The following is a 55601-nucleotide window of genomic DNA, read 5'->3' as shown; positions in this document are numbered from 1 at the left end:
AGCGGCATCACCATCGACGCGCTGGATGGAGCGCCGGGGGTCTACACCGCGGACTGGGCCGAAACCGACAATGGGCGTGATTTCATGATGGCGATGACCCGCGCCCATGACGCGCTGGAGGCCAAGAGCGCCCCGCACCCCCGCCTCGCACAATTCCGCTGCACGCTGGTGCTGGCCTGGCCCGACGGCCATGACGAGGTGTTCGAGGGTGTGGCCCCCGGTCACCTGGTCTGGCCCACTCGTGGCGCGGCAGGGTTCGGCTATGACCCGATGTTCGTACCCGAGGGCTATGATGTGACCTTTGCCGAGATGGACCGCTGGGAAAAGAACAAGATCAGCCACCGCGCCCGCGCGGTCGAGAAATTTGTAAAGGGCTGTTTTGGCGGATGACTGGCAGCATGGAGGCTTTGGCCTCTACGTGCATTGGCCCTTTTGCCAGGCCAAGTGCCCGTATTGCGACTTCAACAGCCATGTCGCCCGTGAAATAGACCAAAAAGCCTGGGTTAGAGCCTATGTCGCAGAGCTTGAACGCTCCGCCTCCGAGCTGCCGGGCCGGGTACTGAACACCATCTTTTTTGGCGGCGGTACCCCGTCCCTGATGATGCCGGAAACGGTCGCGGCGGTAATTGAAACCGCCCGCCGGCTCTGGCCCACCTCCAACGACATGGAAATCACGCTCGAGGCCAATCCCGGTTCGGTCGAGGCCGGGCGTTTTGCCGCCTATCACGATGGCGGGGTCAACCGAATCTCGATGGGGGTGCAGGCGCTGAACGACCAGGACCTGCGCCGCCTGGGCCGCATTCACAGCGTGGCCGAGGCGCGCGCCGCGTTCGACATTGCGCGGCGCTGTTTCGACCGGGTCAGTTTCGACCTGATCTATGCCCGTCAGGACCAGACGCCCGACGCCTGGCGCGCCGAGTTGAACGAAGCGTTGGCCATGGCCGTCGATCACCTGTCGCTCTACCAATTGACGATCGAGGACGGCACCGCCTTTGGTGACCGCTACGCACGGGGCAAACTGCGCGGTCTGCCCGCCGATGACGACGCCGCCGACATGTATCTAATCACGCAAGAGGTCTGCGCTGCCCATGGCCTGCCCGCCTATGAGGTCTCGAACCACGCCCGACCCGGTGCCGAGTCCCGCCACAACCTGATTTATTGGCGTTATGGCGACTATGTCGGCATCGGCCCCGGTGCCCATGGCCGCCTCACCATAGGTGGTCAGCGCTACGCCACCGAAAGCCCGCTGAACCCCGGCGCTTGGCTTTCGTCCGTGGCGGCAGGGTCCGGTGAGTTGAGCCGCGTGGCTCTATCTCTACAAGATCAAGCCAATGAATACCTGATGATGGGGCTCCGAATAGCCGAAGGTCTAGATATCGACAGGTACGAGGCGCTTTCCCCTCAGCCCCTGAACCGGAACCGCCTTGCCCATCTGGCTGAACTGGGCATGATCGACATCGACGGGCCACGGCTAAAGGCAACGGCCCAAGGGCGCGCTGTGCTGAACGCGGTCATTCTGGATCTGATGTCGGAGTAGAGAATGCAGTTTATCTGGGCGGCTCTTGGACTGGTCTGTGTTGCCCTCGCCCTGATTGGCGTTGTCCTGCCGCTCCTTCCCACGGTCCCCTTCCTTCTGCTCGCCGCGTTTTTCTTTGCCCGCTCGTCCGAACGCTTGCACACCTGGCTGCTGACCCACCGCCTGTTTGGGCCGATGATCGTGGACTGGCAGCAATCCGGCGCCATCCGGCCGGGTGCAAAAAAGGCGGCAACCCTGTCGATTGCCGCCGTCTTCGGTCTGTCGATTCTATTATCGGCTCCCTCCCACGTCCTGGCCATACAGGCCGTGGTTCTGGGTGGGGTGCTGATCTTTATCTGGACCCGCCCTAACGGCTGAGTTTGGCGCAAAGATCGTCCAACTGATCAAGGTTTTCGTACATCAGGATCACCTGGCCGGACTCGGTGCCCGGCTTGTGATTGATCGTAACCTTCATCGCCAGAATCGCCGACAGGTCCTTTTCCAATGCACGGGTATCGGCATCCTTGTCCGCTCCAGTGGATTTCGGACGTGCCGTCGCCACCGGCTTGTCCCCCTCACCCTGCTTCTTGACCAGCGCTTCGGTCGCCCGTACCGACAACCCATCGCGTACCACGATCTTGGCCAATTCCGACGGATTCTCGCTGGTAATCAGGGCCCGGGCATGTCCCGCCGACAATTTCCCTTCGACCACCATCTGCTGAACATCATCCGGCAAGGACAGCAAACGCAACAGGTTCGCGATATGGCTCCGGCTCTTCCCCAACGCCTCGGCCAGTTTTTCTTGTGTATGACCGAACTTGTCCATCAACTGCCGATAGCCCGCGGCCTCTTCCACAGCGTTCAGATCGGCGCGCTGGATATTCTCGATGATCGCGATTTCCAGAACTTCAGTATCATCCAGTTCCCGCACCAGAACCGGTACATCGTGCAACTGGGCCAGTTGCGCCGCCCGCCAGCGCCGCTCACCCGCGACGATCTCGTACATGCCACCATCCACCGGTCGCACGATCAGCGGCTGAAGAATGCCCTTCTCCTTGATCGAAGCAGACAGCTCGTTCAGCGCGTCCTGAGTAAAGGTCCGCCGCGGCTGGTTCGGGTTTGCGCGCAGTTTCTCGATTGGCACCGTCCGGTCCGGGCGTCGCGCCGCATCCGCGGCCTGGGCTTCCGTCGACTGTGTCACATCGGCCATCAAAGCCGACAAACCACGCCCCAACCCCCGAGGTTTGTTCGAAACCATGCGTCGCTCCTCTCTGCCGCTCAGGCGGCGATCTTGTTATGTTTCTTCAGCAGCTCGGCCGCCAGGTCCCGATAGGCAATCGCACCCAGGGAATTGGGATCGTAACTCAGCACCGGCAGGGCAAAGGACGGCGCCTCGCTGACCCGCACATTTCGCGGAATCCGGGTTTCAAACACCAGTTCTCCCAGATTGTCGCGGGCATCCTTTTCAACCTGCTGGGACAAGTTGTTGCGTTTGTCATACATAGTCAACACAACACCTTCGATCCGCAGATCCGGATTTGCCGCCTGACGCACTTCTCGAATCGTCAGCATCAGCTGCGACAATCCCTCCAGCGCAAAGAATTCGCTCTGCAACGGAACCAATACGGAATGCGCGGCAACCATTGCGTTGACCGTCAACAGGTTCAGCGACGGCGGGCAATCGATCAGGATGTAGTCCCAGGCAAACGAATCCATCGCGGTCTGCCGCAACGCATCGTGCAACAGGAAACTGCGCTTTTCATTTGCCATCAGCTCAATATCGGCCGAGCTCAGATCTACCGTTGCCGGCACGATGGACAAACCGGGAATGCTTGTTTCCTGGATGACAGCATTCAAAGGCGCATCATCGACCAGCAGTTCATATGTGGTGACATCCCGATCTTCGATTCCCAGACCGGTCGAGGCATTGCCCTGCGGGTCCAGATCCACAACAAGCACACGCAAGCCGGTTTCGGCCAGTGCCGCTGCCAGGTTTATGGCTGTCGTTGTTTTTCCGACTCCGCCTTTTTGATTGGCAACCGCGATGATCCGGGGGCCGGTTGGACGGGAAAGATCAGACACGCGCGATTCCTTTGAGTTTCAAAACAACGGCTTGAGGCTCAGTCAAACTAGTAGCGGGAACGAGGTCGAATTTCCATTGCTTCCGCGCGTCCTCCACCTCTTTTTTCCAGGCTTCCCCCTTGGGAAACAGCGCGGTTCCGCCTGTTTTCAAATGTCTTTCAGCAAAGCCCAGCAGCCCGGTCAGATCCGTCAGCGCCCGGGCTGAGAGGATATCGGCCTCTTGCGGTGCCACCTGTTCGATCCGCTGCGCGATAACCTGACAGTGCGTATCGCATTCTCTGGCCACGGTTCTCAGGAACGCGGCCTTTCTCTGATCGCTTTCAATGCAGACAAAATGGGTCGATGGCATCTTTTCGCGCGCCAGGATTGCGCAAACCATTCCGGGAAAGCCGCCGCCGCTGCCCAGGTCCACCCATTTGTCTACCGTTTCCACGAGATCAAAAACCTGAATGGAATCGGCGATGTGCCTGTCCCAAATTTCCTCTAGGCTTCGTCGGGACACCAAATTGATCCTTGGGTTCCACTTGCGGACCAGTTCCACGTAATGCGTCAGCCGATCAAATGTTTCACGTGAAACATCAAATCTCTGCCGATCTGCCTCGCCATTCATGCAGATCGCGCCTTTGCCTCACGCCGCAACCGCGCAAGGATCAGGGCCAGCGCCGCAGGCGTTACCCCATCCACACGCGCGGCCTGACCAACATTCTCAGGGCGTGCCTTGCTCAGCTTTAGTTTCAACTCGTTTGAAAGCCCATCCAGTGCGTGAAAATCGAAGTCGAACGGGATCACAAAAGACTCATCCCGCTTCATTGCCTCTACGTCGCGCTCCTGTCGCACGATGTAGTTCGCGTACAAAGCATCCCGTTCGACTTGTTGCCGAATTTCGTCGTCCGTTTCCTGTAGTTCAGGGATCAGCTGAACGACGTTTTCAAACGAGGCATTCGGAAATGCCAGGACTTGAAGCCCGGAACGACGGGCTCCATCCTGGTTTATCGCGATCCCTGCGGCGAGGATTTCTTTTGGGGTAAAGCTCGACCCCTCCAGGACCGATTTAGCCGCAGTCAGCTTGTCCGCCTTTTCGAGAAAGGACCCTACCCTTTCTGCGCCAACACACCCAAGTTCGATTCCCATGGTTGTCAGTCGCTGATCGGCGTTATCCGCCCTCAGCGAAAGCCGGAACTCGGCGCGGGAGGTAAACATCCGATAGGGTTCAGTTACGCCTCGCGTGGTGAGATCGTCGATCATCACCCCGATATAACTGTTGCCGCGGCTGAACTTAACCGGATCGCGATCAAGAACACGGCATGCCGCATTCAGCCCCGCAACCAACCCTTGCGCCGCAGCTTCCTCGTAGCCCGTGGTGCCGTTGATCTGCCCGGCCAGATACAGGCCCGGAACCCCGGGCAGCGCCAATTGCGACGTCAAGGCACGGGGATCGACGTAATCGTATTCGATGGCATAGCCAGGCTGAAGGATTTGGACTTCCTCCAACCCATATATCGAACGCACATAGGCTTCTTGAACATCTACCGGTAGCGACGTGGAAATCCCGTTTGGATAGACCGTGTGATCCTCCAACCCCTCGGGTTCCAGGAACACCTGGTGCGAGTCCTTGTCGGAGAAGCGAACAACCTTGTCCTCGATCGAGGGGCAATATCGCGGCCCGAGCCCTTCGATATGGCCGCCATACATGGCGGATCGATTCAGGTTCTTCTCGATAATCTCATGCGTTCGCAAGTTTGTGTGTGTGATCCCGCAGGAGATCTGCCGCGCGTAAACCGACCTGGACAGGAAGGAAAACAGAACCGGATCTTCATCGCCGTCCTGCCGTTCCAGCACTTCCCAGTTGATCGTTCGACCATCCAGGCGTGGTGGAGTGCCGGTTTTCAGGCGCCCCATCGGCAAGCCAAAACCATCCAGACGTTCAGCAAGCCTCACCGACGGGCGATCGCCCATTCGACCACCCGGACGGGAAACGTCACCGATATGAATGACACCGCGCAGGAAAGTGCCCGATGTCAGGATGACCGCCTGGGATCGCAGTTCCGAGCCATCCTTCAAGACGACCCCGGAAACCACGTTTCCTTGCATCAAGAAATCGACAACCTCTCCCTCGACAACGGTCAGCCCCTGACGGCTTCGCGTTTCCGCAAGCATAGCTGCGCGATACAACGCCCGATCTGCCTGCGCCCGTGGCCCTTGCACGGCCGGTCCCTTACGACGATTCAGCAAGCGAAACTGGATACCGGCTTTGTCGGCAACGCGGCCCATGACGCCGTCCATCGCGTCGATCTCGCGGACCAGATGGCCTTTGCCTAGCCCGCCGATGGCAGGGTTACAGGACATCACGCCGATGTCCCGCTCTGACAGGGTGACAAGGGCCGTGCGGACACCCATCCGGGCAGCCGCATGAGCGGCCTCGGCACCGGCATGACCGGCGCCAATTACAATGACGTCAAACTCCGAATGTTTCACGTGAAACACTCCTCACTTTCCCAGACAGAAGGACGCAAAGATCTCATCCAACAGGTTTTCAACATCGATCCGCCCAACCAGGGATTCAAGGGCCCGGATCGCCGTGCGCAGTTCTTCGGCTGCTATATCGTACATTTCCGGGCCCGAATCTAAAATACCTTCGGCGTGGGTCAATGCGTCATCGGCTTTCAGCATGGCCTGGCGGTGCCGTTCCCGGGTGGCGATTCCCGCACTGGCCGAGCGTGTTTTCAACACTTGCCCGATCCGGTCCACCAATACATCGATGCCCTGCCCCGTTACCCCGGATACAGCGCCATCAACCGTATCCCGTTGATCAGCCTTCGGCAGAACGTGGATATCGCCATCGCGCATGGGAATCCCGGTGGCCGCCAGATCATCGGTCAGGAACACCCGCAGGTCCGCGCTTTCCGCCCGGCGCCGCGCCAAGGCAATCCCCATTCCCTCGACCACATCGCCAGTATCGCGCAAACCGGCCGTATCAAGCAATGTAACCGGCAACCCGCCCAGATCCATCCGGACTTCGATAACATCCCGGGTCGTCCCGGCAATCTCCGAGGTCAAGGCCGCCTCGCGCCCGGCGAGCATGTTCAACAACGTGGATTTTCCGGCGTTCGGCGGCCCGACAATGGCGACCTCGAATCCGGTTCGGATCCGTTCAGCGATGCGCACCCCAGAGATCTGGTGCGCCAGTTGCGCACGCACCTCACCCAGCAATCCTTGCACCTCGGGCGTCACATCTGTCGGCACTTCTTCATCGGCAAAGTCGATGACTGCCTCCAGCAAGGCGGCCGCCCGGATCAGCTTGCGCCGCCATTCTTCGGCCACCTGCCCCAAGGCCCCGGCCAGAACCGCCTGTGCCTGCTTGCGTTGCGCTTCGGTCTCCGCGTCGATCAGATCGGCCAGACCTTCGACCTGGGCCAAATCGAGTTTGCCGTTTTCCAGCGCACGCCGGGTGAACTCTCCGGGTTCTGCCAGGCGCAAACCGTCCAGTTCCGCAAGTCGGCGCAATATCGCCTCGGTCGTGGCAAGGCTGCCATGAATCTGAAACTCGACAACGTCTTCGCCGGTGAAACTGGCTGGACCCGAGAAACTCAGGACAACGCCATCGTCCAGCCGCGCACCATCACCACCGTACAGCGTCCGCACCAGCATACCGCGCGCTGGCACAGGTGATCCTGTCAGTCTTTCGGCGGCCGCATGCGCGTTTAGCCCGGACAGGCGGATAACCGCCACGCCGGCCTTTCCCTGTGCCGTAGCCATGGCAAAAATCGTGTCCATCCCAAGCCCCTTGCCCCGGACCGACCCGGATCAGGTGTTCATTGAATCGAAGAATTCGCCGTTGGTCTTGGTCTGTTTCAGCTTCGACAGCAGGAACTCGATGGCGTCGGTGGTGCCCATCGGGTTCAGGATACGGCGCAGAACAAAGGTCTTTTGCAGATCGCTCTTCTCGACCAACAGATCCTCTTTCCGGGTACCGGACTTGAGGATGTCGATAGCCGGGAACACGCGCTTGTCGGCAATCTTGCGGTCCAGAACCAGTTCCGAGTTACCGGTACCTTTGAATTCTTCAAAGATCACTTCGTCCATCCGGCTGCCGGTGTCGATCAGCGCGGTGGCAATGATGGTCAGCGAACCGCCCTCTTCGATGTTCCGCGCCGCACCAAAGAACCGCTTGGGCCGTTGCAGCGCGTTTGCATCCACACCACCGGTCAGCACCTTGCCCGAGGACGGCACCACGGTGTTGAAGGCCCTACCAAGTCTTGTGATCGAGTCGAGTAGGATAACAACATCTCGTTTATGTTCGACCAGACGCTTGGCCTTTTCGATCACCATTTCCGACACCGCCACGTGACGCGCGGCCGGCTCGTCAAAGGTCGAGGACACCACCTCGCCCTTGACCGAACGCTGCATATCGGTGACTTCCTCGGGGCGTTCGTCGATCAGCAGAACGATCAGATAGCACTCGGGGTGGTTCTTCTCGATCGAGTGGGCGATGTTCTGCAAGATCACCGTCTTACCCGTCCGCGGCGGCGCCACGATCAACGAACGCTGGCCCTTGCCGATCGGCGCAACCAGGTCGATCACCCGGGCCGACCGGTCCTTGATGGTCGGATCCTCGATCTCCATCTTCAGCCGTTCATCGGGATAAAGCGGCGTCAGGTTATCAAAGGCGATCTTGTGCCGCGCCTTTTCAGGATCTTCAAAGTTGATCTTGGTGACATTGGTCAGGGCGAAATAGCGCTCGTTGTCGTCGGGCGCCTTGATCTCTCCCTCGACCGTGTCACCGGTGCGCAGCGAATACTGGCGGATCATGTCGGGCGAGACATAGATGTCGTCCGGACCCGGCAGATAGTTCGCCTCGGGCGAGCGCAGAAACCCGAACCCGTCCTGCAACACTTCCAGCACGCCGTCGCCACCGATGGTCCAGCCCTCGTCGGCGCGTTCGCGCAGGATCTGGAACATCATCTCGCCCTTGCGCATGGTCGAGGCGTTCTCGATCTCCAGATCCTCGGCCATGGCCAGCAGGTCCTTGGGGCTCTTGGCTTTGAGGTCGGCAAGATTCAGGGATTCGATCGTCATCGTATACGGTCCTCTGCCGCTTGCAGAAGCGGCTCAAACGGAATTGGCATCGGGAATTGCACGGCTGCCCGGACGGGCGCTTGTGGCCTAGATAAGGCCGCTGGCGGGCAGAGTCAAAGGGGGATCAGAACTTTAGGATCACCGCCAGCACGATCACCACCATCAGCAGCGTCGGAACCTCGTTCATCATCCGGTACTGGCGCCCGGTCAACTGGTTGCGGCCTTCCAGGAAATCCTTGCGGCGCAGGGCCAGCCAATGATGGAACCAGGTCATGCCGATTACCGACGCGCCCTTGGCCCAGGGCCAGATCTCGGTCCAGTCGACGATCCCTGGCGTCAGTACCATCAGCAGGCCGCACACCCAGGACACCACCATTGCCGGGCGCATGATCACCCGGATCAGCTTTTCTTCCATTTCCTGAAAGATCGCCGAGGCGTCCTGCACCTTCTCTGCCTTTTCGACATGATACACAAAGAGCCTGGGCAGATAGAACAATCCGGCCATCCAGCTGATCACCGCCATGATGTGCAGGGACTTGACCCAAGGATAGATCACGAACAGCAGGTCTTCCATCTTGTCTCGCTCCGATACGCCGGGTCGGGTCTAATCATAAATATAGAAGAGAAGAAAGGATGTAGGTTTTGTAGGCATGACGAACCCCGTGGATTATTTTGTCATCCCGGGTTTTTCCCCAGCCTGAACAACTCGGGTCAGATTGATCCACGGATGTGGAAATCTTGTAATATAGTGTTATTAAACAAAAGGTTAAACCTTGATCACCTGAGTGGACAATCCAAGGGCGGCCGAGGTCTTTACCGGGAAAACCCGTTTTCTCCCGCCGGCACGGGTTATCCTTACCCCAAAAGGACGGAAGTCGGGCGACTCCCCCGGGAAACACGCGTTTTCCCCGGGGTTGCGTGTCAAGCCGAAAAGAATGAAAACCCTTGCAAGCCAAATCAACGCCTTGCCCACGGGGTTTTCCACATGACTGTCCCCTTGATCCTTGCATCCGGTTCCGAAATCCGGGCCAGGCTGCTGGAAAACGCGGCCATTCCATTTACCAGGATCGTGCCGCGTGTTGATGAAGAAACCGTAAAATCCGCGCTTGTGGCCGAGAGCGCGCCGCCGCGCGACATCGCCGACGCTCTGGCCGAGCTCAAGGCGCGCAAGGTCAGCGACAAGAATCCCGGCGCCATGGTGATCGGCTGCGATCAGGTGCTCGACTTTCAGGGCAGGATGCTGTCCAAGCCCGACAGCCCGGACACCGCGCTGGCGCAACTCAAAGAGATGCGCGGCCAGCGCCACATGCTGCTGTCGGCGGCGGTGATCTGTCAGGATGGCCAGCCGATCTGGCGCCATGTGGGACAGGTGCGGCTCAGGATGCGAGAGATGTCCGACGCCTATCTGTCGGGATACGTTAACCGCAACTGGGAGAGCATCCGCCACGCGGTCGGCGCCTATAAGCTCGAGGAAGAAGGTGTTCGGCTTTTCACCACCATTGACGGGGACTATTTTAACGTTTTGGGTATGCCCATGTTGGAACTACTCAACTTTCTGGCGATGCGCGGGGTGATAGAAACATGACGGACAGCCGAATTCCACTGGCCGGGGTGATCGGGCACCCGATCGCGCATTCGAAATCGCCCCGCCTGCATGGCCATTGGCTCAAGACCTACGGGATCAACGGGCATTACATCCCGATGGATGTCGCCCCGCAGGATCTGGTGCAGGTGATCCGCACCCTGCCCAAGGCCGGGTTTGTCGGCGTCAACGTCACCATTCCACATAAAGAGGCGGTGATGTCCGCAGTCGATCAGATTACCGACCGGGCCACCCTGATCGGCGCGGTGAACACGCTCACCTTTCGCGAGGATGGCCGTATTCTGGGCGACAATACCGACGGCTACGGATTCATGGAAAACCTGCGCAGCGGTGCACCCGATTGGGATCCGAAATCAGGCCCGGCCGTGGTGTTCGGCGCTGGCGGCGCGGCCCGTGCGGTCATTACCGCCCTGGCCGAGGCTGGCGTGCCCGAGATCATCGTCACAAACCGCACCCGGCCCCGCGCCGAAAAGCTGCGCGACGATTTTGGCCAGCGCGTTACCGTGACCGATTGGGTGCAGGCCGGAAACGTCGTCGAAGACGCGCGTCTGGTGGTCAACACCACCTCGCTTGGCATGATTGGCAAACCCGAGTTGCGGGTTCCGCTGGATGGGTTGCGTCGCGACGCCGTTGTGACCGATCTGGTCTATACCCCGCTCAAGACCCGCCTGCTGGCGACTGCCGAAGAGATGGGGTGCACCACGGTGGACGGGCTTGGCATGTTACTGCACCAGGCGGTTCCCGGGTTCGAACGCTGGTTCGGCGAACGCCCCGTTGTCGACGCGGCAACCCGGGCGGCCGCCCTCAGATGACATTTGTACTTGGCCTGACCGGCTCCATCGGCATGGGCAAGTCGACCACGGCGCGCCTGTTTGTCGAAGCGGGATGCGCGCTTTGGGATGCGGATGCCGCCGTTCACCGGCTCTATTCACCCGGCGGCGCGGCGGTCGAACCGATGCGTTCCGCCTTCCCCGATGCCATTTTGAATGACGCGGTCAGCCGTGATGCGCTCAAGGCGCTCATCGCCGCCGACCCATCGGCGCTGAAACGGATCGAATCTATCGTTCATCCCCTGGTGGCGCAGGATCGCGCGCGATTTCGCGAAACCGCAACCGCCGACATCCTCGTCTTCGACATTCCTCTGTTGTTCGAAACCGGCGGCGATGCGGCGATGGATGCCGTCGCCTGCGTCTCGATCCCGCCTGACGAGCAAAAGGCCCGCGTGATGGCGCGCGGCACCATGACCGAGGCCCAGTTCGAGCAGATCCGCGCCAAGCAGATGCCCAATGACGAAAAATGCGCCCGTTCCGATTTCGTCATCGTGACCGACACACTGGACCATGCCCGCGCACAGGTGCAGGATGTGGTCAGGCAGATACGGGCAAGGCAAATCGATGCGTGAGATTGTTCTCGATACGGAAACAACCGGTTTCGATCCGGAAACAGGCGACCGCATTGTCGAGATTGGCGCGATTGAGCTGTGGAATCACGTTGCCACCGGCGAAACCTATCACCAATACATCAATCCCGAACGTATGATGCCGGCCGAGGCCTTTGGCGTGCACGGTATCGGCCCCGATATTCTTGAGCCGCCGCAACAGCCGCAGCCCGGACAGGTGACGCTCAAGGACAAACCCGTCTTTGCCCGCGTCGGCCGGGCGTTCCGCGACTTCATCGGTGATGCAAAACTGGTGATCCACAACGCGGCGTTCGACATGAAGTTCCTCAATGCCGAACTGCGCTGGATGGGGCTTCCAGAGATCCCCTTTGACCGCGCCATCGACACGCTGGCTATGGCGCGGCGCAAGTTTCCGGGCTCGCCCGCAACGCTGGATGCGCTCTGCCGCCGCTTTGGCATCGACAACTCGAACCGGGTGCTGCACGGCGCGCTTCTCGATTCAGAGATTCTGGCCGAGGTCTATCTGGAACTGATCGGAGGAAAGCAGCCGGATTTCGGCCTGTCCGCTGTGGCCAACACTGGCGCAGGTCCGACCGAGACCTGGCGCGCCTATCCGCGTCCCGCCCCTTTGCCGTCCCGCCTCACTGAGGATGAGCGCGCGGCGCACGAGGCGTTTGTCGACAAACTCGGCGACAAGGCGGTGTGGAAACGCGCCTGACCCCGGGCCAGGCGCGTAAACAGGATCAGGCGTCGGCCTTCTGTTCTTTTTGTGCCTGCGCGGCGGCTTGCTGGCGTGCCAGCTCGCTGCGGTACAGCGCCATAAAGTCGATGCTGTCCAGGTTCAGCGGCGGGTAACCGCCGTCGCGGGTCACGTCGCTGACGATCCGGCGCAGGAACGGGAACAGCATGCGCGGGCATTCGATCAGCAGGAACGGATGCAGCTGCTCGTTCGGCACGCCCTCGACGTGGAAGATGCCGCAATAATCCAGCTCGAGCAGGAACAGCACATCATCCATGCCTTTGGCCTTGGATTTGATGTTCAGCTTGATCGACACTTCGAACTGATTGTCAGCGGTGCGCTTTTTGGCATCCAGCGAAACCTGCACGCTGACATCGGGCTGAACTTCGCCTGTTGCGCCACGCTGCGCCATGACATTCTCGAAAGACATGTCGCGGATGAACTGCGTCAGAACCCGCATCTGGATCTGGGGCGGTTGCTGGGGTGCGGCTGCTGCGTCACCCTGGGCTTCGTTTTCGGCCATGAAATTCCTCCGGAATGATAATTCGCACATGCTTAGCAGCTAGGCCAGATCACCTCAATGCCGGTCGGGCCCTTCGACCCAGCCGGATGGGCCGCTGTCCCGCCTGCGCGGTTGCTGAACCTCTTCCCATTCGCCATCGATGACGTCACCCCCGCCGCCATAACTGCCGCGCGGGCTGTCAAATCCCGCTCTCGTCCCCATCTGGAACTGGGTCACCGTCACGCGCGACCGAACGTAACGGAACACCGCCACCCGCACCGCCGGAATCAGCAGGGCAAACCCCAGCGCATCGGTGAAAAAGCCGGGCGTCAGAAGCAGCGCGCCGGAAAACAGGATCATCGCCCCATGCGCCAGCGGTTCGGTCGGATCGTCGAGATCCGAGAAAGCCCGCTGCAATTGGCCCATCGCCATGCGACCTTGTGTCCGCACCAGCCATGTGCCCAGAACAGCGGTCAGCACCACTATACCCAGCGTCGGCCACAGCCCGATCAGGCCGCCAACCTGAATGAACAGGGCAATTTCGATGATGGGAACCAGCAGAAATGCCAGAAACAGGTACATGTGCTTTGCCCTTTCGCTTATCCTCGGCTGTGGACTTGACCGGATCGGTTCCCTACATAGTGACCGGAAGCGAAACTTACAAAGTTTCTTGCCTGAGACGAGGACACAATGAACTCACCCCTGATCCAGCTGCTTGTGCTGGCCGGCATCGCGATATTCCTGATCCTGCGCCTGAAAAGCGTGCTGGGCACCCGCGAGGGTTTCGAAAAGCCACCCGTGCCACAGCAGCCCGAAACCCGCGCCCGCCGAGATTTCGAGGTGATCGAGGGTGGACCCGATCGCGACATCACCGATCACGTGCCCGAAGACAGCCCGCAAGCCCAGGAGCTGGCCGCCATGAAGCGGGTCGAGCCCTCGTTCTCGGTCACCGATTTTGTTCAGGGCGCCCGGGGCGCCTATGAGATGATCGTGATGGGCTTCGAACGCGGTAACCTGAAGGAAATCGAACCCTTCCTGGCCGAGGACGTGTTCGAAACCTTCGTCAACGTGGTTGCCGCCCGCGAGGATCAGGGTCTCAGCATCGAGGCCGAATTTGTCGGCGTCCGCGAAACCGCGATCCAGAATGTCCACTTCGACAAGGACAGCAACCGTGCCGAGATCACCATGCGCTTCATGGGTGAACTGACTTCGGTCGTGCGCGATCGCGGCGGCGATATCGTCGAAGGCAGCCCGACCGCAGTCAAACGTCAAAAGGATGTCTGGACCTTTGCCCGCGTCATGGGCAACGACGACCCCAACTGGTTGCTTGTTGCAACGGACGCATGATTGGCGCGCTCCGGTCGGCAGTTCTGGCAGGAGCCATCCTGACCGCCCAGACCGGAGCGGCTGAGACGATGCACACGATTCTCACCTTCGACTCGTTGGATGGATGGGCTGCGGATGATCATGCCGCGGCCCTTTCGGTTTTTACCAACACCTGTGACACGTTCGATGATCCCGACTGGCGGGCGCTCTGCGCCATGGCCCGGGAGCAGACCCCCGACACCGCGCGCGCCTTTTTTGAGCTGTTCTTTCGCCCCGTGTTGATCGAGGACGGCCAGGACTGCCTGTTCACCGGCTATTTCGAGCCCGAGCTGACCGGATCGCGGTTTCCCACGGCGCGGTTTCGCTACCCGCTCTACAGGATGCCGCCCGAGGCGCGCGAGGCGAACCCCTGGCTCGACCGGCGCCAGATCCTGACCTCGGGCGTGATGGACAATCGCGGTCTGGAAATCGCCTGGGTCGATGACCCGGTCGAGCTGTTCTTTCTCCAGATCCAGGGTTCAGGGCGGATCCGCCTGCCCGACGGTCAGACCCTGCGTGTGGGCTACGGCGGCGCTAACGGTCATCCCTACCGCTCGGTCGGGGTAGAGCTTGTGCGGCGCGGCGTCTATTCGGCGCATCAGGTCAGCGCCGAAGTGATCAAGAACTGGGTGCGCCGCAATCCCGAAGCGGGCCAGGAATTGCTGTTCCACAATCCGTCTTATGTCTTCTTCCGCGAATTGCGCCACGTGCCCGCCGATCAGGGGCCGCTTGGCGCGATGAACCGTTCCGTCACGGCGTTGCGGTCGATCGCGGTCGATCCCGCGCATACGCCGCTGGGCGCGCCGGTCTGGATCGAAAAGAACGGCCAGGGCAAGATGCGCCGCCTGATGGTGGCACAGGATACCGGCTCGGCGATCAAGGGCGCGCAACGGGCCGATATTTTCTTTGGCACCGGCGATGCCGCTGGCCGCGCGGCCGGCACCCTGCGCGATCCCGGCCGCATGGTGGTGCTCCTGCCCATCCAGCGCGCCTATGCCCTGTTGCCGGACGGGCTCTGATGACCCGGCGAAAACTGACAAGGGACGAGGTGGACCTCTGGCGCAAGGTGGTCCGGCAAGCGGACAGGCTGCACCCCGAGCGTGTGGATGGGGTACATCCCCAGACGCTGCCAAAACCAAAGCCAACCAAACCTCTGCCGATGTCCTTGGAACCGTTTGAATTGGGACAGGCGGCGCGCGCCACTCCGGCCCGCCATGCGCTGTCCCCCTCGATCACCGACCGGCTGTCGCGCGCCCCGGTGCAGATGGACCCAAAGGCCTATACAAGGATGCGCCGGGGCAAGCTGAAACCCGAGGGCAAGCTGGACTTGCATGGCATGCGGGTCGATGCGGCCCACCCCGCGCTGGTGCGGTTCATCCTGACCGCGCAGGCACAGGACCGGCGGCTGGTACTGGTGGTCACCGGCAAGGGCAAGGACCGGGACGAGCCGGGGCCGATTCCCACACCGCGTGGTGTATTGCGCCACCAGGTGCCGCAATGGTTGTCCCTGCCGCCCCTGGCACAGGCGGTGCTACAGGTCACACCAGCCCACCTGAGCCACGGCGGAGACGGGGCATATTACGTATACCTGCGCCGCAGACGACAATAAGCGCAACAACGCCCTCTTTGTTTCCCATACAGCAACTATCGCTGTTGCCGGTTACGGAAAGAGCGAATTTTCGACAATTCATCCGATCTTCGATATACAGTGGTATAGAGGGTCAGTACCCGACCCTAGAATTTCCGTCTGGGGGGATTGGAAATGCCTGTTGATACTTTTGAGTTCAGCGTTTTTCGTGAAACCGATTTGATCATCAACGGAAGAACGAATTTCTTCCTTCGCGACACGATCAGGGTGCCGGAGGCATCCACTGTCACGATTACCGTAACCGATGACGATGGCGTGTTGTCCGGCGACAACGACACGGACGAGGTCGCCGATGACGACAGCGGCCAGGAAGCCACCATCATCGACTCCGACGGCAACGAGCTTGGCAGCGGCGGCAAGATTTACGGCGAGGTCTATTATTGGGTCAGCGACGACGCCGGCAACCGTTACATGCTGGTCGAGATCGAACAGGAAGGCACCGCCGCGGATTTCTTTGCCTTCGTCACCGATTTCGGCATTCCCGATCCCGGAACCGAACTGACGGTGGATCGAAAGGTCAATATCAAGGACAACACCCTGCTGCCGGAATACCAGACGCTGGCCGCGACGCTTGCCGATCCGGACCCCGATCCGGAACCGGACCCCGATCCCGATCCCGATCCGGAACCGGACCCCGATCCGGAACCGGACTACACCTTCACCGCCTTCAACGAATTTGACCTGACCCTGGAGGGCCGCGAGAACCTTTTTGCGGGGTTCAACATCATGCTGCCATCCGCCCCCACGGTGTTCATCAGCGTTGACGACGACGATCCCTATCTGTCCGGCGATAACCTAGTCAACGAATACGCCGACGACGAAACGGGCCAGGTCGCGGCGGTACGCAACGCTGCGGGCGAAGAGATCGGCAATGGCGGACAGATCTTTGGCGAGGCGTATTACTGGGTCAGCGACTCCGCCGGCAACCGCTACATGATGATCGAGATCGAACAGGAAGGTTCGGCCGACGACTATTTCGCCTTCCACACCGATTATGGCCTGCCGCCATCCGGCGTCGAACTGTTCGTCGAGGTGAAATACAACATCAAGGACAGCAACTTCTTGCTCGAATACGCCAACATGAGCGTGGGCGAGGCCCCGGCATTGGCAGAACTCGATGCGGGAGACGCGATCCTCTAGCCCTGCCCGGCGGCGAGCGATGGTTCAGACTCAGCGTGAACCGCCGGACAGATCGACGCCAAGGTATTCCTCGGCATAGGTCACGATCCCGGGAAACGCGCGCTCCAACGGCAGACCGCCGGCTTCGAACAGGTTTGTCATGTTGCGGGCATCGGCGATCATCGCCAACAATGTGGGCGAGGTGGCGGCGACGAAATGGCCCGATTCCGCCTCGTCCGAAAACTTGCTGGTGTCGATCACCGTCACCGGCAGATCGGCGATCAGCGCCGCGGAACTTATCTGCCCCAACCGCTCGCCGCTCTGCTTGCCGCGCAGCCTGCGCGACAGGTTCAGCACGTTGTCCTTTTCCGACGCCATCACCACAAAGGGCTGCGGCACCTCGGCCAAACGGCTCAGCTGGCTGCGGAACACGTCCAGATCCAGATCGGGCGAGATCAGTACGACACCATGCAGATTACGCGCCGCCCATCCCGGTTTCTGCAAGTCGATCTGGCGCAGCGCTTCCATCAACAGAAACGACCCCATCGAATGCGCCACGACGTTCAACCGGTCCAGATCCGACGCGCCAAGCCGCAACAGCACCTCTTCCAGCCCGTCCCGCGCAAACACCACGCTGTCGCCGTCATAGGCATAGGCCAGCGCGTGCCCCTTGCTGGGCCAGGAATACACCATCAGCACGCCCGGCATTTCGATGTCATGGGCCAGTTGCGCAGCCCGGTAAGCGGTTTCGGTCTGAGTCGAGTTGAACCCATGGATGAACAGCGTCAGTTCGCGATCGCCCCGAGGCCGCCCCACCAGTTCCTCGCGCAATCGCGCGCCGAACTGCTCTGGCTGGTCGAACACTTTCTGCCCCGCCAGGATGAACTGCTTTTCGGGGTTGGCGCTGCCATATCCGAAATCCAGACGCCCCGGGCGGCGGTCAGGCGGGATCGACACGGTCAGTTCCAACAGGCTCAGCCGGTCTGCCCGATCCGGGCCAAATGACCCGTCCGCCTCTTGTACCCGGGTTGTGGCCGCAAACACGGTTGCCGCCGTGCCAACCTGCAAGGCGTCCGGTGTCACCGGGGTATAAGACCGGTCGGTACAGCCCGAGACAATCGAAACCAGAACAACAACCAGGGTCGCAACACGCATGGGCTTCTTCGTGGCGGGCGGATCCGCGCAAAGGAGTTAAGACGCCGGGAACCGGAATCCTGTCGGTTGGGCCGGGACCGTCCGGCCCTTTTGCACCCGCCCGTTCACATAGTCGAAGGACCCGCCAACCGCTACCTTTATGTGACAAGTTGCCCTTGGTTCGGGCACAATCGCAATCGGGCGCCGACCCGGGTCGCCGCCGCGGCGGTTTCCCGCCGGTGCCTAGATCGCGTCGTCAGATCACGGAACGATCTTTTTCTTGCCGGAATCGTAGTTGCCCCAGATGACGGTGGTCGTCTTGCCGCCTACCGAGACGTCGAAGCGGTAACTTGAATTCTTGCGCCCGCCCGTCGTGTTGCAGGGTGGCCGGAAGCCCGAGTTGACAACCGTCTGACCCGAGCCCGAGGATTTCACCCGTACCGTGTTATGCTCTGTGACATCCCGCTTGCCGTGGACGTCATACATCCGGACCTTGATCTTGGTCCCGGCCACCGCGCTGTGTTTCAGCACCAGTTCGGGTTGCGCGCCCTTGCCGCCGATCTTGGAACACAGGTTGGCGGTTTTCATCGGGGCAATCGAAACGCCGGTCAAATCAAACTTGCTGTTCTGCGCCTCGGCGCTGGCAGACAGAAGAGCGGCGCACAAAACGGCTGTGCCGAAGCCGGACAAGGTTCTAATCATGGGTCGTCCAATCTGGATATCGAAAATCAGGTCTCAGGATACCGGTACGATACCCGCCTCACCTGAAAAATCCAGATCGAATGGCGGCTGGCCCAGCACGGGCCAGCAGCATTCAACACTAAAGTACGTAACGGCTCAGATCGGTCGACCGCGCCAATTCGCCCAGATTGGTTTCGACAAATGCGGCATCGACCGTCACCGCCTCTCCCGCCCGGTCCGGCGCGGTAAACGACAGCTCCTCAAACACCCGCTCCATCACGGTATAAAGGCGCCGCGCCCCGATATTCTCGACGCTTTGGTTCACCTCGGCCGCGATCCGGGCCAGCGCCGCGATCCCGTCGGGGGTAAAGGCGACCGTTACCTCCTCGGTCCCCATCAGCGCGGTATATTGCCGGGTCAGCGCGTTGTCGGTCTCGGTCAGGATGCGCACGAAATCCTCTTCGGTCAGCGCCCTGAGTTCGACGCGGATCGGCAACCGCCCCTGCAATTCCGGAAGCAGGTCGCTGGGCTTGGCGATATGGAACGCGCCGCTGGCGATGAACAGGATATGGTCGGTCTTGATCGGCCCGTATTTGGTGCTGACAGTGGTGCCCTCGATCAGCGGCAGCAAGTCGCGCTGCACGCCCTCGCGGCTGACATCGGCGCCGCGCGCGTCCGAACGGGCACAGACCTTGTCGATCTCATCGAGGAATACGATGCCGTTCTGCTCGACCGCTTCCAGCGCGGTGCGGGTGACCACCTCGTCATCCAACAGCTTGTCTGCCTCTTCCCCGATCAGCACCTCGTAACTGTCGGCCACGGTCATCTTCTTGCGCGTGGTGCGCCCGGCAAACGCCTTGCCGAAGAGATCGCCCAGGTTCATCATCCCCATGTTCGCGCCGGGCTGGCCCGGGATCTCGAACATCGACATCGGGTTTCCGGTATCGGCCAGTTCCAGCTCGATCACCGTATCGTCCAGCTCGCCTGTCTTCAGCTTCCTGCGGAACATCTCGCGCGTGCCTTCGCGGGCATCCTCGCCGGCAATCGCCTCGATCACCCTATCCTCGGCCGCCTTTTGCGCCCGTGCCTTGACCTCGTCGCGCATGTATTCGCGGGTCTGCATGATCGCCGCATCGGCCAGATCGCGGATGATCTGTTCGACATCGCGCCCGACATATCCCACCTCGGTGAACTTGGTCGCCTCGACCTTGATAAAGGGCGCGCGCGCCAGTTTCGCCAGACGGCGGCTGATCTCGGTCTTGCCCACGCCGGTGGGGCCGATCATCAGGATGTTCTTCGGGTATACCTCGTCGCGCAGGTCGTCGGCCAACTGCTTGCGCCGCCAGCGGTTGCGCAGCGCCACGGCAACGGCGCGCTTGGCGTCCTTCTGGCCGATGATGAAACGGTCAAGCTCCGAGACGATCTCGCGCGGGGTCAGGTCGGTCATGTGCTCTCAATCTCGTTGTGTCAGCCCGGAACCTAAGCATGGGGGCCGAAAACACAAGCCGGTCGGGCGACGTTCACCGCAGGACACGCGCTTTCAGCTATGCGTGAGGGAGCCTTTCCGCATGGCGAGCGCCAGCTTACGTCTCGCAGTGCGCATCAGACGCTAAGTCCAACCAAGGGAATTCACCACTCATGATCACCCGTCGTTCTTTGTTTGCCACCGCCGCCGGCGTTGCCGTGGCGCTTGCTTCCAGCACCGCCGCCTTTGCGGGCGGGGCCAAGGGTCATTTCGAAGGCCGTTCCAACCATGTCACCTCTGGCTCGGTGAAACTGGTTAAAGATGGCGAACGCTATGTTGTCGAACTTGGCGACGATTTCTCTCTCGATGGCGGCCCGGATCCGCGCGTCGCCTTCGGCAAGGACGGCCAATACGATCCGGACACCAAGCTTGGCGCGCTGCTGTCGCTGACCGGAAAGCAGCGTTATGCGGTGCCGCCGACCTGGGACGTTTCCGCCTATAACGAAGTCTACATCTGGTGCGACGTGGCCGGTGTGCCGCTGGGCGTTGCCAAAATTCACTAACGGGCGCCACCACTCACTCTCTCCGCCCGCGAGGCCGCGCCCCTGGCGCGGCCTCATTTCATGCGACAATCACATCGATCATCCGGTGCCGGACCAGGTTTGCTATCCTTGGTCTTTGTATCATGCGCGCATCACTTGGGCCTCAGCAGTTCGCGTTGCACTCAAACAGCTCGACCCAGGCAGACCGATCCGGCATACAAGCGGCTTTTTTGCGATGTACAGGAACAGGACATGTCCTCCTCAGCGATCATACCGCCAGACCGGGCGTTCACGCGGCGCGAATTGGCGTCCCGCCTTGTCAGCGGTGCAGCGGCGCTGGGTGTGGGGGCATCGGCCGCATCCGCTTCCGGTGCTCAGGCTGGCCTGCAACTGGATCTGCGCGATGCCGCCTTGCGGGGGCTGGCCCTCGCGCATCATCGCGGCGATCCGGTTGAAACCGCCGCCGCCAATGCCGCCATCGCCAATCTTGCGGTCACCGACCCCGAAGCGGCGCTGTTATGCCGCCTTTATCGCAGGCTCGATGAGCGGCCCTCGGCCTATTGGCGCGCGGACGCGCCCGCCGCCGATCCGTCGAACCTAGCGCTGGTGCACATGGCCATCCGGGAGTGCCGCCCGATCGCCTTTGGCTATTGCGACCTTTCGGACAACGAAACCGGGCGGACCGTGTTGCCGCTGGCTCTGGTACATCCGCCCCAAGGGGTGAAACTGCTGGCGTGGTGTCAAATGCGCGCGCGATTCCGGCAGTTCTTTGTGCGGGCCATGCGCGAACCAGTCCTGCTGCCGGGCGACTTTTCACAACAAAGGGTCGAACTTTTGGCCGGTCTCGTCGACAAGGAAGACGCCTGAGCCAGCCGGCTCGGGCGTCTTGGAATTATTTGACGATCTTCTCGACCGTCAGATTGCCGTTGGTATAGACGCAGATATCGGCGGCAATCGCCATGGCGGCGCGGGCCACCTCTTCGGCGCTCTTGTCGCTGTCCATCATCGCTCGCGCGGCGGCCAGCGCGAAATTCCCGCCCGAGCCGATGGCCGCCACGTCATGTTCTGGTTCCAGCACGTCGCCCGCGCCGGTGATCACGAACATGTCCTGCCCGTCGCTGACGATCAGCATCGCCTCCAGCTTTTGCAGGTACTTGTCTGTGCGCCAATCCTTGGCCAGCTCGACCGAGGCGCGCGCCAGCTGTCCCGGCGTTGCCTCCAGCTTGGCCTCCAGCCGCTCCAGCAGGGTGAACGCATCCGCCGTAGACCCGGCAAAGCCCGCCACCACCTGATAGCCGCCGGGGCTCAGCCGCCGCACCTTGCGGGCGGTGCCCTTGATCACGGTCTGGCCCAGGCTGACCTGGCCATCGCCCGCAATCACCACCTCGCCGCCCTTCTTGACGCCGATGATCGTGGTCCCGTGCCAGCCGGGGAACTGATCGTCTGCCATGTCTGCCTCCATCCTGTGTTGCGCCCGTATATGGGCCGTCCCCGGCGCAAGGGCAAGTTATGCGTTTTGCCCAATCGTTATGCATTGGCTGCAAAGCGGGACTGTAAACCGGGCATTTGTAAGACTCAGGGTCTTCTCCTACATGAGCCTCACAACCGACGCAGGGTCGGCTGTTTCAATCTAGGAACGCGCAAATGGCATATACCACCAGCACCACAGCGCCGCTCGGAGCAGTCACCGTTCTCCGCGTGGTGGACCTTTTCATCTCGGCAAAAGACGCCGTCGTCTCGTGGAACGAGAGCCGTCTGACCCGCAAGGCGCTGTCGGTCCTGACCGACGCCCAGCTGGACGACATCGGCCTGACCCGCGCCGACATCGCCAAGCTCTGATCAAGTCCCATGGCAGACCGATAGAAGGGCCGCTCGAAACCGGGCGGCTTTTTCTTTTGGCGGATCTGCACCCGTTCAAGCCGCCACACCCGCCTCCAGCCGCGCCAGTTCCAGCAACCGGCCATAGCCCGCCACCGGCTCACCGATCCCGGCCATCTGCATCGCCTGGAACGCCATCGCCTGGTTCGAGGTGATCACAGGCTTGCCAACCGCCTGTTCCAACCGCCCAATGGTCTCCACGCTGCGCATGTCGGTGCAGGACAGCACGATCGCCTGCGCCTCCGGGTGATCGGCGGCAAGTCCCAGATCAAACACCCGGTCCGGCCCCATTTCGCCCTGCCCGTAATTGTCCAACGTCTCGGTCACCTCGGACCGCGCCACGGTTTCAAACCCGGTTTCGCCCAGAAACCCCACCGCCATGTCGTTGATCGCCCGCACATAGGGCGATGCAAAGCCGATCCGCGTCACCCCCAGTGTCGTCAGCGCATGCACAAGCGCGCCCGCAGCCGTCACCGTCGCCGCGCCGCTTTCGGCCCGGATCCGCGCGGCCAGGTCCCGGTCGAACGCCGGGCCATGGGTCAGCGTCGCCGAGGTGCAGCCATACAGGATCACATCCGGCCGCACCCCTTGCAAAAGGTGCAGCGGTTCGTCCAGATCGCTGGCGCCCAGCCCATGCATCTGCTCGGCATCGGGAATCTCGTCCTGATCATACCCGCCCAGCCGCGCGAAATGCAGCGACACGCCGGACGGGCGCAACAGCACCATATCGGGTTCCAGATTCGTATTGGTAAAAGGCACCAGGATCCCGAACCGGGCCCGCCCGCGCGACTCTGTCATGTTGTTTCCTTTCTCGCCCAATGTTCCAAAATCTCTGCCGTGGCCTCCATCGCCCCAGCCTGCCCCACGGTCGCCCGCAGGCAATCGCCCAACCCGACCCCGCCTTGCGGCCGCAGGATGATCCCCACGGCGCGCAGCGCGGCGTCGGCCCCTTGCGCCCTGTCAGGGTCACCCAAGCGGATCAGCGCGAAATTGGTATGGCTTTCGGGCACGTCGAACCCCGATTGCCGCAACCGCCCGGCAAAGCTGTCGCGCATTTCCGCCGTCAGCGCGCAGGTCTCGCGCATATACGCCTGATCGGCCACCGCTGCCGCCGCCGCCGCCTGACTCGCCGCCGGGATATTGTTGGGCGACATGACCTTGCGGATCACGCGCGCCACCGCAGGCGGAAACAGGCCCCAGCCCACCCGCGCCCCCGCCAGGCCATAGGCCTTGGACAAGGTGCGCAGCACAACCGTGTCGCCGCGCGCGACCAGATCGAACATCGGCTCGTCCAACCCGTCGGCGAACTCGCCATAGGCTTCGTCGATCACCAGCAACACGTCACCGGGCAACCCGTTGCGCAGCCGCAGCAGATCGGCCCGCGCAATTCGCGTGCCGGTCGGGTTGCCGGGATTGGCGACAAAAACCAGCCGCGTGTCGGGTCGCACCGCTGCCAGCAACGCATCCACCGACACCTGTCTGTTGACCTCGGGTGCCGTGTCATACCGCGCCCGCGCCAGCAGCGCGGCGGTGCGAAAGAACGGATAGGCATGCGCGGGCGCCAGAACAGCATTTTCCGGATCGGCATAGGCGCGTGCCAGACAGGCGATCAACTCCATCGAACCACTGCCGCACAGGATATCCCCCGCCGCGATACCATGCACTGGCGCCAGCGCCGCCCGCAGGTCCGACCAGTCGGGGTCGGGATAGAGATGCCCGGCCTCCAGCGCCCCCGCTGCCGCCCGGATCGCCGCCGGGCTGGGCGGGCGCAGGCTCTCGTTCTGGGACAGCGACACCAGCCGCTTGCCTTCGGGCGCCTGCAACTGTGCCAGCGCATAGGCGGTGATCGCCGCCACATGGGGAACCGGGCGGATCATGGCTCTACCCCGTAGATATCGCGCGCGGCCTCAGCGCTGATCAACCCTTCCGCCAGATCGCGCAGAACCTGCGCCCGGTCCCGCTCTCCCGCTGGCCCGAACCCACCCCCGCCCGGCGTTTCAAAGATCAGCGTCTCGCCCGCCGGCACCCGGATTTCGCCCTTGCCGGGCAGGTCTGCCCCATCCTCGCCAATACGGATGCGCCCGGCGGCCCCGGTGCCACCGCCCTGCCGCCCGCGCGCCGGGTTCAGCACCCGTTCGACCGACAGGAACAGCATCACATCCTCATCGGTGGCCGAGCGCATCTCGATCCACTGGCCCAACCCGCCGCGCAGCCGTCCGGCACCGCCGCTGTCCTGCCGCAGCTCGCGCCGGGTGATCAGCACGGGCGCCACCGCCTCGGTGGTTTCCACCTGCGATCCCCACACGCCCGAGGGGAAGGCCGTGGCCGATAGCCCATCCAGCCCCGGCCGCGCCCCGGTTCCGCCGCTGAACACCAGTTCCAGTGCGAATTGCGTGCCACCGCGCGCCACCGCCTCGGGTGTGTGCCTCAGCGGCAGGTCATACATACACGACGCCCCTTCGGCCGGAACCCTGCCCGGCAGGGCCTGCGACAGGCAGCCATAGACCAGATCGGGCGTCATCTGTCCCAGCGTATGCCGCATCGCAACCGGCGCCGGATGCCGCGCGTTCAGGATGCAGTTCTCCGGCCCGCTCACATGGAACGGTGCCAGCGACCCGGCATTGTTGGGAATCTCTGGTCCGATGATGCAGCGCAGCGCAAACACAGTGTACGCGGTGGCATAGTTCAGCGGTACGTTGATCCCCTTCCGCGACAGGCCCGAGGTGCCGGTGAAATCCACCTCCACCCGGTCGGCCGAGACCGTCAGCGCCGCACACAACTCGATCTCCTGCTCGTACCCGTCGACCTTCAGCGTCGCGTGCCACCGGCCCTGCGGCAGCTCGGCAATGGCCTCCAGCGTGCCCCGGTACGACGTGTCGATGATGTAATCGGCCAGCCGGTCCAGATCGTCGATGCCGAACTCGGCCATCATGTCGGCCAGCCGCCGTGCGCCGGTCTCGCAACAGGCGATCAGCGCATAGATATCCCCCTCGTTCGCCACCGGCTCGCGCGAGTTCGCCTTGACCATCTCCATCAGGAACGTGTTCAGCGCGCCCGCCGCCATCAACCGGCAGGGCGGGATCAGCAGCCCCTCGTCATAGATATCGGTCCCCTCGGGCCCCATGCCCTGCCCGCCCAGGTCCACCAGGTGCGAGGTGCAGGATGTGAACCCCACCACCCGCCCCTTGTAGAACACCGGCATCATCAGCAGGAAATCGTTCAGATGCCCGGATGCGATCCAGGGATCGTTGGTCATATAGATATCGCCGGGCTTCATCTCTTGTATCGGAAAGCGCCCGCGCAAGGTCTTGACCGCCTCAGCCATGGTGTTGATGTGACCCGGCGTGCCGGTCACCGCCTGCGCCAGCATCCGGCCGTTAAGATCAAAAATCCCGGCCGAGATATCGCCGCACTCGCGCACGATGGGCGAAAACGCCGCCCGGATCAGCGCCTGTCCCTGTTCCTCGACCACGGCCAGCAGCCGGTTCCACATCACCTGCAAACGGGTATCGGTCGGTGTCATTGCGCGTCCTCCGCCTTGCGTGTCAGCCATATGTTGTCGCTGCCATCCACCTGCGCGCCGAAATCGGCGCTGACGAATGTCGTGGTCTGCGGTTCGATGATCAGCGCGGGCCCGGACAGGTGATCGCCGGGCTCCAGTGCCGCGCGTTCAAAAACCTCCGCCGCGCGCCAGTCGCCGGTCACGTCGCACAGAATGCACCGCTTCCCGACAGGTCGGGCCGCCTGCCGCCCCTGAACCTGCGGATACTGCCGCAGCGCGGGCGCGGCCGAGCAGACATCCAGCGCCCAGTTCAGGATCTCGATCGTCATCCCCGGCACCGCGCGGCTGAATTGACGGCTATACTCCGCCTCGAACGCGCGGCGCAGATCGGCGATATCCGCCGCCTCAAGTGGCCGGTCCGGCAAGGCGATCTCGATCTCGTGCCCCTGCCCGTGATAGCGCATGAAGGCCTGCCGCCGGATCGTCAGCGGCCCTTCGGGCGCACCGGCCCGGACCACCGCCTGCGCCTCATCTATCATCGCGTCGAAAAACGCGTTCAACCCGCCAATATCCAGCGTATCCAGCGTGTCATAGCGGGACCGCACGATCTCGAACGACACCGGCGCAAACAGGAACCCGACCGCAGACCCGACACCCGGATCGCGCGGGATCAGGATGCGCCCGACCTGTGCCCGCCGCGCCACCCGCGTGGCATGCAACGGCCCGTTGCCGCCAAAGGCGATCATCAGCCGCGCGCCCAGGTCCTTGCCCGATTCCACCGCATGCATCCGGCCCGCGCCTGCCATGTTCTCGTCCACGATCTCGCTGATGCCCCGCGCCGCTGCTGCCGGATCCAGCCCCAGCGGCGCGCCCACATCGCGCATCACGGCCGCCTCCGCTGCCGCCTCGTCGATCTTCAGCCGTCCTTCTGCGAAACGTGCAGGTTCGATCAACCCTTGCAACACATCGGCATCGGTGACCGTCGGCGCGGTCCCGCCCTTGGCGAATGCCGCTGGCCCCGGTTTCGATCCGGCGCTTTCCGGCCCTACCTGCACCCGGCCCAACCGGTCGACATGCGCGATGGAGCCACCCCCTGCCCCGATCTCGATCATCTCGATCACCGGGATGCGCACCGGCATCCCCGACCCCTTGATGAACCGCGCCGCCCGCGCGATCTCGAACCGGCGCGCGGTCTGCGGCCGGAACCCGTCGATCAGGCACAGCTTTGCCGTGGTGCCGCCCATGTCGAAACTCAACACCTCGTGCGCGCCAGTCTCGGCGGCGATGCGCGCCGCCAGAATGGCACCGCCCGCCGGCCCCGATTCGACCAGCCGGATTGGCAGCCGCGCGGCGGTGTCCAGCGTGGTCATGCCCCCGCCCGCCGTCATCATCAGGATCGGACAGATCAGTCCCTCGGCCGTGAACCGCGCCTGAAAATCCGCCAGATAGCTGGCCATCTGCGGCAGGACATAGGCATTGGCGATGGTCGTGCACAGCCGGTCGAACTCGCGCGCCTCGGGGCTCACCTCGTGCGACAGCGAAATCACCAGCCCGGGCAGCGCGGCCCCCAGCATCTCGCGCAGGCGGATTTCATGTGCGGGGTTGGCATAGGCATGCATCAGGCAGACCGCCACCGCCTCGGCGCCGCAGCGCTCCAGCGCGGCGGCCAGCGCCGCAACACCCGCCTCGTCCAGCGGCTCCAGTTCCCGACCCCGGGCATCCATGCGCCCGCCGATGGTAAAGGCGCGCGACCGGGGCACGATCAGATCCGGTTTCACCAGGTCGATATCGTACTGGCTGTACCGCCGCTCATAGGCGATCTCCAGAATATCCCGGAACCCCTCGGTGGTCACCGTCGCCACCTTTGCGCCGCGCCGCTCGATCAGCGCGTTTGTGGCCAGCGTGGTGCCATGGATAAAACCGCCGATCTGGTCCCAATGGGCGCCCGCCTCCTCCAGCACCCGCCGCGCGCCCTCAAGCGCGCCCAGCGTCGGGTTCTCAGGCGTTGTGGGCGTCTTGGTGGTGGCAAGGCTGTGGCCCGCCTCATCGACCAGGACGGTATCGGTAAACGTGCCGCCGATATCTATGGCGATACGACACCCGTTCGTGTTGTGCATGAAAGTAAACCGGAATCAGAAATTGGGACCATGGCCCGTTTTTACCGGACCGCCATCTGCCCTCGGGGCAGGACACCCAATTTTCTGTCAGACGACGAGGTCGCAGCCGGTCGCCCGGCGCCCTGTCTCTGCTGTTCCGAAGTCTTCGCGCATGTTTCAGCACTCACCCGAGTCCGTTGCCCGGATATTGAGCGTGAGGCCGATCCCCTGTCAACGGAAATGAAATCGGCCCCTTAGCGGTCAAGACAGCCGGTACTTGCCGGTCAGGTCGGGCAGGAATGCCTCAACCGCCGCCGTGGCGATCACATGGCGGTTACCGGTCTCGGCGTCCTCAACATCAAGGCCCCCCATGACGGCGCGCACTTCGGCCCGGCCGCGCGGCAGCTCGGCGGCAACGGCGGCGCAATCCACCTCTTCAGGCCGCTGCACCCCGATCGTGACCTGCACCCGCATCTCGGCAGAATCGATCCCCAGTTTCGAAAACAACGTGATCGAGGAATGGTGCAACGCATCCTGCACCGCCCGGCGCGCGGCCTTGGTATAGTCCTGACCATAAAGGTCGTTGCCCGTTCCCATCTCCAGGATCATCCGGCGCTCGGTCATTGCACGGCCTCCATGTCGAACGACACCACCACGGCCGCATTGGCGATCACCGTGCGCCCGCCCCCCTGCGGTTTTTCGATGTCCAGCCCGCCCTGCCGGACGGTGATGTTGGGTTGACCATAAGGGAACACCTCCGCCAGCCGCGCCACATCCACCGCGTCGGGCTTCTGCACCCCGATCTCGGCATCGACGATCATCGCCTGCTTTGGAAAGCCGAACAACTCGGCCATGTTGACCGAGTTGTGCCACAGCGCATCCTTCAGCGCCCTCAGCGCCGCCTCGGTATAGTCCTCACGCCTGAGCGACGAACCCATGCCGAACTCCACCAGCACCCGTGTCTTGGCCATTTCGTTCCTCCGATCTTGCTGCGCCCGATCCTGACCTATCGCGTGCCGGATACCAGCACCAGAACCGGTCCTTGGATGGGGCCAAATTCGCTGTACAAAACGGTCAATCCGGGTGCCAGACCGCGTACAAAACGGTCAAAACGAAAGAAGCGCCCGCTTGGGGCGCTTCTGAATTCCGGGTCTGGCCGGGCTCAGATCGAGCTGTCGATCCAGTTCTGCAATGCCGCTTTCGGCGCCGCGCCGGCCCGGTTCGACACCACCTGGCCATCCTTGAAGATGAACAGCGCCGGAATGCCCCGCACGCCCATGGCAGCGGCCGAATTCGGGTTGCTGTCCACATCGACTTTGGCGATCTTCACCTTACCCGCATACTCGTTTGCCAGCTCTTCCAGCGCCGGGCCGATCTGCTTGCAGGGGCCGCACCATTCCGCCCAGAAATCCACCACAACGGGGATGTCCGAGTTCTTGACTTCGGCGTCAAAGGTTTCGTCGGTGACGGCTACGGTGGACATGATCTGTCTCCTGAATGGGATGCGATGCGCTTGGGTCAGGAAAGTAGGAGCGCCGGGGCGCAAGGTCAAGATATCTGGGTGCGACCCAGCGCTGCCGTCACAAGATCGTGTGGCAGCCACATCATCCGGGCGGTGCGTGTCCACAGGATTCCGGTCCGGATTTCGTGGTCCGGATAGATCTGCGCCAATGCCTGAGCATAGGCACCCATCTGCCGCAGCAGCCCCTCGGGACAGGCCTCAACGGTGCCGGGGACCACGGCATTGCTTTTGAAATCAATCACCTGAACCTCGCTTTCGGTGAGGATCAGCCGGTCGATCACCCCATGCATCCGTTGCGCTCCCAGCACCGCGCTGACCGGCACCTCGGCAAGGGTTCCCGGCGCAAACAGCGCTGCCAGATCCGGATGGGTCAGAACGCCGCGTGCCTCGGCCAAAAGATCGTCGCGCGCGGACGGCTGCATATCCGGTAGAAACCGGGCGCAGACCTCGGTCCATGAGGCCTCCTCGGCCCGCGGCAGATGCTCCAGCAACAGGTGAAGCCGCGTGCCCCGCAACTTCGCCGCCTCTTCGTCCAGCCCCGCCTCGCCGGGCAGCGCCTTGGCGCCGCCCAGGTCCGACGGAGAAATCGCTTTTAATTCAATAGGTTTCTCCGCTGGCTGCCGCACCCAATCGGGTAGTGGATGCGCAGTGATCTCCGCTGATTGGGCCTCGGCGAGCGGTAGCGCCTCCCAGTCCGCGTGCTCCAGCCGCAGGAAATCCTGCCCCTCAACCCGCACCGCCCCGGCCCGCGCCATTGCGTCGGCAACCATGCTGTACCAACTGCCGCCATCCTTGCCGATGTCGCCCGCCGCCGCGACGATCAACCACTTTTCCGCCCGGGTTAGAGCCACATATAGCAACCGCAGACGCTCGTTGGTTTCCCGCGCCTGTGCCGCCTCGCGCGCCGCCGACAGCACGGCGGGCGATCCGTCCTTGGCGACTCGCCACAGCGGCAGATCGCCCGCCTTCATGATCTCGGCATCACGCTGTGCCCGGCGCTGGGCGGTATCGGGCAGGATCACGATCGGCGCCTCCAGCCCCTTGGAGCCATGCACGGTCATGACCCGCACCATATTGCCCACACCGGTCATCTGGCGCTTGATCTCAAGGTCGTCGGTCTGCATCCAGACCAGAAAACCAGTCAGGCTGGGTATGTCAGACCGTTCATAGGCCAGCGCCTGACTGAGCAAGGCGTTGATCCCGTCTTCGGCCTCGGCCCCCAGACGGCCCAGCAGTTTCCGCCGTCCGTCATGGCGAGTCAGAATCCGCTCGATCAGGTCATAGGGGCGCAGGAAATCGGTCTGCCCGCGCAGATCGTCCAGAACGGCAAGTGTCTGGGGAAATTCATCTTTTCTGGACCGCAACGCCGCCCACAGATACCGCTCTGTGCGTCTGTGGGCCAGATCGAACAGCTGTTGCTCGCTCCACCCAAAAAGCGGCGATTTCAGCACCGTGGCCAGCGACAGGTCGTCCTCGGGCGTGGCGAGGAAACTCAGCAGCGCGGCCAGATCCCTGACCGCCAGTTCCGCGCCCACCTTCAACCTGTCTGCCCCGGCGATAGGCAGGCCAGCGGCTTTGCAGGCCCGGATGATCTCGGCAAAGAGGTCGGACCGGCGTTGGACGAGGATCAGGAAATCCCCTGGCCGCACTGGACGCCGCAGAAATGTGCCAGGAGAGTCGCCGTCGATGGGAATGGTTTCGCCCCCGTCGATCATCGCCTTGATCTGCGCCGCCACACGCTCGGCCAGGATCACGGTGTGATGGCGCGCACCAGGCCGGTCCACCGGGTCGGTCCAGTCGCCATCCTCGTCTTCTTCGACCTTTTCGACCACCGGCCACAGATCCACGCGGCCCGGCAGGTCGGATTTGAAGGCGCGATGAAGCGACTCTTTGCGGAACCCGGCCTCGGCCCGGTCTTCGAACACCAGATCGACAAGCCCAAGGATCGCGCTGGAAGAGCGGAAGGAGTATTCCAGCGTCAAATCCTCTAGGTTAGAGCCTGATTGACGCAGCTTGCGGCCGAATTCGGCCTGCATCCGGTCAAAGGCGTCCGGGTCCGCGCCCTGGAAGGAATAGATCGACTGTTTCTTGTCACCTACGACAAAGATCGTGCGTTCGACCCCTGCCCGCGCGCCTTCGCCGCTGGTGAACTCCTGCGCCAGCTTCTCGATCACGTCCCATTGTTCCGGGCTGGTGTCCTGCGCCTCGTCCACAAGGATATGGTCGATGCCGCCGTCAAGCCGGTAGAGCACCCAGGCCGCGACGCCCGGATCGGACAGCAGTTGCCGCGCCTTCAGGATCAGGTCGTCAAAGTCGAGCCAGCCGCGCAATTGTTTGCGCCGTTCGTATTCCGGCAGAAAGGCCGCCGCGAACCGGTGCAGCGCCGCCGACTTGCGCGCGGCGGTCAGGGCCAGCCGCCGGTCACGGGCCTCCTCGACCCGCAGCATCAGCGCCTCAAGCTGCGGCATCTGTCCGGCCAATGCTCCTTCGCGCAGGCCCTTGGTCGGGAAAGCGCCAATCTTGGCGGTAAAGGGTTCCTTGGCGCTCGCCCCGGTCAGCAGCACCTCTTCGAGAACGGTCAGCCCATCCAGCGTCGGGCCGTCGAACCGGGCCAGTTTTGCGCCGGCCTTCTGGTCGTTTGATCCGCTGCCCGCAAGCGCCGGCAGGAGCGAGCGGACAAGCTCCAGCTCGCCGCCCAGATAGACAGAGGGGAGAAGCGCATCCTCGTCGAATCCCGGCGGCAGGCCGAAGGCTTCGGCCAGTTGCTCCCAGTCCATAGGTTGTACAAAACCGGCCCGGTGCTGGCAGATCGCGGCGGTAAGGCTGTCGAATCCTGTGTCGGTTATGAACCGAGCGACCGCCTCGACCAGCGGTGCCTGTGGACCTTCGGCAAGATCCTCGACTATCTCTTCGCGCAGGAGCGCGGCGGCCCGATCCTCCATTTCCGCGAATTGCGGGCTGACCCGCGCTTCGAGCGGAAATCGGCGCAATAGAGCCGCACAAAACGAGTGGATGGTCTGGATCTTCAGCCCGCCCGGTGTCTCGATCGCGCGGGCAAAGAGTGTCCGGGCATGGGCCAAGCGGGCACTGTCAATCGTGCCCGGAACGCCAAGATCCGCAAGCTGGGTCCTGAGCAATGCGTCGCCCAGCATGGCCCATTCGCCCAAGCGTTTGAACAGGCGGTTCTGCATCTCGCTGGCAGCGGCCTTGGTATAGGTCAGGCACAGGATATGCTGCGGTTCGACCCCGTTCAGCAGCAACCGGGCCACGCGATCGGTCAGGACCTTTGTCTTGCCCGATCCCGCATTGGCCGCCAGCCAGGTCGAGGCGGCGGGATGCGAGGCGCGAAACTGCGCCTCGGTGGCTGCGTTGCGCGCGGTCATGTCAGATCCTCGGGCAGGGGCGTGGCGGTGCGATCCCATTCACCGAACCGGGCCAAGTGGTCATAGTCGCCAAAGTCCGTGTCCTTGTGCAGCATCCGGCGTGCGGTAAACCCCTGATCCGGCTCGAAATACGCCGCGATCAACTGGTGAAGTTCGGCCCAGACCCGTGCGGGGGGCTCCTCGGTCAGGGGCGCAGCCACTTCCTTGTAGCTGCCGCCCATGCCGATGAAGACCGCGCGCGCCACCGGCGACGGGTCCAGCCCTTCGAACCCGCCTTCTTCGGCAAGCGCGGCCTCGATCAGCAGTTGCTTGTCGAACTTGGCCTGCTGCCTTTCGCTGGGGGGCGTGCCGGTCTTGTAGTCGTAGATGCACAATGACCCGCGCCCGGTCATGTCGACCCGGTCGGCCCGTCCGATCAGGGTGAAGTCCAGCCCATCAAGCCGACGGTTCATCCGCACCTCGAAGCCCACCGGGCCGCCATCCGCGCGACGTTCCATTTCAGCGGCCAGGAACGCATCTGCCACCCGTTCCAGCCGCGCCAGCCAGAGCGCGCGCGCGGTGGGCCATGCGACCAGCTCGTCCAGAAGCGCGGCGGCGCGTTTGAGGAAATTCTCACGGCTGAGCAAGGCGCTATCCAGCAGGCTGTCCTTGACGAAACTTTCCAGGATCTCGTGGATCACGATACCCCTGAGTAACGCGTCAGGGGCCTGAACCAGCGGGTCCAGCGGCTTCAGCCGCAGCACGTGACGGGCGTAAATGGCATAGGGATCGCGGATCAGTTTCTTGATCTCGGTCACTGACAATTGCCTTGGCCGCGCGGCGACTGGTGGCCGGGGCGAGGGGCGTGGCGCGGGATCGACGCGCGGCGCGTCCTCCAGGGCCTGAGCCCAGGTCAGCCAGCCTTGACCACGCGCGCGCATTTCAGCCAGCGCGACATCGCCGCCCTGATCCGGCAGGCCCTGCAACAGGTTGGTCAGCCGGTTCAGCCAGCGCGACGGCACGGTTTCCGCGTCATCCGAGCGTTTGGCACGGGTCAGCCAGACCTCGGCCGCGCCGATGGCCTGCTGGAAATCATGCGCCGACAGACCGATGCGGCGCTCGGGCAGCAACAGGCCCGCATCATGGCGCATGCGTCGATTCAGCCAGGGGTCGGGGGCAGGGGCCTCGGGCCAGCTGCCTTCGTTCAGCCCGCCAAGGATCAGCAGATCGGCCCCCATCACGCGCGCCTCGAGCGTGCCCCAGATCATGATGCCGGGATAAGGGGCGTCGCGGTCGCGTACCTCGCCAGTGGACAAAAGCCCACCCAGCAGATCGGCGAAGTCGCGGGCGGACATATAGCCTCCGTGCGGCGCCTCGTCCTCGAGCGCGTTGACGATGGCCAGCGCCTCTTGTCCGGCTTTCTGCTCCCAGAGGGTCCCGCTCTGACCGGTTGATCCGGCAGAGACCGTTTCAGCCAACTGCCGCAGGCGCATAACCCATTCGGAAAGCGGCAGGGTGCCAGAGGCCGTTTGGTCGCAGAAACACTCAGCGACCCAGTGGGCCCACTCCGTCGGCACGTCGCGGCGGGCGGCAAAGTTCGCGAGGTCCTTGGCCTCGGGAAACGGCGGACCATTGCGGCGCAGGTCCAGTTCCAGATCGCGGGCATGCAACAGATGCTCGTTCCGGCCCGGGCCGGAGTGGCACAGCGGGTGTTTCAGCAGGGTCAGCAGCGCCTCTCCATCCAGGCGGGAGGCGAACAGCCCGGCCACGTGGCGCAGGAACCGGCCCGGAGGCGACAGTTGCAGCGGCAAACCGGCGCTATCGTCGGGCAGGATGTTCCAGCGATCCAGGGCGGAACCGACCTGGCGGGTCAGCATGCGGTCGGGTGTGATCAAAGCGGCGGTCTGCCCATCCTCGGCAGCCTGTCGCAAGCGCAGCGCGATGGCCAGCGCCTCGTCCCGGGGCGATGGTGCCTCGACAAGGGTGATGTCCTGCGTTGCCGTATCCAGCGCTTGCAGCCTTGGACCTTCGGTCATCCAGGCATCGGTGACCGGTGCCGGCCTGAGAGCCAATGACACCAACCGGTTTCGTGCGGGGCAGGGGGCGGGGAGGTCGGACCATCGGCGGATCTGATCGGGCGACAGCGAGAGCTGCTCCATCAGCCGGGCAAACCGGTACTGCGGGTGGTCCTCGGCCGTCAACGCATCGCCCAGTTCGGACCAGACATGGCCGGGCTGGTCGAAGTCGAAACCGGGCAGCACCACGGCGCCTTGCGGCAGGCGGGCAACCGCCTCCATCAGCAGCATGGTGGTGCCCCGAGATCCGGTCGAACCGGCCAGAATGACCGGGTGCGGTGGCGGCGCGGCCTGCCAGTCCGCGATCAGGGTTTCGACGATCCGCCTTTGTCGCGCCTGAACATCCAACGCGCCTTCGGCGGCGCCCAGGTAGCGCTCGGCAATCGCAATGAACTGCTGCGCGCGGGCCCAGTGTCCCGACAGGTCTGTCACGTCCAACTTGCGAATGGTGTCGGGCGCGACGCCTTCTCCCTGCATCTCGTCGATCAGCGCCGCAAGGCTGTCCGAAAGGTCGAAGATCGAGGCGCGCGCAGCCAGATCGGGTTGTTGGTCCAGCAATCGGGTGATCAGTTGCACCAGTTCAAGTCGGCGGCGCAGTGGCGGCACGGCGGTGGGCAGATATGTTGGCAGACCCAGCGCGCTCAGGTCGGTGACCAGTGAGATACGCGGCAGCAGGCTGGCTGGATCCGCGTCGAACAGGGTGGTGATGCGGCGCTCCATCCGGCGGGTGTTGACCACCAGATGCACCTGCGCCAGCGCATGCGGGGGCAGATGCGCACAGCGGCCACGCAAGCCGTCCACCAGTGCGCGAGGGAAATCGGCACCGGGTGGCAGCGCAAAGACACGCGGATGCGGACAGGGGTCAAACATGCGCAAGCAGTTCCTCGGCCAGGGTGATCCCGCCCGGATGGCCGACGTCGCACCACCGGCCTGGATAGGTGAGGCCGAACAGCCGTCCTTGCGCACCGATCCTGTTCCAAAGCAGGTTTAGGGAGAAACTGCGCTCGGGAATCTCTGCCAGTCCATCCGGCCTGACAATCTGCGCCCCACCATAGACCAGCCCGGCGCCCCGGTGGAGCCTGCCCTCGTCATCGCAGGAGAAATCGCCTTGGCCCAGATATCCCACTGTTTGCGACACCGGAACGCAGATCAGCAGCGCATCCATCCTGTCGGGGTTCCAATGTTCGGCCAGCAGGGCCAAGGGGTTGGGGCCGGACCAGATCGCATCCGTGTTCATGGTAAATACCGTGTCCGAGGCCAGCATTGGTCCCGCCTGCCGCAGCCCCCCGCCGGTGTCGAGGATATCAGGCTGTTCGTCCGATAGGATCACACCCTGCGGCTCCAAATGTCTTGCCAGCATCGGTGCGAGGTAATGGGTGTTGGCCACGATTCTGGGCGGCTCGACGGCGCGTGCCAGGTCCAGCGCATGGTCAACCAGCGGGCGGCCGGCGACCTTGATCAGAGGTTTCGGCCGGGACCGGGTGAGATCGCCCATGCGGGTTCCGAACCCGGCGGCAAACAGCATCACAGGAAAACGGGGCTGGCTCATGTCGGGTTCAACCGCGCAAGGTTTTCCGGGGTCGGGGGCGGCAGTGTTTCCCGCAACAGATCGGCGACCCCTGCCAGCGCGGGGTGTTCCAGATCACGCAACAGATGCGCCCATACCGCAGGCATCAACGCCAGATACCGCGTTTTCCCTAGCTCACGGGACAATCTGGCAAACACGCCGAGAATGCGCAGGTTTCGCTGGACACCAAGCACCGGATACGCGGTGCGAAACTCGTGATCATTCGCGCCTGTCGCGGCGATGAACCTGTCGATCATGCGCATCTCGGTGGCGGTCGAGACATCGCGGCGAATGTCCTGCAAGAGGCTGACAAGGTCATAGGCGGGGTGCCCCGTCACCGCATCCTGAAAATCCAAGAGACCAACGCGCGCCAGCCCCTGACGGTCTGGCAACCAGATCAGGTTTTCGGCGTGGTAATCTCGCAAGATCAGGACTTTGGGTCCTTGCGTGATGCGATAAAGAAGGCTTTCGAACCTTTCGATGAACCGGGTCATCGTTTCGGGGCGGGCATCCCCTGTGATCCCTTCGACATAATGCTCAAAGGCGATGGCCGTCTTTTCAGCCATGACGGTCGGGCCGAAACTTTCCAGTCCGGCGGGCAGGGGGGTGTCCCGCAACGAAATCAGCAAGTCTGTCGCGGCTTCGTACAATGGACGTTCGAGGTCCGGAGCGCGGTCGATCACCCGCGCAAAAAGGTCGTCGCCGAGGTCTTCGAGCAAGAGAAACCCATGGTCGGCGTCCGAAAAAAGGATTTCGGGCGCACTCAACCCGATCGAGCGCAGGTGTTGCGCAAGCTCGACAAACCTTTCGATCGTTTCTCCACCGTCCGGCGGGGCATCCATGAAAACCGCGGTCCGACCGGCATCCTGATCAGTCAGCCGCTCGTATCGCCGGGCGGACGCGTCTCCGGCAAGGGGCATACGACGGGCGCCAGACCAGGGTGACCGGGCGATAAACTCTTCTGCCAGGGCGGTCCGGCTGGTCGTTCGGGTCATGTCAGACGGGGTGGCCATTTCGGGTCGGTCCATTCGACAGTCAGCTTTCGGCGGGTTTCATGTTCGGGGTCGGCCTCAAAGGTGATCATCAGCGCATGTGGGGGTGTCAGCGGGCCAAGCCGGTCGGGCCATTCCACAAGAGTTATCGCATCGTTGAACGCTTCTGACAGACCCAACTCCTCAATCTCTTCGAGCGAGGAGAGGCGATAGAGATCGGAGTGCCACAGGTCGCCCCGCTCGGTGTCATAGACCTGCACCAGGGTAAAGGTGGGCGATGGAACGTCTTCCGGCACGGGCATCAGGGACTGGATCAGGCTGCGGGAAAAATGAGTTTTTCCACTGCCGATTTCACCCGAAAGCAGCAAACAGTCGCCGGGCCTGAGGGTGGAACCCAAAGACACCGCCAGGGCGGTGGTTTCTTCGGGGGAGTCCGTAGTCAGTTCAAGGTGCGAAGCCGTCATGGCCGCACAATGGCCGCGCCGCTTTCCGGCTGCAAGTCGCTATCCGATCCTTGCGGTTTCGGTCAGCGTCTCGGAGATGGTCGTCAGAGAGAAAACAACCATTGTCGCGCCGTTCTGGATTGGGTTGATCGTGCAATTCAACGGCCGGCCATCGCGCAACCGGACCTGACCCTCCCAGAGCGCGCGATTCTCGCGATTTGCCACGAAATCCCGAATGTCGCCCCACAGCGGTGTGGCGTTGCACTGTTCCTGCCAAGCGCGGGTGGCATCGACGATCGAGACTTTCGCAAAGCTTCGCTCGGGATCCGACTTCCACAATGTGTGATACGCCTTGTTGGAAAATGCGAGCGTGCCGTCAGAAGCAAACACGACAATCGCATCCTCGATGTGATCGAGAACGTCCTGGCCAAGCTCCAGCTCGGATCGAAAGCGGCGGGTCAGGGTGATGTCCGCGGTAATGTCTTCGAACAGAAACGCGATGGCCCCATCCGGATGAGGGCGGCCGTTCACCGAATAGACGGACCCCGATGGCAGTGTCCAGGTTTCTCGATAGACACCATCCGATGCCGCCTGCAACAGATCGTTCATCTCCTGGCGCCATCCGCCATAATTCTTTGGTTCCGGCATCATGTTGAGGTTTCTCAACCGGTCGAAAAAGCTTGAAACCGATGGTCGGCTGGTCAGGAAATCGGCGGGCAGGCTGGTCAGGTCGATCAGCGCCGGATTGAAAAGCGCCAGCTGCCTGTTCCTGTCGAAGATGGCCAGTCCGATGGACAGTTGTGCGAACGTCTTTGCCAATGTCTGCACAAAGTTGCGCTGGGCCACTTCGGCGTCGACGACCGCGTTGATGTCCACGGCATAGCACAGGCTGCCCGACTCCTGGGGCACGACCACAACGTCGAACCAAAGCTTTGTCTGTGAGGGAAAAACCGAAATCGAGACGCGGGATTTCTTTCCATCGCTGCCCAACTCTTCGACCTTGGGAAACAGCGGCTCATAGAGATCGAGGTTTCCGTTCCGAAGTTTTCGCGCCAACGCCACATAGGCGGCATTGCACCAGCGGATCTTCCCGTCGTTGTCGAGATGCCACACCGGATAGGGTGCCGGATCCATTGCCATTCTGATCGGGTCGGGGTCAGAGCGCCGCAACGCGTGCTGCCCCTTGCTGCCGCTGCGCAGTTCAACCCGAACAATACCGTCTACCCATTCACAGAACACCTCTCGCCCGGTGCGACCGTCTATGGGTTTGACGACGATTTCACCCTCTTGCTCGACGGTATCCGGGTCTGTCGGAAACCCGGGAAACTCGTCGGACAGTTTCTGGCGCAGTTCTTCCCAGTTGAGAACGTGCCTGTCGTCGCCCAGGTGAGAAGAGCCGATAACAGTCGACCCATCGAAGAGGAAGACATGCGGTGCCGCGTCTTCCGCGGTCAACAGATCGCGGGAAAAGCCGGACAGTTGCCTCGGAGTGGACAGATACCAAACGGTAAGCCCAGCCGAAGAAAGGCAAATCACCGCCAAAGCCACCCATTCCGCCATGATCGCATCCAGAACTGCCAACACCAATTCTGGCAATCATTGGCATAAGTGGTTAAGGCAACCTTAACTAAACCCTGAATGGTTCGTTAAGCCCGACCGGAACCGCATTTTCGCCGGTTTGCGCGTCGATCTGGCTGCGGGGCCAGGTCACCTGCACGATGGCACCGCGCCGCTCTGCCAGGTCGGTGAGCGTCTGGTACGGATCGGAGCCATTGGCGAACTTCAATTCGGCGCCGCTGCGTTCCAGCAATGTCTTGGCGATGAACAGACCCAGCCCCATGCCTTCGTACTCTGGCCGCGAGCGGGTATCGACCTCGGCGCGTCTTCGGCGCACGAACGGATCGCCGATCCGGCCGAACATATGCGCGGGATATCCGCGTCCATCGTCCATGATCGTGACAGTGATCGCCTCGGCCGTCCATTCGGCCTCGACCCAAACGGTGGATCGTGCAAAGTCGACAGCGTTCTGGATCAGGTTCCTGAGGCCATGGATGACCTCGGGCTTGCGCAGGATCGAGGGTTGCTGCAAATCGCCTCCCTCTCCGGGGCCCTCATCGAAATGCAGCGTCTTGCCACGATTGACATGTGGTTCGGCAGCTTCGTGGATGACTGTGGACAGGGGCGCCTGGCGTAGGTGCAGGTCGTCCTTTCCGGCACGGCCCATGTTGCGCAGGATGTCCCTGCAACGATCGGCCTGCTCCCGGATCAAGGCCGCGTCTTCCCGCAGGTCCGGGCGGTCGTCCAGTTCCTCGACCAGCTCGGAACTGGCCAGTTTTATGGTGGCGAGTGGCGTGCCCAGCTCGTGTGCGGCGGCAGCGACAACGCCGCCAAGATCGGTCAGTTTCTGTTCGCGGGCCAGTGCCATCTGGGTCGCGGCCAGCGCTTCGGACATCGACTGAACCTCGGAACTGATCCGATAGGAATAGGCGCCCAGGAAAACCATCGCGATGACGATTGCGGTCCAGTGACCAAAAACGAACACATCCGGGATGCGCAGAACAAACCCCATCTCGGTTTTGAGCGGCAAGTGGTAGAGCGCAAGCAAGGTCACCAGAATGATTGCGGTGGTGCCAATGATCAGGGTCGAGCGCAGTCCCATCACGTTGGCCGAGATGATCACCGGCCCGACCAGCAACAGCGCAAAGGGGTTGTGCAGGCCGCCTGTGAGGTACAGCAGAACGCCCAATTGTTGCAAATCGAACAGGACCATCAGAAAGTTCTCGAACTCGCTGAGGCGCTTGTTTCCAGGGAAAGCAAAGATCGCCATCACGTTGACGACGGCGGAAACCCCGATCGCCAGGTAACACAGACCCAGGTTCAATTGCAGGTGATAGGTCTGTTGCGCTACCGTGATGGCCACGATCTGGCCAGCGATGGCGACCCACCGCAACAGGATCATGGTGCGCAGGCGAATCCAGCTGCTGCGTTCTTGTCCCAGCACAAGGCTCATGTTGGATTCCGGCATCGTGCACTTATGTCCTGTTGCAACCGTCGGGTTTCTTGATAGGTCTCCGGCCCGACACGATCAACAGCCGCTGTCCATGAGGATCCTGATGAACCGATTTTATGCTATTCTTGCCGCCACGGTTGCAGTGGCGGCGCTGGGCGCAACATGGATCGCGACCCGCGGCGGTTCGGATGACCGGTTTGCTCAGTGCAGATCCAGCCAGATCGCAGGCGGCGCAGAGACGATTGGCGGGCCGTTCGAGCTGTTGAATGCCAAAGGCGAGACGGTAACTGACAAGGATGTGATCACCCAGCCGTCACTGCTCTATTTCGGCTATACTTTCTGCCCCGATGTCTGTCCGCTTGATACCTCGCGCAACGCAGAGGCCGTGGATATCCTTGAAGGCCGGGGCAAGATGGTGACACCGGTCTTCATCTCGATCGACCCCGACCGGGACACGCCCGAGGTGGTGGGCGATTTTGCCGCCAACCTGCACGAGCGGATGATCGGGCTGACCGGTTCGCCCGAGCAGGTGAAGGCCGCGAGCCAGGCCTACAAGACCTATTACCGGGCGCAGGACAAGAGCGATGAATACTATCTGGTCGACCATTCGACCTTTTCCTATCTCGTCCTGCCCGATGTCGGATTCGTCGAGTTTTTTCGCCGCGATGACACGCCCGAGCAAATGGCCGACAAGATCGGATGCTTCATAGATGCAATGTAGGGCGTGAAGGCTGTTTGACGCGGGCGCGATGGCTGGTAATACTCGCGGACAGCCAAAAAGACGAAAAACAGCGAAAGACAGAGCATGACGGACAACCTCCAGCCAGATATCGGTCCCGACAAGTCGCTTTTGCTTGTCGATGACGATGAACCGTTTCTGCGCCGTTTGGCCAAGGCGATGGAGAAGCGGGGGTTCGAAGTCGAAACGGCCGGGTCGGTCGCCGCCGGGCGCGCGATAGCCACGGCAAGGCCGCCTGCCTATGCGGTGGTCGACTTGCGGCTTGAGGATGGCAATGGCCTGGACGTCGTCGAGGTCTTGCGCGAACGTCGCCCGGACAGCCGGGTGGTGGTGCTGACCGGGTACGGGGCGATTGCCACGGCGGTTGCTGCCGTCAAGATTGGCGCGACCGATTACCTGTCAAAGCCGGCAGATGCCACTGACATCACCAATGCTCTCCTGGCCAATGGCGATACTCTTCCGCCGCCGCCGGAAAACCCGATGAGCGCGGACAGGGTGCGCTGGGAACATATCCAGCGGGTGTACGAGTTGTGCGATCGTAACGTTAGCGAAACTGCGCGTCGGCTAAACATGCACCGCCGGACCCTGCAACGGATTCTGGCAAAACGAAGCCCGCGCTGAGAGGTTCGCAATGGCGGAAACGCCCGACCTTAATCCAGACGACCCAAATTCACAGCCGCTGCCCGAAGGGGGCTGGTCCGAGACATTGACGCGGCTGGCCGAGGCGGTTGTTGTGCCACCCGAAGTCAGCGGTTTCACTCAGGCCGCCGGGGTTTTGTATTCGGATGGCAGCTATTGTCCCGAAGGTGCCCTTTGGCGCCGATACCGGCCTTTGACGACCCGCCCCGATATGCCGCAGGACGTGGCACAGATATTGCCGGGGCGCTGGATCTGGGGCGGAGTGCTGTGGGCACATTTCGGGCATTTCCTGGTTGAAAGCACCTCTCGCCTGTGGGCCTTGGACCATGTCGATGGCCCGATTGACGGCATTCTCTTCATTCCCAAACGACCGAAGGTCGGCGATCAGGTCCGGGGATATCAGCGCGATTTCATCGACCTGATGCGGCCGGACCTGCCGATCCATGTCGCAACTGAACCGACCCAAGTCGAAGAGCTGATCGTACCCGGACAAGGGTTCGGGTTGGGAAACATCACGCACGGAACGGCCAGGTTCCGCGATGCGATCCACCGGAGTTTCGCCAAATCGGTCGAACCCGATGGTCCAAGCAAGCTTTACATCTCCCGTTCCGCGCTGGGTCTGGGAAAGGGCGGTCTGTTGGGCGAAGAACGGCTGGAAGACCTATTGCGTGCCGAGGGGTACGACATTTTCCACCCCGAGAAGTTCTCTCTCGAAACCCAGCTTGCCAGATACAAGGCCGCCAGCCATGTCGTGGCCGCCGATGGTTCCGCGCTGCATTTATTTGCGATGGTGGGACGGCCCGACCAGAACGTGGCGATGATCCTGCGGCGCAAGGCGGGGCCCAATAATCTGTTGGCCAAGAATGTCGCGCATTTTTGCCGGAACAATCCGCTGGTGATCGACGCGCTCTACACCGAATGGGTGCGCGGCGACAAAGGCAAATCAAACCGCCTGTCTTTTGGTGAGCTGGATCACGCGGTGATTGGCCGGGGCCTGATCGCGGGGGGATTTGTTCGCCCGGATATCGACTGGCCGCGTGCGACAGACGAAGAGCGCGCCAAGATGTTCAGCGACAAGGGTCTGGATCAGGCTGGCGATTTTGTCGAAAGCGCCGACTACCAAACGCGCCGTCGCCGAAAGATGCGACATGAACGCCGCGCCCGTCGTGCGGAACGCGCGGTGTCCGATCAAAGCGCGGATATCAGCGCCAAGTAACGTTCGGTATAGGCCTTTCTCGTCTCAACGGGCGGTCTGAGCAGAATGTCGAGCCCTTCCATCAGGACCGGGTTCGGGCGTCCGAAAAACCTGTTCGCTTCGGCCTCGGAAAAACCGGCGATGCGGGTCGCCTCCATCCAGGCGCTTATACGGTCGGCGCGCTTGATCTGTTTCTTGATCGCGACCGGCAGTTGCGCCGGTAGGCCAAACCGGATGTGGATCGCTGCGGTAAGCCTGGCGTCGAGATGGCCGTAATCCGGTCCGACCGCGGCCTTCACCGGCGAAATCATGTCGCCGATCACGTATTCCGGCGCATCGTGCAGCAAGGCCGCCAGGCGCCATTTCGGCCCGGTGGCGGGGGCTATGCGGGCAAACAGGGTCTCAACCAGCAGCGAATGTTCCGCCACCGAATAGGCATAATCGCCATGCGTCTGCCCGTTCCAGCGCGCGACAAAGGCCAGGCCATGGGCGATATCCTCAATCTCGATATCCATCGGCGTCGGATCCAGCAGGTCGAGTCGCCGCCCCGACAGCATCCGTTGCCATGCTCTGGGCTGTGTTGCCATTCTGCCACGTCCCTTTCCAAGTGCCTTTTTTTCGCCACATTCCGGGCGCAGCCTTTGCCTTATCCCGATCAAATGCTGCCAGCCGTTCCAATTTTCGTCGAGGGTTCAGCCCGGCGGCAAGATCGCGATATCAAGTGAGGGGGGACGTGTTTTCCTCCCTGCACGTCCCCTTTCAGACCTGAACCTCTATCGAAAGGAGCTTGCCATGTTCAAGCGTCTGATGGGGATTGGAACAACATTTGGCATGGTGGCCCTGATGTCCCCGGCCGTGGCGCAATCCTGTGCGGATCGCGATGCGGTGATTGGCAAGCTACAGGAAAAATATTCCGAACAGTTGACCGCCGGTGGCCTGCAACCCATGCATCGAGGCCAGTCAATGATCGAACTTTGGGCCTCGGCCGAGACGGGCACGTTTACTGTTCTGTTGACAGACGCGAATGGCGTCAGTTGCATTGTGGCCGCGGGAACCGACTATTTTCAGGCCACGCCGGTGCCGCGCACGACGGATATTCCCAGCTGAAACTTTCCCCAAAAACCTGACCGGGCCGAACGTCGTTGCCACTTGTCCCCATGAATGATAGGGCGTCTGGCGACCGATTTTACCGGAATGGAGTGAAGAATGGCCGGGGATTACATCGTCAAGGACATTGCACTGGCCGACTACGGCCGCAAGGAACTGGACATTGCCGAAACCGAGATGCCGGGCCTGATGGCGCTGCGCGCCGAGTATGGTGAAAGCAAGCCGCTCAAGGGCGCGCGTATCGCCGGTTCGCTGCACATGACCATCCAGACCGCAGTTCTGATCGAAACGCTGGTGGCGCTGGGCGCTGACGTGCGCTGGGCGTCGTGCAACATCTTCTCGACACAGGATCATGCCGCCGCCGCGATCGCGGCCAGCGGCACCCCGGTGTTCGCCGTCAAGGGCGAGACGCTGGAGGAATACTGGACTTATACCGACAAGATTTTCCAGTTCCCCGAGGGCGGCGCCAACATGATCCTAGACGACGGCGGCGATGCCACGTTGTACATCCTCATGGGCGCCCGCGTCGAAGAGGGTGAGGAAGACCTGATCGCGGTTCCGACCAGCGAAGAGGAAGAATACCTGTTCGCCCAGATCCGCAAGCGGATCGCCGAAACCCCGGGCTGGTTCGTGAAGCAGCGCCACATGATCCAGGGCGTGTCCGAAGAGACCACCACCGGTGTTCATCGTCTCTACAAGATGATGGAAAAGGGCCACCTGCCGTTCCCCGCGATCAACGTGAACGACAGCGTCACCAAATCGAAGTTCGACAACAAGTACGGCTGCAAGGAATCGCTGGTCGACGGTATCCGCCGCGCCACCGACACGATGATGGCAGGCAAGGTCGCGCTGGTCTGCGGCTATGGTGACGTGGGCAAAGGCTCGGCCGCCTCGCTGCGTGGCGCCGGTGCACGGGTGAAGGTGACCGAGGTTGATCCGATCTGCGCGCTTCAGGCTGCGATGGACGGTTTCGAAGTCACCACCCTGGAAGATGAAGTCGCCAGCGCCGACATCTTCATCACCACCACCGGCAACAAGGACGTGATCCGCATCGAGCATATGCGCGAGATGAAGAACATGGCCATCGTTGGCAACATCGGCCATTTCGACAACGAGATCCAGGTTGCCGCGCTGAAGAACCACAAGTGGACCAATATCAAGGACCAGGTCGACATGATCGAGATGCCCTCGGGCAACAAGATCATCCTGCTCTCCGAAGGTCGCCTGCTGAACCTCGGCAACGCGACCGGGCACCCGTCCTTTGTGATGTCGGCTTCGTTCACGAACCAGGTTCTGGCGCAGATCGAGCTGTACACCAAGGGCGACAAGTACCAGAACGAGGTCTATATCCTGCCCAAGCATCTGGACGAGAAAGTCGCCCGCCTGCATCTGGACCGGATCGGCGTGAAGTTGACCAAACTGAGCCCGGAACAGGCCGATTACATCGGGGTCACGCCCGAAGGCCCGTTCAAGCCGGAACACTACCGCTATTGATATCCAGCGATGGGCGGATGCCCGTCCTGAGAATTCTGACCGCCCCGGGAAACCGGGGCGGTTTTTTCATTCGGTTCGAAATTGTTGACAAGAAAACTGTTGCGCGACAGCTTCGCAGAACAACGAGTTCTGAACCCGCAAGACAACAAGCGGGGCGTTTATTGGAGTGTGGAATAATGAAGATGTCCTTTTCAGGTGCTGGTTTCAAACAAACCGTTTTTGTATTTGCTCTGGGCGTGATGCTTGGCGCGACGATGGTTGAGGCCAAGCCAAAGATCTCGGTTGTGGAAAAGACCTATACGGTGGATGCTACCACCGCGCGCGCCATGGTTCAGCAGATGGGACAGCGCGGGCCGAATGGTTATTGGGCTTACACCGACTGGTATGTGAATTGGACCGGAAACTGCGATCTCTCGGTCAAGATCACTTACACGATGCCCAAGCACAAGAACGAAGCCAAACTTGATCCGGCGGTGCGCGAGAACTGGAAAACCTTCCTTGCGGCGCTGCGGAAACACGAGGAAAAGCATGGTGCCCACGGCATTCAGGCCGCGCAGGAGATTGAACAGACAAAATGCGCCGATGGTCAGGCCGTCATCAAGAAATGGAGCAACCAGGACAAGGTTCTGGACAAGCGTACCGACCATGGCAAGAAAGAGGGTGTGGTTCTGAAGTAACGGAGCGACCAGCCCGGCCACCAAAGGCCGAAACCGGTGGTACCTACGTGGCATCGCTCTGACCTTGTTTGTTTACAGGGAAAAACCGGCCAAATTTTCCCTTTGTGCATGCCCGGGCTGCCGTTACGCTCTCCCCAGTGCCGGATTGACCGGTCGAAAACAGAAAAACTCGGGAGAGTGAAGAGATGGGAAAACGCGACGATCTGATCGCAAAATACGCCGATGACCTGAAGAACAAGTGCGGGATGACCCCGGACATGGACCTGCTGACCAAGGTCACGATCGGTTGTGGGCCGGCAATCTACGATGCTGATGCTTCGACAGTCGCGGCAACCCAATCGGGTGAGCTGGAAACTGTGAAGAACAATTTCCTTATCAAGAAATTGGGCCTGTCCGACGGCCCGGAACTGGACGCGGCGATTGCCAAGGCAATGGAGACCTATGGCCAGTCCGAGCGCAACAAGTACCGCGCCGTGGTCTATTACATGCTGACCAAGCATTTCGGCAAAGAAGCGGTTTACGGCTGATACCAAGCCCTGAGAACGATGAAACGCCTGTGTCCTTGCAGGCGTTTCGCATTTTACGAGTATTCTTCGGGCTTGGTGTTTGAGTCGGCCCCGGTTTTTGCGGTATACAGAGTCCATGACCAGTACGGTCAGAACCTTGAAATTCGTTCGCGTGTGGTGAGTTGGGAGCACGCGGGGTGGGGGAAGGTTCTGCGCCGTCGGAACCTTCCCCGTTTTCTTTTGATGTAACGCTCAGAATAGCGTCAGGATCAGTCCCATCGCCGCGCATGCCAGCGTGGCATAACCGCCGTCAATCAGGCTGAGCCGGAATGGACGCATGGCATAAAGGTTGTTGAGGGCAATCCACGGCGAGATGAGGAAAAGACCGACACCGATCCCCGCAACAAGACCCGCGCCCGGTGTATCAAGACCCGACAGGGCAAAGACATGCCGCATCATTCCCGCCACAACCAGCTGTAGCACAAAGCTCATTACGAAAATGCCAGGGTTCATTCCGCCTTCGGGTTTACCGTCCGGGCCGCGGGGTACGCCGGACGCCTGTATCCAGGGTTCGGCCAGCACCATGTACCACACAGACCCAAGGACAAACGCACCAAGGGCGGCCGCGAAAACATTGAGAACTTCCATCTTCCGCCTCGTCGAAGAGTTGCGACAAGGTCAAGAATGCCCGATCAATCGGATTCTGTCTGCCCCAATGCGCAGATCGCCAGCCATTGGTCTTCGCTCACGGGTTGCACCGACAAGCGCGAGTTCTTGACCAGCACCATGTCAGACAGACGCGGATCCGACTTGATCTGATCCAGGGTCACGGGTTGCACGAAAGGACGAACTGCCTTGATATCCACGCATTCCCAGCGCGGATCCCCGGCCTTGCTGTCCGGATGCGCTTCGGCGCAGACCTCGACGATGCCGACAACCGCCTTTTCGGTTTGCGAGTGGTAGAAAAACCCCCTGTCGCCCAGCTTCATGGCGCGCATGAAATTGCGTGCCTGATAGTTGCGCACGCCATCCCATTCCTCGCCTTCGTCGCCCTTGGCCGTCTGACTATCCCAGCTCCAGGTCGAGGGTTCGGACTTGAACAGCCAATAGGCCATCAGATCACCTTTTTCCAAGGGATCAGCTCGACGGACTGGAACAGACCGGCCTTGGCATAGGGGTCGTTGGCAGCCCATGCTTCGGCGGCGGCCATGTCTTCGACGTCGAGGATCACCAGCGATCCGATCATGGTCTCGCCATCCAGCAAGGGCCCGGCCTGTGATACGACGCCGGAGGTCTTGAGATAGTCCACATGTGCCGGGCGGTTGTCGAGCCGGGTTTGCAGGGCGCCTTCCTTATCCTTGGCGATCAGGGCAACCAGCATGTCATTCCTCCTTGAGCGGTCTTGCCAGCAGTTGAGCCATCGCCTCGGGCAGGGTCAAGCTCTGGTTCACAAATCCGGTCACGCAAGAGGTGATCGGCATATCCAACTCCATTTGCGCGGCCTTTTCAGCCACCGCAAGCGCGGTTGCCGCGCCTTCAACCGTAATTGATCCGTCAAACCCCTCTTCGCGCCCGATCGACAGGCCAAGCCGGTAGTTCCGCGACAGGTTTGACGTGCAGGTCAAAGCCAGATCGCCAAAACCGCTGAGCCCGGCCAGTGTCTCGGCCCGGGCACCAAGCGCCAGCGCCATGCGCTGCATCTCCGCATAGCCTCGGGTCATAAGCGCCGCACGGGCGCTTTCACCCAGTCCGGCGCCGATCACAGCGCCACAGGCAATTGCGATCACGTTCTTCAGGGCGCCGCCCAGTTCGGTTCCAATGATATCTGTCGTGCGGTACAGGCGCAGGCTGGCGGTCGACAATTCGGCTTGCAGGTCCTTGCCGATTTCGGTGTCTTCACACGAAAGTGTCAGCGCCGTTGGGAGCCCGCGGGCAATGTCCGCAGCAAAGCTTGGTCCAGTCAACAAGGCGGGCACGGCGTCAGGCAGGGTTTCCGAGATGACGGCAACAGGTCCCAACCCGCTGCCCAATTCGATCCCCTTGCAACAGGCGACCAGACGGCGACCAGCCAACACCGGACCATGAGCCTGTAATGTACGGCGCAGTTGTTGCATGGGAACCGCCAGCAGAATCGTCTCCGTCTCGGGGATTTCTGCCAGATCGTCGATAACCATCAAATCGTCGGGGAACGGCGCGCCCGGCAAGCGCCGGTCATTCCGCCTGGTCACTTTCATTTCCTGCGCATGGTCAGGATTGCGCGACCACAGTCGAACCTTTCCCTGGCCTGCCAGCGAGATTGCCAGCGCGGTGCCAAAAGCACCGGCACCCAGAACGGTGACACTCATGCCTTTGCGCCTTTCTTGCCGCTGCCCAACAAGGCCGGGCTGTTCTGATCGAGCGGCCAGCGTGGGCGGGCCGACAGCGTCATGCTGTCGTGCGCACCCGCAAGAAACAGCTCTATGCCCGCATAGGCGATCATCGCCGCGTTATCGGTACACAGGCGTAGGGGTGGCGCGACAAACCCGATGCCCATTTCGCCACAGACCTCTTCGAGAGCGGACCGGATGGACGCATTGGCGGCTACTCCGCCCGCAACCGCTAGCACGGGAGTGTCTGGATTTTCCGCCAGATAGATTTTCATCGCGCGACGCGTTTTTTCCGCCAGAGTATCGACGATCGCCGCCTGAAAGCCGGCACACAAATCGGCGCGGTCCTGACGTGTCAGGCCGCCTTGCTCGGCAACCAGTTGGTCTCGCAGACGCATGAGCGCGGTCTTGAGGCCGGAAAAGGACAGGTTGCAATCGGGCCTGTCCAGCAGGGGTCGGGGAAAGCGGAACCTTTTCGGGTCGCCGAGTCTGCCTTCGGCCTCGACAGAGGGGCCGCCGGGTTGCGGCAAGCCAAGCAGACGCGCCGTCTTGTCAAACGCTTCGCCGGGCGCATCGTCAATTGTCCCTCCCAGGCGGGTAAACGCCTGGGGGCCATGGACGATCAGGTACTGACAATGCCCTCCCGACACCAGAAGCATCAGGTAGGGATAGTCGATCCGGTCGGTCAATCGTGGCGTCAGCGCATGGCCGGCAAGGTGGTTCACACCGATCAGCGGCAGGCCGGTGGCGGCTGCAATCCCCTTGGCGCACATGACGCCCGACATCACGCCGCCGATCAGGCCGGGGCCTGCCGTCACGGCAACAGCATCCAGCTTGTCCAGGCCAACCCCCGCCTGCTCCAACGCCTGGCGAACGCTGACATCGAGCTTTTCCGCATGCGCCCGCGCTGCAATTTCTGGAACAACACCGCCAAAGGCGCTATGCAACTCGGACTGGCCGTACACGACCGAGGACAGAATCTGAGGCGTAGAACCGTCAACAAGCCGCACAACCGCAGCGGCGGTATCGTCACAACTGCTTTCCAGCCCAAGTACGGTTAAGCTTTCGATCATCGGTTCCAACCGTTGCATCCTGTTCAGTTGGCGGGGTATCACCGCAGGCAACGGCAAACAATCCCGTCACACTGGAGGCTGCCCTGACCTATCTCTTGATGACTCGTCCACTGGCTTCATCCGAGAGGTTCGTGGCCAGCCTCTCTCCTGATATCCTCAACAAGGTGACGGTGGTTCACTCTCCGTTGCTCGAAATAGAGTATCTTCAGGACGACCTCGATTTGCGAAAGGTGCGGGGGCTTATTTTTACGTCGGCCCATGGGGTCGCGGCCGCGTCGCAAATGACCGAGTCCCGTGACCTGCCTTGTTTCTGCGTCGGCCGAGCCACGACAGATGCCGCGCGACGCGAGGGTTGGAAGGCCACCATGGCCGGTGAGAACGCGGAAACGCTGATCGCGTTTTTGCTTGCCGCGCGACCTGCGACACCGCTTTTGCACCTCAGAGGGGATCATGCCCGCGGCGAAGTGGCGGAAACCTTGTCCCGTTCAGGTATGCCGACCACCGAGCGGGTCATTTACGCCCAGCACCTCTTGCCATTGTCGGATCCTGCCCAGGCGGCTTTGGCCGGGACATCGCCGGTTGTCGCATCGCTGTTTTCACCGCGCACCGCGCGACAATTTGCCGACATTGCCGCCCCCAAGGCCCCTGTATGGTTGGTTGCCTTGAGTCGCGCTGTCAGGGAACCACTTGAAAACGTGAAGAATATTCGTCTTGTGACGGCCGAGAGACCAGATGCCGAAGCAATGCGGAACGCGATGGAAACCCTGATCCGCGAAGCCATGCGGGTTGAGGGGCTGTCGGAGCCGCATTAATCTCGACCGGTATCTGGTATTTTTGATTTTCAGAATCGAAAGGGACATCGCAGTGGCGGACAAGAAAGACCAAGAGTTGGAAACCGTCACCGACCAAGTCTCTGGGGACTCAATGATACCTGAAAACCAGCCTGCACTCGACAAGGAGCTTGAAGCCGAGTCGGAAGAAAGCAAGGTTTCGTCAGAAGCAGAAGCAGAAGCAGAAGCAGAAGCAGAAGCAGAAGCAGAAGCAGAAGCAGAAGCAGAAGCAGAAGCAGAAGCAGAAGCAGTTTCGAATACCCAGGAGCAATCGACTGCGCCCGCACCAACCACAGAGCGTCGTGGCGGGTTTTTGGCAATCATGCTTGGAGGGGTTCTGGCTGCGACGCTCGGCTATTTCGCCGGCCGGACCGATGTGATCGATTCTTTCCTGCCGCCGAACCTACGGGCAGGAAATGCCCAGGAAGAGATCGCCGAACTCAGCGCCCGAATCGCCCAACAGGAAGCTACGCTGGCCGAGCTAAAATCGTCGGTCGGCCAGATTCAGATCCCGGACATATCCGGTCTTGATGCGCGCGTCGGAGAGATCGCCGCAAAGCTATCCGAAAATGCGGCGGCCATGACGTCGGAAAGCGCCAGCCGATCCGACGCAATTGCAGCATTGGCCAACAGGCTGACGGAAATCGAGAAGCGACCGATCACCGAAGGCGCATCACCCGAAGCGGTAGCCGCCTACGAGGCCGAACTTGCCAGAATGCGCGAGGCGCTTGCCGCGCAGCGGGCGGAAGTCGAACAAATGGTGCAAGAGGCCCAGGCATTGAAAGCGAGCGCCGCGTCCGATGCAACGGCGGCCGCAAACCGGGCCTTGATGGCCCGGCTTCATGCCGATCTGGATGCGGGAATGCCTTATGCATCCTTGCTGGAACAGCTTTCCCTGGCGGGCGTCGACGTGCCAGAAGCGCTTTCTGCAACGGCCGCCGAAGGTGCGCCAACCCTGGCGGAATTGCGCCAGGGTTTCCCGGTCGCTGCCAGGGCCGCGCTGTCCGATCTTCGCGAGACCGAGAAAGGCAGCGGTTTCCTTGCGTTTCTTGAACGGCAGACCGGGGCCCGCTCGGTTGTTCCGAGGGACGGGGACGATCCCGATGCGGTACTTTCCAGAGCAGAGGCAGCAGTGACCGCCGGAGACCTTGCATCGGCGCTCGACTTGGTATCGCGTTTGCCGGATCCCGCCCAGGCCGCTTTGGCGGAATGGACTGAACTTGCCCGCGCACGGCACGATGCCATCGCGGCGGCCGCCGCGCTGGCGCAAAGCCTGAACACGAACTGAAGGACAGTCCATGCTGTGGTCATTGCTCAAGATCCTGGTTTTCGTCGCGATCATTGCCATGCTGGCATTGGGCGCAGGGTTCCTTATGGAAACCAGTGGCGGTGTCCAGATCACCGTTTCAGGGATGGAGTATACGCTCGGTCCGCTGCAATCCGTGATCGCGTTCGTGGCCTTGGTCGGGCTGGTCTGGCTGTTCTTCAAGCTTCTGACACTTCTGATCGCCACGTTGAAATTCCTGAACGGGGATGAAACCGCCCTGTCGAGGTTCTTTGACCGTGGTCGGGAAAGACGCGGATATCAGGCGCTGGCCGAAGGGCTTATGGCGCTGGCCTCGGGCGAGGGGCGCCTTGCGATGAGCAAGGCGGCAAAGGCCGAGAAACTGCTGCAAAAGCCTGAACTGACCAATCTGGTGGTGGCCCAAGCCGCCGAGATGACAGGCGACACGCGCAAGGCGACCGAGACCTATCGCAAGCTGATTGGTGACCAATCGACCCGGTTTGTCGGTGTCCGGGGCATCATGAAACAGAAACTTGCCGAAGGGGATGACGAAACCGCCCGCAAGCTGGCGGAAAAAGCGCTGGCCCTGAAACCGCGCCATGAAGAGACGCAGGATGTGCTTCTGCAACTTCAGACACGGGCACAGGATTGGGCCGGTGCGCGGGCCACGCTGGGAACAAAGCTCAAGACAGGGACCTTGCCGCGGGATGTTTACAAACGACGTGACGCGATTCTCGCCTTGTCCGAGGCCAAGGACCTGATCGCTGAAGGTGCATCGGTCGATCAGCAGGAGCGCGCGATCGAGGCCAACCGGCTGTCCCCCGATCTGATTCCCGCCGCCGCAATGGCGGCCCGCGCGCATATCGCCAAGGGCAAACCGCGCAACGCCGCCAAGATCCTGACCAAGGCCTGGCAGGTCCGCCCGCATCCCGATCTGGCCTACGCCTTTGCCGAGATCGTGCCTGACGAAACACCCTCAGAACGCATCAAACGCTTTGCCGCGCTTGCAAAAGTACAGCCCGACCACGCGGAAACCCGTCTGATGATGGCGGAGCTCAACATCGTGGCGGAGGATTTTCCAGAAGCAAGGCGGGCATTGGGCGACCTGTTGGAGCGTGATCCTGACGCTCGGGCCTATACGCTCATGGCCGCAATCGAACGAGGCGAGGGGGCATCGGACGCCGTTGTACAGGGCTGGCTGGCGCGCGCACTTACAGCCCCGCGCGGTCCGCAATGGGTCTGTGACAACTGCCGTCATATTCACCGCGAATGGGCGCCGGTTTGCGAAAACTGCGGTGGTTTCGACACTTTGGCCTGGTCTGCGCCGCAGACACCGGAAATCGCATCGGTCACGGCAGCAAACTTGTTGCCGCTGATTGTGGGTGCGTCCAACGGAACCGAATCCGAGCCGGAAGAGGAAGAGTCCGATGACGTTTCTGTCGCCGAAGACGGGGAAGTACTGGAAGACTCACCAACCGACGTCTCGGAGGAGAACGACCGCAAATAACCTCTTTTCTAAGGCCTGAACGACTGATAAGTCACGCGCGGTCAAGGTAGCTTAGGCTGCTGATTGTTACGATTGGGTCCCTGTCCGGGCCGCTACAAGAGAAGAATGCCGCTGTAGCTCAGCTGGTAGAGCACGTCATTCGTAATGATGGGGTCGGGGGTTCGAGTCCCTTCAGCGGCACCATTCTTCTCGGAAAAACATGACGTTTTCCGTTTTTCTGGCAGTATCCCTTGTTTCCTGGTGTGCCTTGCGCCGGTCTTCGTTGGGACGGGCTTTGCCGCAACTGGATTGGCGCTGTGACAGGCGGGTCCAGCGTTTCTTGGTGATTCTCGGCTCTTCGAAATTTGAATACCTTCGGAAAAACAGATCCGGTTGGTTCTTTCTGGCATCCTAGTTGAAGAACTTCTTGACAGTTGAAACGACGGATTCTTGCCCGAACATCCCGGGGCAACCCGCCGGAACTCCATCTGGGACCCAAGCTCTCTCCATCGAAATCCGGCAGGCAAATACCGAGTGTTTTTCTTCCGAAAGCAGAAGACTCCTGCGACCAGGGTATTGGGGATACCTCTGCTTTGACGCTGACTGCCTCCAAGCCTACAATATCTGGGTACCCACGGGTATTCCCGATGAACATAGACGAAAGATTCGGAGTGCGCACCGGATTTGTGTCGCTTTTAGAGGGCCGTATGTCGCAAAGTTGTGGTGAAAAGCGGCTTCGAAGATTTTGGTGCATTTTTTGAATTTTTTGCAAAAAGGCTCTTGCGGCTGTTGGAGAGAGACCGTAGATAGCCCCTCACCGGCGGCGCTGAGGTGCTGCTGACGGGTCGGAGAGACGGCTGGACGCGCTGGAGAGACGGCGGCATTC

General features: G+C 61.8%; 57 protein-coding genes and 1 tRNA gene (1 of these 58 running past the window's edge). 25 read left to right on the top strand and 33 right to left on the bottom strand.

Annotated features, from left to right (window positions below; translation table 11 throughout):
* The 3 genes in view from rdgB to G0P99_RS15805 are tightly spaced (at most 3 nt apart) and all read left to right on the top strand, a layout consistent with a single transcriptional unit that may run on beyond the window.
* Positions 1-390 carry the 3' portion of an RdgB/HAM1 family non-canonical purine NTP pyrophosphatase gene (gene rdgB, locus G0P99_RS15815; protein ID WP_164131455.1) on the top strand. It extends 225 nt beyond the left edge of the window, so the window shows 390 of its 615 coding nt (coding positions 226-615); the start codon falls outside the window, past its left edge; it ends in the stop codon at positions 388-390.
* Entirely contained in the window at positions 380-1537 is a 1158-nt protein-coding gene (gene hemW, locus G0P99_RS15810; RefSeq protein ID WP_164131454.1) for a radical SAM family heme chaperone HemW, read from the top strand. The genes rdgB and hemW overlap by 11 nt, the downstream gene beginning before the upstream one ends.
* Positions 1538-1540: 3 nt before the next feature.
* Positions 1541-1894 carry a YbaN family protein gene (locus G0P99_RS15805; RefSeq protein WP_164131453.1) on the top strand — a complete coding sequence of 118 codons (354 nt, stop codon included), beginning with the start codon at positions 1541-1543 and terminating at the stop codon, positions 1892-1894.
* On the opposite strand, the gene G0P99_RS15800 is transcribed toward G0P99_RS15805, so the two are convergent.
* The 7 genes from G0P99_RS15800 to G0P99_RS15770 form a co-directional block, all read right to left on the bottom strand.
* Positions 1884-2774 carry a ParB/RepB/Spo0J family partition protein gene (locus tag G0P99_RS15800; protein WP_164131452.1) on the bottom strand — a complete coding sequence of 297 codons (891 nt, stop codon included), beginning with the start codon at positions 2772-2774 and terminating at the stop codon, positions 1884-1886. The genes G0P99_RS15805 and G0P99_RS15800 overlap by 11 nt on opposite strands.
* Positions 2775-2794: 20 nt before the next feature.
* Entirely contained in the window at positions 2795-3598 is an 804-nt protein-coding gene (locus G0P99_RS15795) for a ParA family protein (protein ID WP_164131451.1), read from the bottom strand.
* Positions 3591-4208 (bottom strand): 16S rRNA (guanine(527)-N(7))-methyltransferase RsmG, encoded by a 618-nt coding sequence (rsmG, locus tag G0P99_RS15790; RefSeq protein WP_164131450.1) that lies wholly within the window; start codon positions 4206-4208, stop codon positions 3591-3593. The genes G0P99_RS15795 and rsmG overlap by 8 nt, the downstream gene beginning before the upstream one ends.
* The gene (gene mnmG / locus G0P99_RS15785; RefSeq protein WP_164131449.1) at positions 4205-6073 is read right to left on the bottom strand and encodes a tRNA uridine-5-carboxymethylaminomethyl(34) synthesis enzyme MnmG; all 1869 of its coding nucleotides are present in this window, start codon (positions 6071-6073) and stop codon (positions 4205-4207) included. Before mnmG ends, rsmG begins: the two co-directional genes overlap by 4 nt.
* A gap of 12 nt (positions 6074-6085) precedes the next feature.
* Positions 6086-7372: a tRNA uridine-5-carboxymethylaminomethyl(34) synthesis GTPase MnmE gene (gene mnmE / locus G0P99_RS15780; protein ID WP_164131448.1), complete on the bottom strand. Its 1287-nt coding sequence runs from the start codon at positions 7370-7372 to the stop codon at positions 6086-6088.
* Positions 7373-7402: 30 nt separating this feature from the next.
* Complete coding sequence (gene rho, locus G0P99_RS15775) at positions 7403-8674, bottom strand: transcription termination factor Rho (RefSeq protein ID WP_164131447.1); 1272 nt, start codon at positions 8672-8674, stop codon at positions 7403-7405.
* Between the two features lie 124 nt (positions 8675-8798).
* On the bottom strand, positions 8799-9248 hold the full coding sequence (locus tag G0P99_RS15770; protein ID WP_164131446.1) for a CopD family protein: 450 nt from the start codon (positions 9246-9248) through the stop codon (positions 8799-8801).
* A 411-nt stretch (positions 9249-9659) separates the two neighbouring features.
* Between G0P99_RS15770 and G0P99_RS15765 the strand changes: the two genes are divergently transcribed.
* The 4 genes from G0P99_RS15765 to dnaQ are packed head-to-tail and all read left to right on the top strand — an operon-like array spanning position 9660 to position 12394.
* Positions 9660-10259, top strand: coding sequence for a nucleoside triphosphate pyrophosphatase (locus G0P99_RS15765; protein ID WP_164131445.1), 600 nt, complete (start codon positions 9660-9662; stop codon positions 10257-10259).
* Positions 10256-11089: a shikimate dehydrogenase gene (locus tag G0P99_RS15760; RefSeq protein ID WP_164131444.1), complete on the top strand. Its 834-nt coding sequence runs from the start codon at positions 10256-10258 to the stop codon at positions 11087-11089. The genes G0P99_RS15765 and G0P99_RS15760 overlap by 4 nt, the downstream gene beginning before the upstream one ends.
* A complete protein-coding gene (gene coaE, locus G0P99_RS15755; protein ID WP_164131443.1) occupies positions 11086-11679 on the top strand; it encodes a dephospho-CoA kinase in 594 nt (197 codons plus the stop codon). Before G0P99_RS15760 ends, coaE begins: the two co-directional genes overlap by 4 nt.
* On the top strand, positions 11672-12394 hold the full coding sequence (gene dnaQ / locus G0P99_RS15750) for a DNA polymerase III subunit epsilon (RefSeq protein ID WP_164131442.1): 723 nt from the start codon (positions 11672-11674) through the stop codon (positions 12392-12394). The genes coaE and dnaQ overlap by 8 nt, the downstream gene beginning before the upstream one ends.
* A 25-nt stretch (positions 12395-12419) precedes the next feature.
* On the opposite strand, the gene secB is transcribed toward dnaQ, so the two are convergent.
* The gene (secB, locus tag G0P99_RS15745) at positions 12420-12938 is read right to left on the bottom strand and encodes a protein-export chaperone SecB (RefSeq protein ID WP_164131441.1); all 519 of its coding nucleotides are present in this window, start codon (positions 12936-12938) and stop codon (positions 12420-12422) included.
* A gap of 54 nt (positions 12939-12992) precedes the next feature.
* Complete coding sequence (locus tag G0P99_RS15740; RefSeq protein WP_164131440.1) at positions 12993-13499, bottom strand: FxsA family protein; 507 nt, start codon at positions 13497-13499, stop codon at positions 12993-12995.
* A gap of 108 nt (positions 13500-13607) precedes the next feature.
* Here G0P99_RS15740 and G0P99_RS15735 point away from each other — a divergent pair, with 108 nt between their 5' ends.
* The 4 genes from G0P99_RS15735 to G0P99_RS24550 all read left to right on the top strand — a co-directional run bounded on the left by G0P99_RS15735 (position 13608) and on the right by G0P99_RS24550 (position 17070).
* On the top strand, positions 13608-14264 hold the full coding sequence (locus G0P99_RS15735) for a Tim44/TimA family putative adaptor protein (RefSeq protein ID WP_164131439.1): 657 nt from the start codon (positions 13608-13610) through the stop codon (positions 14262-14264).
* Positions 14261-15301: a murein transglycosylase A gene (locus G0P99_RS15730; protein WP_164131438.1), complete on the top strand. Its 1041-nt coding sequence runs from the start codon at positions 14261-14263 to the stop codon at positions 15299-15301. The genes G0P99_RS15735 and G0P99_RS15730 overlap by 4 nt, the downstream gene beginning before the upstream one ends.
* On the top strand, positions 15301-15891 hold the full coding sequence (locus tag G0P99_RS15725) for a Smr/MutS family protein (RefSeq protein WP_164131437.1): 591 nt from the start codon (positions 15301-15303) through the stop codon (positions 15889-15891). Before G0P99_RS15730 ends, G0P99_RS15725 begins: the two co-directional genes overlap by 1 nt.
* A gap of 153 nt (positions 15892-16044) precedes the next feature.
* Complete coding sequence (locus tag G0P99_RS24550) at positions 16045-17070, top strand: hypothetical protein (RefSeq protein WP_203583132.1); 1026 nt, start codon at positions 16045-16047, stop codon at positions 17068-17070.
* A 30-nt stretch (positions 17071-17100) separates the two neighbouring features.
* Here the strand turns inward: G0P99_RS24550 and G0P99_RS15715 are convergent, their stop codons facing one another.
* The 3 genes from G0P99_RS15715 to hslU form a co-directional block, all read right to left on the bottom strand.
* Positions 17101-18204 carry an alpha/beta hydrolase gene (locus G0P99_RS15715; RefSeq protein ID WP_164131436.1) on the bottom strand — a complete coding sequence of 368 codons (1104 nt, stop codon included), beginning with the start codon at positions 18202-18204 and terminating at the stop codon, positions 17101-17103.
* A gap of 240 nt (positions 18205-18444) precedes the next feature.
* Positions 18445-18885, bottom strand: coding sequence for a hypothetical protein (locus tag G0P99_RS15710; protein WP_164131435.1), 441 nt, complete (start codon positions 18883-18885; stop codon positions 18445-18447).
* 118 nt (positions 18886-19003) lie between these two features.
* Complete coding sequence (gene hslU, locus G0P99_RS15705) at positions 19004-20311, bottom strand: ATP-dependent protease ATPase subunit HslU (RefSeq protein WP_164131434.1); 1308 nt, start codon at positions 20309-20311, stop codon at positions 19004-19006.
* A gap of 191 nt (positions 20312-20502) precedes the next feature.
* Here hslU and G0P99_RS15700 point away from each other — a divergent pair, with 191 nt between their 5' ends.
* Together G0P99_RS15700 and G0P99_RS15695 are read left to right on the top strand one after the other, a co-directional pair.
* Positions 20503-20892 carry a DM13 domain-containing protein gene (locus G0P99_RS15700; protein ID WP_164131433.1) on the top strand — a complete coding sequence of 130 codons (390 nt, stop codon included), beginning with the start codon at positions 20503-20505 and terminating at the stop codon, positions 20890-20892.
* 231 nt (positions 20893-21123) lie between these two features.
* Positions 21124-21738, top strand: coding sequence for a WYL domain-containing protein (locus tag G0P99_RS15695; RefSeq protein WP_164131432.1), 615 nt, complete (start codon positions 21124-21126; stop codon positions 21736-21738).
* Positions 21739-21763: 25 nt separating this feature from the next.
* Here G0P99_RS15695 and hslV read toward each other — a convergent pair whose 3' ends face one another.
* The gene (gene hslV / locus G0P99_RS15690) at positions 21764-22321 is read right to left on the bottom strand and encodes an ATP-dependent protease subunit HslV (RefSeq protein ID WP_164131431.1); all 558 of its coding nucleotides are present in this window, start codon (positions 22319-22321) and stop codon (positions 21764-21766) included.
* A gap of 194 nt (positions 22322-22515) precedes the next feature.
* On the opposite strand from hslV, the gene G0P99_RS15685 reads away from it, so the two are divergent.
* Positions 22516-22710 carry a DUF1127 domain-containing protein gene (locus G0P99_RS15685; protein ID WP_164131430.1) on the top strand — a complete coding sequence of 65 codons (195 nt, stop codon included), beginning with the start codon at positions 22516-22518 and terminating at the stop codon, positions 22708-22710.
* A gap of 75 nt (positions 22711-22785) precedes the next feature.
* Here the strand turns inward: G0P99_RS15685 and G0P99_RS15680 are convergent, their stop codons facing one another.
* From G0P99_RS15680 to regB, 14 genes are all read right to left on the bottom strand, one after another.
* Positions 22786-23547: an Asp/Glu racemase gene (locus G0P99_RS15680; RefSeq protein ID WP_164131429.1), complete on the bottom strand. Its 762-nt coding sequence runs from the start codon at positions 23545-23547 to the stop codon at positions 22786-22788.
* Complete coding sequence (locus G0P99_RS15675; protein WP_164131428.1) at positions 23544-24626, bottom strand: histidinol-phosphate transaminase; 1083 nt, start codon at positions 24624-24626, stop codon at positions 23544-23546. Before G0P99_RS15675 ends, G0P99_RS15680 begins: the two co-directional genes overlap by 4 nt.
* Positions 24623-26272: a hydantoinase B/oxoprolinase family protein gene (locus tag G0P99_RS15670; RefSeq protein WP_164131427.1), complete on the bottom strand. Its 1650-nt coding sequence runs from the start codon at positions 26270-26272 to the stop codon at positions 24623-24625. The genes G0P99_RS15675 and G0P99_RS15670 overlap by 4 nt, the downstream gene beginning before the upstream one ends.
* The gene (locus tag G0P99_RS15665; protein WP_164131426.1) at positions 26269-28368 is read right to left on the bottom strand and encodes a hydantoinase/oxoprolinase family protein; all 2100 of its coding nucleotides are present in this window, start codon (positions 28366-28368) and stop codon (positions 26269-26271) included. Before G0P99_RS15665 ends, G0P99_RS15670 begins: the two co-directional genes overlap by 4 nt.
* A 240-nt stretch (positions 28369-28608) precedes the next feature.
* Complete coding sequence (locus G0P99_RS15660) at positions 28609-28971, bottom strand: Lin0512 family protein (protein ID WP_164131425.1); 363 nt, start codon at positions 28969-28971, stop codon at positions 28609-28611.
* Entirely contained in the window at positions 28968-29318 is a 351-nt protein-coding gene (locus tag G0P99_RS15655) for a Lin0512 family protein (protein WP_164131424.1), read from the bottom strand. Before G0P99_RS15655 ends, G0P99_RS15660 begins: the two co-directional genes overlap by 4 nt.
* A gap of 191 nt (positions 29319-29509) precedes the next feature.
* Positions 29510-29830 carry a thioredoxin gene (trxA, locus tag G0P99_RS15650; protein ID WP_164131423.1) on the bottom strand — a complete coding sequence of 107 codons (321 nt, stop codon included), beginning with the start codon at positions 29828-29830 and terminating at the stop codon, positions 29510-29512.
* Positions 29831-29895: 65 nt separating this feature from the next.
* Positions 29896-33252, bottom strand: a complete 3357-nt coding sequence (gene addA, locus G0P99_RS15645; RefSeq protein WP_164131422.1) for a double-strand break repair helicase AddA — start codon at positions 33250-33252, stop codon at positions 29896-29898.
* Positions 33249-36176: a double-strand break repair protein AddB gene (addB, locus tag G0P99_RS15640; protein WP_164131421.1), complete on the bottom strand. Its 2928-nt coding sequence runs from the start codon at positions 36174-36176 to the stop codon at positions 33249-33251. Before addB ends, addA begins: the two co-directional genes overlap by 4 nt.
* Positions 36169-36855 (bottom strand): nucleotidyltransferase family protein, encoded by a 687-nt coding sequence (locus tag G0P99_RS15635; RefSeq protein WP_239059840.1) that lies wholly within the window; start codon positions 36853-36855, stop codon positions 36169-36171. Before G0P99_RS15635 ends, addB begins: the two co-directional genes overlap by 8 nt.
* Positions 36852-37901, bottom strand: a complete 1050-nt coding sequence (locus tag G0P99_RS15630) for an aminoglycoside phosphotransferase family protein (protein WP_239059839.1) — start codon at positions 37899-37901, stop codon at positions 36852-36854. The genes G0P99_RS15635 and G0P99_RS15630 overlap by 4 nt, the downstream gene beginning before the upstream one ends.
* A complete protein-coding gene (gene tsaE, locus G0P99_RS15625) occupies positions 37865-38329 on the bottom strand; it encodes a tRNA (adenosine(37)-N6)-threonylcarbamoyltransferase complex ATPase subunit type 1 TsaE (protein ID WP_164131420.1) in 465 nt (154 codons plus the stop codon). Before tsaE ends, G0P99_RS15630 begins: the two co-directional genes overlap by 37 nt.
* A gap of 39 nt (positions 38330-38368) precedes the next feature.
* Complete coding sequence (locus G0P99_RS15620; RefSeq protein ID WP_164131419.1) at positions 38369-39868, bottom strand: PAS-domain containing protein; 1500 nt, start codon at positions 39866-39868, stop codon at positions 38369-38371.
* A 67-nt stretch (positions 39869-39935) separates the two neighbouring features.
* Positions 39936-41333 carry a sensor histidine kinase RegB gene (gene regB, locus G0P99_RS15615; RefSeq protein ID WP_164131418.1) on the bottom strand — a complete coding sequence of 466 codons (1398 nt, stop codon included), beginning with the start codon at positions 41331-41333 and terminating at the stop codon, positions 39936-39938.
* An 88-nt stretch (positions 41334-41421) separates the two neighbouring features.
* Between regB and G0P99_RS15610 the strand changes: the two genes are divergently transcribed.
* The 3 genes from G0P99_RS15610 (at position 41422) to G0P99_RS15600 (ending at position 43912) form a co-directional block, all read left to right on the top strand.
* Positions 41422-42039, top strand: coding sequence for an SCO family protein (locus tag G0P99_RS15610; RefSeq protein ID WP_164131417.1), 618 nt, complete (start codon positions 41422-41424; stop codon positions 42037-42039).
* Positions 42040-42123: 84 nt separating this feature from the next.
* Positions 42124-42678, top strand: a complete 555-nt coding sequence (locus G0P99_RS15605) for an ActR/PrrA/RegA family redox response regulator transcription factor (protein WP_164131416.1) — start codon at positions 42124-42126, stop codon at positions 42676-42678.
* Between the two features lie 10 nt (positions 42679-42688).
* Complete coding sequence (locus G0P99_RS15600) at positions 42689-43912, top strand: DUF563 domain-containing protein (protein WP_164131415.1); 1224 nt, start codon at positions 42689-42691, stop codon at positions 43910-43912.
* Here G0P99_RS15600 and G0P99_RS15595 read toward each other — a convergent pair.
* Positions 43885-44478 carry an HD family hydrolase gene (locus tag G0P99_RS15595; protein ID WP_164131414.1) on the bottom strand — a complete coding sequence of 198 codons (594 nt, stop codon included), beginning with the start codon at positions 44476-44478 and terminating at the stop codon, positions 43885-43887. The two genes, G0P99_RS15600 and G0P99_RS15595, sit on opposite strands and share 28 nt — an antisense overlap.
* A gap of 205 nt (positions 44479-44683) precedes the next feature.
* On the opposite strand from G0P99_RS15595, the gene G0P99_RS15590 reads away from it, so the two are divergent.
* The 4 genes from G0P99_RS15590 to G0P99_RS15575 all read left to right on the top strand — a co-directional run bounded on the left by G0P99_RS15590 (position 44684) and on the right by G0P99_RS15575 (position 47696).
* A complete protein-coding gene (locus G0P99_RS15590) occupies positions 44684-44998 on the top strand; it encodes a hypothetical protein (RefSeq protein ID WP_164131413.1) in 315 nt (104 codons plus the stop codon).
* A 99-nt stretch (positions 44999-45097) separates the two neighbouring features.
* Positions 45098-46492, top strand: a complete 1395-nt coding sequence (gene ahcY / locus G0P99_RS15585; RefSeq protein ID WP_164131412.1) for an adenosylhomocysteinase — start codon at positions 45098-45100, stop codon at positions 46490-46492.
* Positions 46493-46509: 17 nt separating this feature from the next.
* Positions 46510-47169 (top strand): DUF922 domain-containing protein, encoded by a 660-nt coding sequence (locus G0P99_RS15580; RefSeq protein WP_239059838.1) that lies wholly within the window; start codon positions 46510-46512, stop codon positions 47167-47169.
* A 185-nt stretch (positions 47170-47354) separates the two neighbouring features.
* Positions 47355-47696, top strand: coding sequence for a DUF2853 family protein (locus tag G0P99_RS15575; RefSeq protein WP_164131411.1), 342 nt, complete (start codon positions 47355-47357; stop codon positions 47694-47696).
* 231 nt (positions 47697-47927) lie between these two features.
* On the opposite strand, the gene G0P99_RS15570 is transcribed toward G0P99_RS15575, so the two are convergent.
* From G0P99_RS15570 to tsaD, 5 genes are read right to left on the bottom strand one after another with little or no spacing between them, the layout of a single operon-like run.
* Entirely contained in the window at positions 47928-48323 is a 396-nt protein-coding gene (locus G0P99_RS15570; protein ID WP_164131409.1) for a DUF1761 domain-containing protein, read from the bottom strand.
* Positions 48324-48367: 44 nt separating this feature from the next.
* Complete coding sequence (locus G0P99_RS15565; RefSeq protein WP_164131407.1) at positions 48368-48790, bottom strand: EVE domain-containing protein; 423 nt, start codon at positions 48788-48790, stop codon at positions 48368-48370.
* Positions 48790-49056 carry a YciI family protein gene (locus tag G0P99_RS15560; RefSeq protein WP_164131405.1) on the bottom strand — a complete coding sequence of 89 codons (267 nt, stop codon included), beginning with the start codon at positions 49054-49056 and terminating at the stop codon, positions 48790-48792. Before G0P99_RS15560 ends, G0P99_RS15565 begins: the two co-directional genes overlap by 1 nt.
* A 1-nt stretch (position 49057) precedes the next feature.
* On the bottom strand, positions 49058-50020 hold the full coding sequence (locus G0P99_RS15555; RefSeq protein ID WP_164131403.1) for an NAD(P)H-dependent glycerol-3-phosphate dehydrogenase: 963 nt from the start codon (positions 50018-50020) through the stop codon (positions 49058-49060).
* Positions 50017-51114: a tRNA (adenosine(37)-N6)-threonylcarbamoyltransferase complex transferase subunit TsaD gene (gene tsaD / locus G0P99_RS15550; RefSeq protein ID WP_164131697.1), complete on the bottom strand. Its 1098-nt coding sequence runs from the start codon at positions 51112-51114 to the stop codon at positions 50017-50019. Before tsaD ends, G0P99_RS15555 begins: the two co-directional genes overlap by 4 nt.
* A gap of 131 nt (positions 51115-51245) precedes the next feature.
* On the opposite strand from tsaD, the gene G0P99_RS15545 reads away from it, so the two are divergent.
* The 4 genes from G0P99_RS15545 to G0P99_RS15530 all read left to right on the top strand — a co-directional run bounded on the left by G0P99_RS15545 (position 51246) and on the right by G0P99_RS15530 (position 54919).
* Positions 51246-51926: a uroporphyrinogen-III synthase gene (locus tag G0P99_RS15545; protein ID WP_370462809.1), complete on the top strand. Its 681-nt coding sequence runs from the start codon at positions 51246-51248 to the stop codon at positions 51924-51926.
* A gap of 52 nt (positions 51927-51978) precedes the next feature.
* Entirely contained in the window at positions 51979-53232 is a 1254-nt protein-coding gene (locus tag G0P99_RS15540) for a hypothetical protein (RefSeq protein ID WP_164131399.1), read from the top strand.
* A 10-nt stretch (positions 53233-53242) separates the two neighbouring features.
* Positions 53243-54736: a heme biosynthesis protein HemY gene (locus G0P99_RS15535; RefSeq protein WP_164131397.1), complete on the top strand. Its 1494-nt coding sequence runs from the start codon at positions 53243-53245 to the stop codon at positions 54734-54736.
* A gap of 107 nt (positions 54737-54843) precedes the next feature.
* Positions 54844-54919 (top strand) — tRNA-Thr (locus G0P99_RS15530).
* Positions 54920-55601: the final 682 nt, after the last annotated feature.

This window comes from Ruegeria sp. PrR005 (assembly GCF_010500245.1).
Taxonomy (GTDB): domain Bacteria; phylum Pseudomonadota; class Alphaproteobacteria; order Rhodobacterales; family Rhodobacteraceae; genus Ruegeria_B; species Ruegeria_B marisflavi.
This window is presented reverse-complemented; position numbering and strand designations above follow the sequence as displayed.

Bases quoted from the DNA above. Each gene is read 5' to 3' on its own strand.
- G0P99_RS15630 (WP_239059839.1), bottom strand. From the start codon at position 37,901: ATGGACCGACCCGAAATGGCCACCCCGTCTGACATGACCCGAACGACC.
- G0P99_RS15610 (WP_164131417.1), top strand. From the start codon at position 41,422: ATGAACCGATTTTATGCTATTCTTGCCGCCACGGTTGCAGTGGCGGCG.
- G0P99_RS15685 (WP_164131430.1), top strand. From the start codon at position 22,516: ATGGCATATACCACCAGCACCACAGCGCCGCTCGGAGCAGTCACCGTT.
- G0P99_RS15580 (WP_239059838.1), top strand. From the start codon at position 46,510: ATGCCCGTCCTGAGAATTCTGACCGCCCCGGGAAACCGGGGCGGTTTT.
- G0P99_RS15605 (WP_164131416.1), top strand. From the start codon at position 42,124: ATGACGGACAACCTCCAGCCAGATATCGGTCCCGACAAGTCGCTTTTG.
- hslU (WP_164131434.1), bottom strand. From the start codon at position 20,311: ATGACCGACCTGACCCCGCGCGAGATCGTCTCGGAGCTTGACCGTTTC.
- coaE (WP_164131443.1), top strand. From the start codon at position 11,086: ATGACATTTGTACTTGGCCTGACCGGCTCCATCGGCATGGGCAAGTCG.
- G0P99_RS15565 (WP_164131407.1), bottom strand. From the start codon at position 48,790: ATGGCCTATTGGCTGTTCAAGTCCGAACCCTCGACCTGGAGCTGGGAT.
- G0P99_RS15715 (WP_164131436.1), bottom strand. From the start codon at position 18,204: ATGCGTGTTGCGACCCTGGTTGTTGTTCTGGTTTCGATTGTCTCGGGC.
- G0P99_RS15695 (WP_164131432.1), top strand. From the start codon at position 21,124: ATGTCCTCCTCAGCGATCATACCGCCAGACCGGGCGTTCACGCGGCGC.
- G0P99_RS15730 (WP_164131438.1), top strand. From the start codon at position 14,261: ATGATTGGCGCGCTCCGGTCGGCAGTTCTGGCAGGAGCCATCCTGACC.
- dnaQ (WP_164131442.1), top strand. From the start codon at position 11,672: ATGCGTGAGATTGTTCTCGATACGGAAACAACCGGTTTCGATCCGGAA.
- G0P99_RS15760 (WP_164131444.1), top strand. From the start codon at position 10,256: ATGACGGACAGCCGAATTCCACTGGCCGGGGTGATCGGGCACCCGATC.
- regB (WP_164131418.1), bottom strand. From the start codon at position 41,333: ATGCCGGAATCCAACATGAGCCTTGTGCTGGGACAAGAACGCAGCAGC.
- tsaD (WP_164131697.1), bottom strand. From the start codon at position 51,114: ATGATCGAAAGCTTAACCGTACTTGGGCTGGAAAGCAGTTGTGACGAT.
- hslV (WP_164131431.1), bottom strand. From the start codon at position 22,321: ATGGCAGACGATCAGTTCCCCGGCTGGCACGGGACCACGATCATCGGC.
- secB (WP_164131441.1), bottom strand. From the start codon at position 12,938: ATGGCCGAAAACGAAGCCCAGGGTGACGCAGCAGCCGCACCCCAGCAA.
- G0P99_RS15700 (WP_164131433.1), top strand. From the start codon at position 20,503: ATGATCACCCGTCGTTCTTTGTTTGCCACCGCCGCCGGCGTTGCCGTG.
- addA (WP_164131422.1), bottom strand. From the start codon at position 33,252: ATGACCGCGCGCAACGCAGCCACCGAGGCGCAGTTTCGCGCCTCGCAT.
- G0P99_RS15570 (WP_164131409.1), bottom strand. From the start codon at position 48,323: ATGGAAGTTCTCAATGTTTTCGCGGCCGCCCTTGGTGCGTTTGTCCTT.
- G0P99_RS15620 (WP_164131419.1), bottom strand. From the start codon at position 39,868: ATGGCGGAATGGGTGGCTTTGGCGGTGATTTGCCTTTCTTCGGCTGGG.
- G0P99_RS15575 (WP_164131411.1), top strand. From the start codon at position 47,355: ATGGGAAAACGCGACGATCTGATCGCAAAATACGCCGATGACCTGAAG.
- tsaE (WP_164131420.1), bottom strand. From the start codon at position 38,329: ATGACGGCTTCGCACCTTGAACTGACTACGGACTCCCCCGAAGAAACC.
- G0P99_RS15590 (WP_164131413.1), top strand. From the start codon at position 44,684: ATGTTCAAGCGTCTGATGGGGATTGGAACAACATTTGGCATGGTGGCC.
- G0P99_RS15595 (WP_164131414.1), bottom strand. From the start codon at position 44,478: ATGGCAACACAGCCCAGAGCATGGCAACGGATGCTGTCGGGGCGGCGA.
- G0P99_RS15805 (WP_164131453.1), top strand. From the start codon at position 1,541: ATGCAGTTTATCTGGGCGGCTCTTGGACTGGTCTGTGTTGCCCTCGCC.
- G0P99_RS15600 (WP_164131415.1), top strand. From the start codon at position 42,689: ATGGCGGAAACGCCCGACCTTAATCCAGACGACCCAAATTCACAGCCG.
- G0P99_RS15560 (WP_164131405.1), bottom strand. From the start codon at position 49,056: ATGCTGGTTGCCCTGATCGCCAAGGATAAGGAAGGCGCCCTGCAAACC.
- G0P99_RS15725 (WP_164131437.1), top strand. From the start codon at position 15,301: ATGACCCGGCGAAAACTGACAAGGGACGAGGTGGACCTCTGGCGCAAG.
- rsmG (WP_164131450.1), bottom strand. From the start codon at position 4,208: ATGAATGGCGAGGCAGATCGGCAGAGATTTGATGTTTCACGTGAAACA.
- G0P99_RS15675 (WP_164131428.1), bottom strand. From the start codon at position 24,626: ATGATCCGCCCGGTTCCCCATGTGGCGGCGATCACCGCCTATGCGCTG.
- trxA (WP_164131423.1), bottom strand. From the start codon at position 29,830: ATGTCCACCGTAGCCGTCACCGACGAAACCTTTGACGCCGAAGTCAAG.
- G0P99_RS15660 (WP_164131425.1), bottom strand. From the start codon at position 28,971: ATGACCGAGCGCCGGATGATCCTGGAGATGGGAACGGGCAACGACCTT.
- G0P99_RS15800 (WP_164131452.1), bottom strand. From the start codon at position 2,774: ATGGTTTCGAACAAACCTCGGGGGTTGGGGCGTGGTTTGTCGGCTTTG.
- G0P99_RS15635 (WP_239059840.1), bottom strand. From the start codon at position 36,855: ATGAGCCAGCCCCGTTTTCCTGTGATGCTGTTTGCCGCCGGGTTCGGA.
- addB (WP_164131421.1), bottom strand. From the start codon at position 36,176: ATGTTTGACCCCTGTCCGCATCCGCGTGTCTTTGCGCTGCCACCCGGT.
- G0P99_RS15665 (WP_164131426.1), bottom strand. From the start codon at position 28,368: ATGCACAACACGAACGGGTGTCGTATCGCCATAGATATCGGCGGCACG.
- G0P99_RS15680 (WP_164131429.1), bottom strand. From the start codon at position 23,547: ATGACAGAGTCGCGCGGGCGGGCCCGGTTCGGGATCCTGGTGCCTTTT.
- G0P99_RS15710 (WP_164131435.1), bottom strand. From the start codon at position 18,885: ATGATTAGAACCTTGTCCGGCTTCGGCACAGCCGTTTTGTGCGCCGCT.
- G0P99_RS15765 (WP_164131445.1), top strand. From the start codon at position 9,660: ATGACTGTCCCCTTGATCCTTGCATCCGGTTCCGAAATCCGGGCCAGG.
- G0P99_RS15535 (WP_164131397.1), top strand. From the start codon at position 53,243: ATGCTGTGGTCATTGCTCAAGATCCTGGTTTTCGTCGCGATCATTGCC.
- G0P99_RS15655 (WP_164131424.1), bottom strand. From the start codon at position 29,318: ATGGCCAAGACACGGGTGCTGGTGGAGTTCGGCATGGGTTCGTCGCTC.
- G0P99_RS15670 (WP_164131427.1), bottom strand. From the start codon at position 26,272: ATGACACCGACCGATACCCGTTTGCAGGTGATGTGGAACCGGCTGCTG.
- G0P99_RS15735 (WP_164131439.1), top strand. From the start codon at position 13,608: ATGAACTCACCCCTGATCCAGCTGCTTGTGCTGGCCGGCATCGCGATA.
- G0P99_RS24550 (WP_203583132.1), top strand. From the start codon at position 16,045: ATGCCTGTTGATACTTTTGAGTTCAGCGTTTTTCGTGAAACCGATTTG.
- mnmE (WP_164131448.1), bottom strand. From the start codon at position 7,372: ATGGACACGATTTTTGCCATGGCTACGGCACAGGGAAAGGCCGGCGTG.
- ahcY (WP_164131412.1), top strand. From the start codon at position 45,098: ATGGCCGGGGATTACATCGTCAAGGACATTGCACTGGCCGACTACGGC.
- G0P99_RS15555 (WP_164131403.1), bottom strand. From the start codon at position 50,020: ATGAGTGTCACCGTTCTGGGTGCCGGTGCTTTTGGCACCGCGCTGGCA.
- rho (WP_164131447.1), bottom strand. From the start codon at position 8,674: ATGACGATCGAATCCCTGAATCTTGCCGACCTCAAAGCCAAGAGCCCC.
- G0P99_RS15740 (WP_164131440.1), bottom strand. From the start codon at position 13,499: ATGTACCTGTTTCTGGCATTTCTGCTGGTTCCCATCATCGAAATTGCC.
- G0P99_RS15770 (WP_164131446.1), bottom strand. From the start codon at position 9,248: ATGGAAGACCTGCTGTTCGTGATCTATCCTTGGGTCAAGTCCCTGCAC.